This is a genomic window from Paraburkholderia sp. RL18-085-BIA-A (assembly GCF_046027075.1).
GTDB lineage: Bacteria > Pseudomonadota > Gammaproteobacteria > Burkholderiales > Burkholderiaceae > Paraburkholderia.
The window spans coordinates 1-57,671 of record NZ_JARESU010000050.1; the positions used below are offsets into that span (position 1 = coordinate 1).

At 62.2% G+C, this 57,671-nt stretch carries 45 protein-coding genes, 2 tRNA genes and 7 pseudogenes; 35 read left to right on the top strand and 19 right to left on the bottom strand.

Features of this window, described 5'->3' with window-relative positions; all coding sequences use genetic code 11:
- Positions 1–34 precede the first annotated feature (34 nt).
- The gene (locus P0D89_RS27850; RefSeq protein ID WP_408362348.1) at positions 35–880 is read right to left on the bottom strand and encodes a FadR/GntR family transcriptional regulator; all 846 of its coding nucleotides are present in this window, start codon (positions 878–880) and stop codon (positions 35–37) included.
- Positions 881–1,154: 274 nt separating this feature from the next.
- Between P0D89_RS27850 and P0D89_RS27855 the strand changes: the two genes are divergently transcribed.
- From P0D89_RS27855 to dhaK, 9 genes are all read left to right on the top strand, one after another.
- A complete protein-coding gene (locus P0D89_RS27855; RefSeq protein ID WP_408362349.1) occupies positions 1,155–2,363 on the top strand; it encodes an ABC transporter substrate-binding protein in 1,209 nt (402 codons plus the stop codon).
- Between the two features lie 90 nt (positions 2,364–2,453).
- Positions 2,454–3,314, top strand: coding sequence for a branched-chain amino acid ABC transporter permease (locus P0D89_RS27860; RefSeq protein WP_408362350.1), 861 nt, complete (start codon positions 2,454–2,456; stop codon positions 3,312–3,314).
- Positions 3,311–4,378 (top strand): branched-chain amino acid ABC transporter permease, encoded by a 1,068-nt coding sequence (locus tag P0D89_RS27865; protein ID WP_408362351.1) that lies wholly within the window; start codon positions 3,311–3,313, stop codon positions 4,376–4,378. The genes P0D89_RS27860 and P0D89_RS27865 overlap by 4 nt, the downstream gene beginning before the upstream one ends.
- Entirely contained in the window at positions 4,375–5,142 is a 768-nt protein-coding gene (locus P0D89_RS27870) for an ABC transporter ATP-binding protein (RefSeq protein ID WP_408362352.1), read from the top strand. Before P0D89_RS27865 ends, P0D89_RS27870 begins: the two co-directional genes overlap by 4 nt.
- Positions 5,139–5,840 (top strand): ABC transporter ATP-binding protein, encoded by a 702-nt coding sequence (locus P0D89_RS27875; protein WP_408362353.1) that lies wholly within the window; start codon positions 5,139–5,141, stop codon positions 5,838–5,840. The genes P0D89_RS27870 and P0D89_RS27875 overlap by 4 nt, the downstream gene beginning before the upstream one ends.
- Before the next feature lie 33 nt (positions 5,841–5,873).
- Complete coding sequence (locus P0D89_RS27880; RefSeq protein ID WP_408362354.1) at positions 5,874–7,154, top strand: Zn-dependent hydrolase; 1,281 nt, start codon at positions 5,874–5,876, stop codon at positions 7,152–7,154.
- On the top strand, positions 7,151–8,641 hold the full coding sequence (locus P0D89_RS27885; protein WP_408362355.1) for a M81 family metallopeptidase: 1,491 nt from the start codon (positions 7,151–7,153) through the stop codon (positions 8,639–8,641). The genes P0D89_RS27880 and P0D89_RS27885 overlap by 4 nt, the downstream gene beginning before the upstream one ends.
- A 78-nt stretch (positions 8,642–8,719) precedes the next feature.
- Positions 8,720–8,796 (top strand) — tRNA-Val (locus P0D89_RS27890).
- Between the two features lie 254 nt (positions 8,797–9,050).
- Positions 9,051–10,748 carry a dihydroxyacetone kinase subunit DhaK gene (dhaK, locus tag P0D89_RS27895; protein WP_408362356.1) on the top strand — a complete coding sequence of 566 codons (1,698 nt, stop codon included), beginning with the start codon at positions 9,051–9,053 and terminating at the stop codon, positions 10,746–10,748.
- A 276-nt stretch (positions 10,749–11,024) separates the two neighbouring features.
- On the opposite strand, the gene P0D89_RS27900 is transcribed toward dhaK, so the two are convergent.
- Both P0D89_RS27900 and P0D89_RS27905 read right to left on the bottom strand, forming a co-directional pair.
- Positions 11,025–12,197 carry a thiolase family protein gene (locus tag P0D89_RS27900; protein WP_408362357.1) on the bottom strand — a complete coding sequence of 391 codons (1,173 nt, stop codon included), beginning with the start codon at positions 12,195–12,197 and terminating at the stop codon, positions 11,025–11,027.
- A 43-nt stretch (positions 12,198–12,240) separates the two neighbouring features.
- Positions 12,241–13,545 carry an MFS transporter gene (locus tag P0D89_RS27905; protein ID WP_408362358.1) on the bottom strand — a complete coding sequence of 435 codons (1,305 nt, stop codon included), beginning with the start codon at positions 13,543–13,545 and terminating at the stop codon, positions 12,241–12,243.
- Between the two features lie 346 nt (positions 13,546–13,891).
- On the opposite strand from P0D89_RS27905, the gene P0D89_RS27910 reads away from it, so the two are divergent.
- Both P0D89_RS27910 and P0D89_RS27915 read left to right on the top strand, forming a co-directional pair.
- Positions 13,892–14,647 carry an SDR family oxidoreductase gene (locus P0D89_RS27910; protein ID WP_408362359.1) on the top strand — a complete coding sequence of 252 codons (756 nt, stop codon included), beginning with the start codon at positions 13,892–13,894 and terminating at the stop codon, positions 14,645–14,647.
- Between the two features lie 12 nt (positions 14,648–14,659).
- Entirely contained in the window at positions 14,660–15,463 is an 804-nt protein-coding gene (locus tag P0D89_RS27915; protein ID WP_408362360.1) for an enoyl-CoA hydratase/isomerase family protein, read from the top strand.
- Positions 15,464–15,469: 6 nt separating this feature from the next.
- On the opposite strand, the gene gcvA is transcribed toward P0D89_RS27915, so the two are convergent.
- The gene (gcvA, locus tag P0D89_RS27920) at positions 15,470–16,369 is read right to left on the bottom strand and encodes a transcriptional regulator GcvA (RefSeq protein ID WP_408362361.1); all 900 of its coding nucleotides are present in this window, start codon (positions 16,367–16,369) and stop codon (positions 15,470–15,472) included.
- A 202-nt stretch (positions 16,370–16,571) separates the two neighbouring features.
- Between gcvA and P0D89_RS27925 the strand changes: the two genes are divergently transcribed.
- The 3 genes and pseudogenes from P0D89_RS27925 to P0D89_RS27935 all read left to right on the top strand — a co-directional run.
- Positions 16,572–18,551 carry a CaiB/BaiF CoA-transferase family protein gene (locus tag P0D89_RS27925; protein ID WP_408362362.1) on the top strand — a complete coding sequence of 660 codons (1,980 nt, stop codon included), beginning with the start codon at positions 16,572–16,574 and terminating at the stop codon, positions 18,549–18,551.
- Positions 18,552–18,638: 87 nt separating this feature from the next.
- Positions 18,639–19,484 (top strand): oxidoreductase, encoded by an 846-nt coding sequence (locus P0D89_RS27930; protein ID WP_408362363.1) that lies wholly within the window; start codon positions 18,639–18,641, stop codon positions 19,482–19,484.
- Positions 19,485–19,509: 25 nt separating this feature from the next.
- Positions 19,510–19,650, top strand: a pseudogene (locus tag P0D89_RS27935) (IS6 family transposase); the annotation flags it as partial.
- 208 nt (positions 19,651–19,858) lie between these two features.
- Here the strand turns inward: P0D89_RS27935 and P0D89_RS27940 are convergent.
- Positions 19,859–20,266, bottom strand: a complete 408-nt coding sequence (locus P0D89_RS27940; RefSeq protein WP_408362364.1) for a PPC domain-containing DNA-binding protein — start codon at positions 20,264–20,266, stop codon at positions 19,859–19,861.
- A gap of 249 nt (positions 20,267–20,515) precedes the next feature.
- Between P0D89_RS27940 and P0D89_RS27945 the strand changes: the two genes are divergently transcribed.
- The 3 genes from P0D89_RS27945 to P0D89_RS27955 all read left to right on the top strand — a co-directional run bounded on the left by P0D89_RS27945 (position 20,516) and on the right by P0D89_RS27955 (position 21,816).
- Entirely contained in the window at positions 20,516–20,830 is a 315-nt protein-coding gene (locus P0D89_RS27945) for a DUF4148 domain-containing protein (RefSeq protein WP_408362365.1), read from the top strand.
- A gap of 162 nt (positions 20,831–20,992) precedes the next feature.
- Positions 20,993–21,325 (top strand): DUF4148 domain-containing protein, encoded by a 333-nt coding sequence (locus P0D89_RS27950; RefSeq protein ID WP_408362400.1) that lies wholly within the window; start codon positions 20,993–20,995, stop codon positions 21,323–21,325.
- 182 nt (positions 21,326–21,507) lie between these two features.
- On the top strand, positions 21,508–21,816 hold the full coding sequence (locus P0D89_RS27955; RefSeq protein WP_408362366.1) for a hypothetical protein: 309 nt from the start codon (positions 21,508–21,510) through the stop codon (positions 21,814–21,816).
- 199 nt (positions 21,817–22,015) lie between these two features.
- On the opposite strand, the gene P0D89_RS27960 is transcribed toward P0D89_RS27955, so the two are convergent.
- Positions 22,016–22,513, bottom strand: coding sequence for a class I SAM-dependent methyltransferase (locus P0D89_RS27960; RefSeq protein ID WP_408362367.1), 498 nt, complete (start codon positions 22,511–22,513; stop codon positions 22,016–22,018).
- 478 nt (positions 22,514–22,991) lie between these two features.
- Here P0D89_RS27960 and P0D89_RS27965 point away from each other — a divergent pair, with 478 nt between their 5' ends.
- Positions 22,992–24,038, top strand: coding sequence for a methyl-accepting chemotaxis protein (locus tag P0D89_RS27965; protein WP_408362368.1), 1,047 nt, complete (start codon positions 22,992–22,994; stop codon positions 24,036–24,038).
- Between the two features lie 449 nt (positions 24,039–24,487).
- Here the strand turns inward: P0D89_RS27965 and P0D89_RS27970 are convergent, their stop codons facing one another.
- Together P0D89_RS27970 and nhaR are read right to left on the bottom strand one after the other, a co-directional pair.
- Complete coding sequence (locus P0D89_RS27970; protein WP_408377540.1) at positions 24,488–25,084, bottom strand: hypothetical protein; 597 nt, start codon at positions 25,082–25,084, stop codon at positions 24,488–24,490.
- A 1,802-nt stretch (positions 25,085–26,886) separates the two neighbouring features.
- Positions 26,887–27,783, bottom strand: a complete 897-nt coding sequence (nhaR, locus tag P0D89_RS27975; protein WP_408362370.1) for a transcriptional activator NhaR — start codon at positions 27,781–27,783, stop codon at positions 26,887–26,889.
- A gap of 144 nt (positions 27,784–27,927) precedes the next feature.
- On the opposite strand from nhaR, the gene P0D89_RS27980 reads away from it, so the two are divergent.
- The 3 genes from P0D89_RS27980 to oxlT all read left to right on the top strand — a co-directional run bounded on the left by P0D89_RS27980 (position 27,928) and on the right by oxlT (position 31,567).
- Entirely contained in the window at positions 27,928–28,419 is a 492-nt protein-coding gene (locus P0D89_RS27980; protein WP_408362371.1) for a CBS domain-containing protein, read from the top strand.
- 85 nt (positions 28,420–28,504) lie between these two features.
- Complete coding sequence (locus P0D89_RS27985) at positions 28,505–29,461, top strand: Tim44 domain-containing protein (protein WP_408362372.1); 957 nt, start codon at positions 28,505–28,507, stop codon at positions 29,459–29,461.
- Positions 29,462–30,229: 768 nt separating this feature from the next.
- Complete coding sequence (oxlT, locus tag P0D89_RS27990; protein WP_408362373.1) at positions 30,230–31,567, top strand: oxalate/formate MFS antiporter; 1,338 nt, start codon at positions 30,230–30,232, stop codon at positions 31,565–31,567.
- 109 nt (positions 31,568–31,676) lie between these two features.
- Here oxlT and P0D89_RS27995 read toward each other — a convergent pair.
- Positions 31,677–31,823: pseudogene (locus tag P0D89_RS27995) on the bottom strand (GNAT family N-acetyltransferase); the annotation flags it as partial.
- Between the two features lie 435 nt (positions 31,824–32,258).
- The gene (locus tag P0D89_RS28000; protein ID WP_408362374.1) at positions 32,259–33,176 is read right to left on the bottom strand and encodes a LysR family transcriptional regulator; all 918 of its coding nucleotides are present in this window, start codon (positions 33,174–33,176) and stop codon (positions 32,259–32,261) included.
- 138 nt (positions 33,177–33,314) lie between these two features.
- Between P0D89_RS28000 and P0D89_RS28005 the strand changes: the two genes are divergently transcribed.
- The 4 genes and pseudogenes from P0D89_RS28005 to P0D89_RS28020 form a co-directional block, all read left to right on the top strand.
- Positions 33,315–34,079, top strand: a complete 765-nt coding sequence (locus tag P0D89_RS28005; RefSeq protein WP_408362375.1) for an SDR family oxidoreductase — start codon at positions 33,315–33,317, stop codon at positions 34,077–34,079.
- Positions 34,080–34,450: 371 nt separating this feature from the next.
- Entirely contained in the window at positions 34,451–35,206 is a 756-nt protein-coding gene (locus P0D89_RS28010; protein ID WP_408362376.1) for a hypothetical protein, read from the top strand.
- 125 nt (positions 35,207–35,331) lie between these two features.
- Positions 35,332–36,249, top strand: a pseudogene (locus P0D89_RS28015) (LysR family transcriptional regulator).
- Between the two features lie 97 nt (positions 36,250–36,346).
- Positions 36,347–36,565: pseudogene (locus P0D89_RS28020) on the top strand (MFS transporter); the annotation flags it as partial.
- A 99-nt stretch (positions 36,566–36,664) separates the two neighbouring features.
- Here the strand turns inward: P0D89_RS28020 and P0D89_RS28025 are convergent.
- Positions 36,665–39,406, bottom strand: coding sequence for an MGH1-like glycoside hydrolase domain-containing protein (locus P0D89_RS28025; protein ID WP_408362377.1), 2,742 nt, complete (start codon positions 39,404–39,406; stop codon positions 36,665–36,667).
- A gap of 181 nt (positions 39,407–39,587) precedes the next feature.
- Here P0D89_RS28025 and P0D89_RS28030 point away from each other — a divergent pair.
- A pseudogene (locus P0D89_RS28030) lies at positions 39,588–39,755 on the top strand (pseudouridine-5'-phosphate glycosidase); the annotation flags it as partial.
- Positions 39,756–39,965: 210 nt separating this feature from the next.
- Here the strand turns inward: P0D89_RS28030 and P0D89_RS28035 are convergent.
- The 3 genes and pseudogenes from P0D89_RS28035 to P0D89_RS28045 all read right to left on the bottom strand — a co-directional run.
- On the bottom strand, positions 39,966–40,550 hold the full coding sequence (locus tag P0D89_RS28035) for a DNA/RNA non-specific endonuclease (protein ID WP_408362378.1): 585 nt from the start codon (positions 40,548–40,550) through the stop codon (positions 39,966–39,968).
- Between the two features lie 731 nt (positions 40,551–41,281).
- Positions 41,282–41,959 (bottom strand): substrate binding domain-containing protein, encoded by a 678-nt coding sequence (locus tag P0D89_RS28040; RefSeq protein ID WP_408362401.1) that lies wholly within the window; start codon positions 41,957–41,959, stop codon positions 41,282–41,284.
- 39 nt (positions 41,960–41,998) lie between these two features.
- Positions 41,999–42,190 (bottom strand): annotated as a pseudogene (locus tag P0D89_RS28045) (helix-turn-helix domain-containing protein); the annotation flags it as partial.
- Positions 42,191–42,303: 113 nt separating this feature from the next.
- Between P0D89_RS28045 and P0D89_RS28050 the strand changes: the two are divergent.
- Together P0D89_RS28050 and P0D89_RS28055 are read left to right on the top strand one after the other, a co-directional pair.
- A complete protein-coding gene (locus P0D89_RS28050) occupies positions 42,304–43,299 on the top strand; it encodes an alcohol dehydrogenase catalytic domain-containing protein (RefSeq protein WP_408362379.1) in 996 nt (331 codons plus the stop codon).
- A 59-nt stretch (positions 43,300–43,358) separates the two neighbouring features.
- Positions 43,359–43,508 (top strand): annotated as a pseudogene (locus P0D89_RS28055) (AraC family transcriptional regulator CmrA); the annotation flags it as partial.
- A gap of 244 nt (positions 43,509–43,752) precedes the next feature.
- Here P0D89_RS28055 and P0D89_RS28060 read toward each other — a convergent pair.
- From P0D89_RS28060 to P0D89_RS28080, 5 genes are all read right to left on the bottom strand, one after another.
- On the bottom strand, positions 43,753–43,887 hold the full coding sequence (locus tag P0D89_RS28060) for a hypothetical protein (protein WP_281363689.1): 135 nt from the start codon (positions 43,885–43,887) through the stop codon (positions 43,753–43,755).
- A gap of 28 nt (positions 43,888–43,915) precedes the next feature.
- The gene (locus tag P0D89_RS28065) at positions 43,916–44,971 is read right to left on the bottom strand and encodes a permease (RefSeq protein ID WP_408362380.1); all 1,056 of its coding nucleotides are present in this window, start codon (positions 44,969–44,971) and stop codon (positions 43,916–43,918) included.
- Between the two features lie 24 nt (positions 44,972–44,995).
- Positions 44,996–46,063 carry a tRNA 2-selenouridine(34) synthase MnmH gene (gene mnmH, locus P0D89_RS28070; RefSeq protein ID WP_408377542.1) on the bottom strand — a complete coding sequence of 356 codons (1,068 nt, stop codon included), beginning with the start codon at positions 46,061–46,063 and terminating at the stop codon, positions 44,996–44,998.
- A gap of 166 nt (positions 46,064–46,229) precedes the next feature.
- A complete protein-coding gene (gene selD / locus P0D89_RS28075; RefSeq protein WP_408362402.1) occupies positions 46,230–47,294 on the bottom strand; it encodes a selenide, water dikinase SelD in 1,065 nt (354 codons plus the stop codon).
- A 274-nt stretch (positions 47,295–47,568) separates the two neighbouring features.
- Positions 47,569–47,826, bottom strand: coding sequence for a beta-xylosidase (locus tag P0D89_RS28080; protein WP_408362382.1), 258 nt, complete (start codon positions 47,824–47,826; stop codon positions 47,569–47,571).
- Positions 47,827–48,122: 296 nt separating this feature from the next.
- Between P0D89_RS28080 and fdnG the strand changes: the two genes are divergently transcribed.
- The 7 genes from fdnG (at position 48,123) to P0D89_RS28115 (ending at position 57,421) form a co-directional block, all read left to right on the top strand.
- Complete coding sequence (gene fdnG / locus P0D89_RS28085) at positions 48,123–51,191, top strand: formate dehydrogenase-N subunit alpha (protein ID WP_408362383.1); 3,069 nt, start codon at positions 48,123–48,125, stop codon at positions 51,189–51,191.
- Between the two features lie 9 nt (positions 51,192–51,200).
- Complete coding sequence (gene fdxH / locus P0D89_RS28090) at positions 51,201–52,133, top strand: formate dehydrogenase subunit beta (RefSeq protein WP_408362384.1); 933 nt, start codon at positions 51,201–51,203, stop codon at positions 52,131–52,133.
- Positions 52,120–52,776 carry a formate dehydrogenase subunit gamma gene (locus tag P0D89_RS28095; protein ID WP_408362385.1) on the top strand — a complete coding sequence of 219 codons (657 nt, stop codon included), beginning with the start codon at positions 52,120–52,122 and terminating at the stop codon, positions 52,774–52,776. Before fdxH ends, P0D89_RS28095 begins: the two co-directional genes overlap by 14 nt.
- A gap of 114 nt (positions 52,777–52,890) precedes the next feature.
- The gene (gene fdhE, locus P0D89_RS28100; protein ID WP_408362386.1) at positions 52,891–53,892 is read left to right on the top strand and encodes a formate dehydrogenase accessory protein FdhE; all 1,002 of its coding nucleotides are present in this window, start codon (positions 52,891–52,893) and stop codon (positions 53,890–53,892) included.
- Positions 53,893–53,938: 46 nt separating this feature from the next.
- Complete coding sequence (selA, locus tag P0D89_RS28105) at positions 53,939–55,381, top strand: L-seryl-tRNA(Sec) selenium transferase (RefSeq protein WP_408377543.1); 1,443 nt, start codon at positions 53,939–53,941, stop codon at positions 55,379–55,381.
- Positions 55,378–57,291 carry a selenocysteine-specific translation elongation factor gene (selB, locus tag P0D89_RS28110; RefSeq protein ID WP_408362388.1) on the top strand — a complete coding sequence of 638 codons (1,914 nt, stop codon included), beginning with the start codon at positions 55,378–55,380 and terminating at the stop codon, positions 57,289–57,291. Before selA ends, selB begins: the two co-directional genes overlap by 4 nt.
- Before the next feature lie 34 nt (positions 57,292–57,325).
- Positions 57,326–57,421: transfer RNA gene (locus tag P0D89_RS28115), tRNA-Sec, on the top strand.
- Positions 57,422–57,671: the final 250 nt, after the last annotated feature.

Below are 57,671 nucleotides of genomic sequence, written 5' to 3' on the forward strand. Positions count from 1 at the left end.
CTGCGCATCAATACCGACACTCACCAACACCCGCTCACTCCTCACCACTCTCATCCGACGGCGCGACACTACGCGTCCGCATCCGTCGACGGATCTCCGAATCCAGGATCAAACGCCCTCGCAACTTCCCTTTCATCCGTTTCACATAGCGCGGCGCTTCAGTCATGTGGATCACCATCAACTCCCGCACCTTTTCCACGTCACGCTCACGCGCTGCCTTCGTAATCGCCTTGTGAATCTTGACGTTCGCCTGACCGAACCGCTCATGTTCGGCTTGCGGCGTGTCGTTACGAAACTCGATGAGCTGCCGAATCATTTCATTGATCAACTCGCAGCTGAAACGCAAAAACGGATTCGGATTCGCAGCTGCCAGAATGTCATGAAAGTTCACGTCTTCTTGACGTTGCCGCACCATGTCCTGGCCTCCGTGCGCGGACGCCGGTCGATCGCAGCACGCAATGCTTGCTTCGAGCGCGTCGAAGTCCTGCTCCGTCAGATGGGGGACGGCACCCGCAGCGAGCTCCGGCTCCAGCAATTTGCGCACGGTGTAAATGTCGTCGATCGAGACGTCCTTGAAGAACAGATAATTCTGCAAAAGCTGCAACGTGCGATCGAGCGGCACTTCCACCACCATGCCGCCGCCGCTCGGACCGGTGGTCACCTTGATCAGGCCTTGCACTTCGAGCGACTTCAACGCCTCGCGGATGGTGCTCTTGCTCACTGAAAAGAGCTGCTGCAGTTCCACTTCACGCGGCAGGCGATCACCCGGCTTCAGGTCTTTCTCCGTGATGAGCCGCTTGATTTCCTCGGCGACCAGATCACCACGTTTTTGCTGTTTGATTTCAATCGCGGCGCCAGCCTTGGTACGGTCCATGGCCATATTCGATGCTCCCAGTTTGTCCCGCACGATCCTCGATCAATCCACGCGCCGCGTCACGGCCTGAAACGTCTCCGGATGCCGCCAGGAATTTTGCCTTATTGACACTCGAATTTATTGTACCTACGATCAAGTCCAACCTATTTATCATGATAAATAGAACAAATCCGAAGAGGTGGAAAACTTCGAGGCGGCCAGTCGGCGCAAGTCGTCGTTCGCGTCATGCGTGCAGTTTCGTAGCCGGTCAGTGCGTGTCTCTTTGCTAAGGAGCGTCATTTTGAATCGCCGAAATATGTTGAAGCTGGCCGCGCTGTCGGCCGTTCCGGGGACGTTGGGCTCGCTGGCCGCGCGTAGCGCGTTCGCGCAGGCTGGCACCGTGCAGTTCGCGTGTCCGGTGCCGATGTCTGGGCCATTCGCCGCAAACGGCAAATACGCTGACCTCGGTATGAAGCTCGCCATCGAGCAATATGGCAAGGTCCTCGGTCAGCCGCTCGCATATACGACGCTCGACACGGAAGGCAAGCCTGCGACGGCAGTGCGTCGCGTGCAGGAAATCGCGCAGCAGAAGAACGCACGCTTCTTTGCCGGCGGTATTTTGTCATCCGAAGCATTGGCGATGGGCAAGGAAGTGCAGAAAGCCGGCGGCATTTTCATCACGACAGCAGGTGCGGATGAAATCACCGGCAAGGACTGCAACGCCGCAACGTTCCGCTGGTCGGTGCCGACCTACGGCGCAATCGAACAGACGGTGCGTCCGCTAATCCAGACGTTGCCCAAAGCAAAACGCTGGTACACCATCACGCCGCAATACGTGTTCGGCGACGGATTGTTGTCGGCGGCCAAGGCGATCTTCAAGGAGAAGGGAATCGAGCATGTGGGCAACAGCTACCACTCGCTCAACGAGAAGGAGTTCAGCGGCTATCTGACGAATGCCGTCGCTGCGAAGCCCGACGTTCTGCTGATTCTCAACTTTGGATCGCAATCGTCGGATACGCTGCGCCAGGCGGTGAGCTTTGGCATGAAGAACAATTGCACGATTCTGATGGCGTGGGCGTCCGGGCTGGAGCAATTCGAATCGCTCGGTGCGGACCTTTGCGAAGGCGTCTATTTCGGCGCGCAGTATTGGCACGGCATTGACTCGCCGCTCAACCGCGATCTCGTCAAGCGCGCCAATGCAGCTTTCAAGGCAAACCCCAACTACAGCCTCGCGGGTTCCTATATCTGCACGAAGATCCTGCTCGACGGCATCATCAAGGCAGGCACGATCGATCCGAAGAAAGTGGTCACCGCGCTCGAAGGCATGAAATACGACGGTTTGACCGGCCCGGAAGAAGTCCGCGCAGGCGACCATCAGGTGCTGAAGAACTATTATCTGTTGAAGGGCAAGGCGAAGAACAAGATGAAAAGCGCCGACGACTACGCGGATATCGTGAGTTCCGGCCAATCCTTCCTGCCGCTCGAGAAGACCGGCTGCAAGATGACATGACGCCTGCGTGCCGCACGCAAGCGCGGCGCGTTCATCGCGAACACGAGGCTGCATCGCGACACCTCTTTGCCACATCATCAGACGGACGCCATGAACGTTTATCTCCTGCAGATCGTCAACGGCATCGGAGTGGGGATGCTGTATTTCCTGCTCGCGGTCGGCTTATCGATCGTATTCGGCCTGCTGCGTTTCGTGAACTTCGCGCACGGCGCGTTCTATCTGCTTGGCGCCTACTTCTGCTATCAGGCGATGCAGTGGTCGATGAGTTTCTGGACCGCGCTCGTCGTCGTGCCGATCGTGGTGGGCGCGCTGGCGTGGGTCGTCGAGAAACTGATTCTGCGGCACGTCTACGCGCAGCAGCATGAGTTTCATATTCTTGCGACCGTCGGCCTTGCACTCGTCGTGCAGGAATGCGCGATTCTGATCTGGGGCCCGCTCGGCGATAACGTCGCGGTCCCCGACATATTGAACGGCGTGGTTATCTGGGGCAGCTTCGTTTATCCGAAGTACCGGCTGTTCGTGATCGGTCTCACGGCGGTGCTGGCCGCGCTCTTGTGGTGGGTGCTGGAAGGCACGCGCCTCGGCAGCGCGGTGCGCGCGGGCAGTGAATCGACCGAGATGGTGTCGCTGCTCGGCATCAACGTATTGCGCGTTTTCAGCCTCGTGTTCGCGCTCGGCGCCGCGACTGCCGCGCTGGCGGGCGTGCTCGCCGCGCCGATTCGCGGCGTCGATCCGTTCATGGGCATCGAGGCGCTCAGCGTCGCGTTCGTCGTGGTCGTGGTCGGCGGGATGGGTAACTTTCTCGGTGCGCTCGTCGGCGGCCTGCTGGTGGGCATCGTGCAAAGCGTGATGAGTACTTTGTGGCCCGAAGGCGCGCGGCTGATGATCTACGTCGCGATGGCGGCGGTTCTCCTGCTGCGTCCGAACGGCTTAATCGGGAGGGCCGCATGATCGACACCTCGAAGCCCGCGATGCAAAGCGTTCGCTCTTCATCCACTCGACAGGGCATCAGGCACTCGCTGCATCGCTATCGTTTCCTGCTGCTTGCGCTGCTGGTCGTGTGCCTATTGCCGCTGATGTTGCGCTCCGGATCGCTCGCGACTGAAGTGCTGGTGTTCGCGCTCGCCGCGCTCGGCTGCAATCTTCTGCTGGGGCACACGGGCTTGCTATCGTTCGGGCAGGGCATTTTCTTCGGGCTCGGCAGTTATTGCGCGGGACTGGTTCTGACTAAGACCGCATTGCCGCTGCCAGTGGCATTGTTTGCATCGATCGTGACCGGCGCAGCTGCCGCGGCGCTGGTCGGCTGGTTTTCGATTCGCCAGCGCGGCACGTACTTCGTGATGTTGACGCTCGCGTTCGGCCAACTGTTCTATTTTCTCGCCTACACCACGCCCGATCTCACCGGCGGCGACAACGGCTTGCTGGACATTCCGCGCCCTGCGCTGAGCGTGTTCGGCAAAACACTCGTGCCGTTGACCTCGCCGTGGCAATACTATGGCTTCGTCGCTGGACTATTTCTCGTGGTGTTCTGGCTGCTGATGCGCGTGTCCCATTCGGTATTCGGGCGGACTCTGCTCGCGATTCGCGACAACGAAGCGCGGGCCGCCGCTGTCGGCTACGACGTCAAGCGCTTCAAGCTGATGGCGTTCATGATCTCCGGCGCGGTCACCGGACTCGCCGGCGCGCTCCATGCGCTGATGACCGGCATCGCGCCGCTCTCCAACATCGACTATCACACGAGCGAGATGATCCTTGTGATGACGGTGATCGGCGGCACCGGCAATCTGTTCGCATCGGTGTTGGGCGCGGCGTTCTACGTGCTGTTCGCCGACTGGCTCTCCACGCTGTGGCCGCGCTGGCTGTTGCTGCTCGGCATCGTGCTGATCGCGGTAAGTCTCTTCATGCAGCGCGGGCTGTGGGGATTAGGCGAGCGCATCTGGCAATCGCTGGGCCGCAAGCCGTCTCGGGAAGCAGACAACGACGGGAACAACGACGCCGACAAGGAGGTCGCATGAACGAACCCATTCTGCGAGCGAGCGGCGTCGTAAAACGCTACGGCAAATTCACCGCACTCTCCGACGTGAATCTGAGCATCAATCCACGCACCGTGCATTCGGTGATCGGTCCGAATGGCGCGGGCAAGACCACGCTCTTCCACGTACTGACCGGCACGCTGCCGATTACCGAAGGCAAGATCATGTTCGACGGTCACGACGTCACGCACGAGCCGGACCATAAGCGCGTGCGCCGCGGTGTCGCGCGATCGTTTCAGGTGACTAGCCTGTTCGCCAATCTGAGCGTGCGCGAAAACCTGCGCCTCGCCGCGCAAGGTGTGGACGCGGTGCGTGCGTTGAATGCATGGACGCCGCCGCACGGTGCGCTCGCGCATGGGGACACGGTCGACAGCGTGCTTGAACGGCTCGCGCTGCAGCGCTTCAGCGAGGTTTCGGCCGGCGCGCTCTCGCACGGTCAGCAGCGGCGGCTCGAAGTCGGCATGGCGCTCGCCGCGCGGCCCAAGGCGATCTTTCTCGACGAGCCGACCTCGGGCATGGGGATCGACGACCTCGACGACATGAAGCAGCTGATTCACGGCCTGCGCGACGCATACACGGTCGTGCTGATCGAACACAACATGGGCATCGTGATGGATATCTCCGACTCGATCACCGTGATGCAACAAGGCCGCGTGCTGGTGGAAGGGCGGCCGGACGACATTCGCGGTGACGAGCGCGTGCGCAGTGCCTATCTCGGCAACATGATCACCGGAGGCCGCGCATGATTCTCGACGTACAGCAGATTCACGGCTTCTACGGCAAGAGCCACATCCTGCAAGGCGTTTCGTTGCAGATCGACGATGGCGAGACGGTCACGCTGCTGGGCCGCAACGGCGCCGGCAAATCGACCACGCTCAAAGCGATTGCCGGCGTCGTCACACCGCGGCGCGGCACAGTGACGTTCAACGGCGTGAAGATCGACGGCATGCCGCCGCACAAGATCGCGTCGCGCGGCGTGTGCTTCGTGCCCGAGCATCGCGGCGTTTTCCGGCTACTCACGGTCGAGGAGAACTTGCGGCTCGGTGCGCGCAAGGACTCGCCGTGGCAGCTCGACGACATCTACCGCATCTTTCCGCGCCTGAGGGAGCGGCGCACGAACGGTGGCGCGCAACTGTCCGGCGGCGAACAGCAGATGCTCGCGATCGGCCGGGCGCTGATGAATCATCCGCGTTTGCTGATGCTCGACGAGCCGGTCGAGGGTCTCGCGCCGGTGATCGTCGAAGAAATCGTCGCGCAGCTCAAGCTGATTCGCGAAGCGGGCGTCGCGATTCTGCTGGTGGAGCAGAACCTGGAAGTCTGCACGCAACTCGCGGACCGCCACTACATCATCGAACAAGGCGTGATTGTCTATGCAGGCGATAACGCGTCATTTTCCGCGGACGAGTCGATCAAGGACCGTTATCTCGGCGTGGGCGTCGTTTGACGCTTGCGCAGTCTTCAATACGAGGAAGCATCGATGCAAGGTCATGAATCAACAACCGTCACGGCGGCCGGCGATCTGCGAGTCGACGGCGCGCGGCTCTGGGACAGTCTCATGCAACTCGCGCGGATCGGCGCCACCGACAAAGGCGGCGTGTGCCGGCTCGCATTGACGGAACTGGACCGTGAGGCGCGTGAGCTTTTCATCGCGTGGGCGAAGGAGATCGGCTGCAGCGTGCGGATCGACGCGATCGGCAATATCTTTGCGCGCCGCGCCGGTTTGCGCGACGACCTGCCGCCGGTGATGACCGGCAGCCACATCGACACGCAGCCGACGGGCGGCAAGTTCGACGGCAACTACGGCGTGCTGGCGGGTCTCGAAGTGCTGCGCACGCTCGCCGATACCAACGTGCAAACGCTCGCGCCGTTGGAAGTCGCAGTGTGGACCAACGAGGAAGGTTCGCGCTTCGTGCCGGTAATGATGGGTTCGGGCGTGTTCGCCGGCGCATTCACGCTGGAGCGTGCGCTGGCGCAACGCGATCGCGAGGGCGTGTCGGTGCGCGACGCGCTGGCGGCGATCGGCTATGCCGGCGAGAGCGGAAAACCGCATGCCGTCGGTGCGTATTTCGAGGCGCATATCGAACAGGGGCCGGTGCTGGAGGCGCACGATAAAACCATCGGCGTGGTGCAAGGCGCGCTGGGTCAACGCTGGTACGACGTGACCGTGCACGGGATGGAAGCGCATGCAGGGCCGACGCCGATGGCGTTGCGCCGCGACGCGCTGCTCGTCGCAGCGGATCTGATTCATGCGGTCAATCGCATCGCACTCGATCACGCGCCGCACGGTCGCGGCACGGTGGGCTGGCTGGACGTGCATCCGAATTCGCGCAACGTGATTCCGGGCCGCGTGACGCTCACGGTCGATCTGCGCGCCGCCGACGACGCCACGCTCACCGCGATGGACAGCGCGTTGCGCGCGGCATGCTCGGCGGCGGGCGAGCAGAGCGGCATCGCCGTCGACGTGGAACAGGTGGTGTATTTCCCGCCGCAGCCGTTCGCCGCAGAACTGGTCGCCGCCGTGAAGCGGGGCGCAGATGCGCTCGGCTTTTCGTCGATGGACGTGATCAGCGGTGCGGGCCACGACGCCGTCTATCTGGCGCGAGTCGCGCCCGCCGCGATGATCTTCGTGCCGTGCAAGGACGGCATCAGTCACAACGAAATCGAGGACGCGCGCGCCGATCATCTGGAAGCCGGCTGCAACGTGCTGTTGCAGGCGATGCTGGACGCGGCGCAGAAGGTGGGGAGTGTCAACGCATGAAAATCCTGATCGCGCGGATGAATCACGAGACCAACACGTTCTCGCCGGTGGCGACGCCGCTCGCCGCATTCGGCCGCAACGGTCCGAGCTATGGTGAAGACGCGTTTAACGAAAACAAAGGCATGCAGACGGCGATGGCCGCGTTCATCGATGCCGCCGAGCGTGAGCACGCCGAGATCGTGACGCCGGTGTCGGCGTCGGCGAATCCGAGCGGACCGGTCGAGGCCGCCGCTTACGCTGCGATCTGCGACGCGATCGTGGCGGCGGCGAACGGCTGCGACGCGGTGATGCTGGATCTGCACGGCGCGATGGTCGCCGAGAATTCGAACGACGGTGAAGGCGATCTGCTCGAACGCGTGCGCGCATTGCTGCCGGATGCGCCGATTGCGGTCGCGCTCGATCTGCACGGCAACGTCACCCAAAAGATGATCGACAACGCGGATGTGATCGTCAGCTTCAAGACCTATCCGCATGTCGATATGTACGAGACTGGCGCGCACGCGGCGCGTCTGATGTTCGATCTCGTGCACGGCAACACGAAGCCGGTGATCGCGTGGCGTCAGCCGCCGCTGCTCACGCACACACTGCGCAGCGCGACCGCCGAAGGCGCGATGAAGCGCGCGGTGGACGCCGCGCGCGCGGCCGAAGCGGAAGGCATGCTGGCGGTGTCGGTGTTGTCCGGCTTCTCGCTGGCCGATATCGACGCGCCGTGCATCAGCGTCGTCGTGGTGGGCAACGGCCAGCGCGCCGAGGCCGAAGCGGTGGCCGAGCGCATCGCCCGGCAGATCTGGGACGAGCGCGAAGATTTCGTGTATCGCAGCGCGCCGCTCGCGGAGTCGGTCGCGCAAGCGGCGTCGCTTGCGCAGGGCGCCGACAAACCGGTGCTGCTGCTCGATCACGGCGACAACTGCATGTCGGGCGGCACCTGCGACACGATGGACCTGCTCGAAGAAGCGTTGCAGCAGAAGCTCGAAGGCATCGTCAGCGGACCGTTGTGCGATCCACAAGCGGTCGCGGCGTTGATGTCGGCGGGCGTCGGCAGCACGGTGACGGTGACGATCGGCAACAAGGTTGCGAGCGATGCACTGACACCGCGCCCGCCGTTCGCCGTGACCGGCGTGGTGCGTGCACTCACCGACGGAGAATACGTGATCAGTGGCCCGACCTACACTGGCCAGCGTGCGTTCATGGGACGCGCGGCCGTGCTCGACACGGGCACCATGAAGCTCGTGATGACCGAGCGCACGCACGAGCCGTGGGACCTCGGCGTGTTCGAGAGCGTCGGTATCGATCCGCGTCGCGCGCGTTTCCTGCTGCTCAAATCGCGCATGTACTGCCGGCCGGTTTTCGTGCCGATCGCCGCTGCGCTGGTGGAATGCGATAGCCGTGGCGTGACGAGTTCCGATTACGGGCTGTTCGCATTCGAGCACGTGAAGCGGCCGGTCTATCCGCTGGATACAAGCGCCGAGTGGGCGTCGAAGAATTGAACGAAGCGTCCGCGTCGGCATGGATAGCGATTGGGGCTTGTGCTGTTTGCGCGGAGTCTCTATAATTCGCGCCTCTAAAGGCTCGTAGCTCAGTTGGTTAGAGCACCACCTTGACATGGTGGGGGTCGTTGGTTCGAATCCAATCGAGCCTACCAACGCATCAGTGACGTAGACGAAAGCGGTTCCGCTTTCGTCTACTGTCCTGTCAGTTTTTCTCTTCCGCATTGCTTCCCCTTCATTGCCATCCGACTCCTTCGCGAGTGTCTTTGCGCGTTCACGTCTGGCGGATCACATCGTCTTTCGTCATTGCGCGGTACAGTTGAGCCTTCCCTCCGGTTTCGCAACTGAATCAACTGCCGTCAGCGCGCGACCCGACGCTGCGCCGGCAGCTACAGAAGGAGCTGACGCAATGAAGAAGCTCATCAATGACGTCCGCGCCGTCGTTCCCGACATGCTCGACGGACTCGCGGCGCTCAATCCCAATCTCTCGCTGTTGCAAGGCGGCACGATCGTCGTGCGGGCCGATGCCGAGGCTGTTGCAGCACGCGGCGAAGTCGCGCTGATCTCGGGAGGCGGCTCGGGCCACGAGCCCGCGCATGGTGGCTATGTGGGCCACGGCATGCTGAGCGCGGCGGTGGCGGGCGAGGTCTTCACCTCGCCGTCCACGGACGCGGTGCTCGATGCCATACGCGCGGTGGCCGGCACGGCAGGTGTGTTGCTGATCGTGAAGAACTACACGGGCGACCGCTTCAACTTCGGCCTCGCCGCCGAGATCGCGCGCGCCGAGGGCATTCCCACCGAGATGGTGATCGTCGCCGACGACGTTGCGCTGACCGCAAGCGGCGACCATGCGGGCCGTCGCGGACTCGCGGGGACTGTGCTGGTTCACAAGATCGCGGGTGCAGCGGCGGCCGCGGGCCGTCCATTGGCCGAGGTCGCGCGGATCGCGCGCGAGGCCGCCGCGTCGCTCGGCACGATGGGCGTCGCGCTCACGCCGTGCACGGTGCCGGCAGCGGGCAAGCCGGGGTTCGAACTGGCCGATGACGAAATCGAATGGGGGCTCGGTATTCATGGCGAACCCGGCGTGGAGCGCGGCGCGATGGAGCCGGCCGACGCGATCGTCGGCAAGCTGCTGGCGAAGATCGTCGGCGACCTGGCGCTGCAAGCCGGTGAGCGGGTGGCGCTGCTGGTGAACAATCTCGGCGGCACGCCGTCGAGCGAATTGAGCATCGTGGCCGGGTCCGCGTTGCGCAATCTGTCCGAGGGCGGCATCAAGGTGGAACGCGCGTGGGCTGGCACCTTCCTGAGCGCGCTGGAAATGGCGGGCGTCTCGTTGACGCTGCTGCGCGTGGACGACGAGCGGGTCGCCTGGCTCGACGCCGTCGCGCACACCAGCGCATGGCCTTCGTTGAGCGGCCGCGTCGCGCAGGTTTCCGTGCGGCCCGCGCCCGTCACGCCTGAGCGCGCAAGCGGCGCGGCGCTCGCGCGCGAGGCGCCGCTGCGCCGTGTGATCGAAGCCGTTTGCGCGTGCTTGTTGACAGCGGAGCCGACCTTGACCGAAATGGATCAACGCGTCGGCGATGGCGATCTCGGCATCAGCCTGTCGCGTGGCTCGCGTGCCGTGCTCGATGAACTCGACTTGTATCCTTCGACGCCGGGCGGCGTATTGCGCGGCATGTCCGCGACGCTGCGACGTGTGGTCGGCGGCACCTCAGGCCCGCTGTACGCGGTGATGCTGTTGCGTGCCGCCGTCGCGCTCGAACAGTCGGGCGGCTCGACGGCAAAGGAATGGGCAGCGGCCTTCGGTGCGGGCGTCGACGGATTGATGGAGCTGGGCGGTGCGCAGCCAGGCGATCGCACGATGGTCGATGCGCTGAAGCCCGCCGCCGATGCGTTGCAGTCCGCGCTCGCCCGCGCGGAGCAAACCGGCGTCGCGTTGCAGACTGCCGTCGACGCGGCCATCGAGGGGACGGCTCGCACAGCGTCGATGCATCCACGGCGAGGGCGTTCGAGTTATGTCGGCGATCGTGCGCTCGGTCACGCGGACCCTGGCGCGCATGCGGTGGCGTTGTGGCTTGCTGCGATTCGCGACGCGTTGGCGGATTGAGCGGCGTTGCGCGTGCTCGTGCTCGTGCCCGTGCCCGAATAGAAAACGGCTAACAGCAGCAACACTGTTAGCCGTGTGACCGTCCAGTCGACATCAAACCTCTACAAACAGCACTCGCCGTCGAAATAAGCCTTGCACCAGCGGGTGGTCGTCACCCGCTCGAACAGGCCGACCGATGAAAACGGATCCGCCGCAATGAACTTTTCGGCTTCCTCGCGCGTTTCCAGCTCCTTGCCCGCCGGATGTCAGCGGCCCGGCCCAGTCTCGACGCATCGATCAAGTCGAGAGAATCGTCACGAGCGCGACCGCCGAGTCGCCCGCGAGCTGGCCGCCGTTATTCTCGGCAAGCGCGACCTTCGCCCCCGGTCGTTGCCGTGCGCCCGCCGTGCCGCGCAACTGCTGCGTGAGTTCGACGATCTGCGCGACGCCCGTCGCACCGACCGGATGCCCGCGTGAGAGTAGCCCGCCGCTCGGATTCACCGAGACACGCCCGCCGATGCCGGTATCGCCCGAGCGGAGCAGTCCGGGCGCGTCGCCCGGCGCGCATAGACCGAGGTTCTCATAGTGGATCAGCTCAGCCGGCGCGGACGCATCGTGCAACTCGACGACATGCACGTCCGACGGAGCCACGCCCGCTTCCTCGTAGGCGGCTTTCGCGGCCCGGACCGCGACGAGTTCGCCGGAGCCATCGGCCTTCGCCGATACGATCGAACTTGCGCGGATGAAGACCGGGCGGATGTCGTGCTTTATCGCGTAGTCCTCCGAGCAGATGAAGACGGCCGCGCCGCCGTCGCCGATCGACGAGCACATGAAAAGCGTGAGCGGATCGCTGACCATGCGGCTCGCCAGCACTTCCTCGACGGTCGATTCCTTGCGGAACTGCGCGTGCGGATTGAGTGACCCCGCGTGCCGGCTCTTCACGACGACGCGCGCGAAATCGCTCGCGTCAGCGCCGGTCTTTTCCATCCACTTGCGGGCCTTCGCGGCGTACAGGTCCATGAAGAGCGAGCCGGTGCCTGCCGTTACGCCTTCGGGCAGCGGCTCTTCGAGATCGACGGCTTTCGCGAACGCGCCGAACGAAACGGCCTTGTCCTCGTGCGAGAGCTTTTCGACGCCGACGACCAGTGCGGTCTCGGACTGGCCTGACGCCACCGAGAGCCACGCGAGATTGAGTGCCGAACTACCGGACGCGCACGCGTTCTCGATATTGAACATGGGCTTGCCGTCGAGGCCGGTGTTGCGTAGCGACGACTGCGAGCGAATCATCTCCTGCCCCGTGACGACGCCTGCCGCCGCGTTGCCGAAGAACACGCGATCGACATCGTTCGCGGTGACGCGCGCGTCCTTTAGCGCGAGGCCGACCGCTTCTTCGGCCAGCGACTTGAGATTGCGTTCGAGAAATTTTCCAAAGGGCGTCATGCCGACACCGCCGATCACTACTTTGCGCATGGCTGTCTCCTGAGAGTGAAATGAAATTTGTGTCTGGCCGCTGTCAGTCGAGCGTTTTCCCGCGTGTCTCCGGCATCCTGGCGTAGACGACGAAGCCGACCGTGCACACGGCGGCGACGTAGACCCAGACGTATTGCGAAAGACCGGAGCCCGACATCGCGGTCATGATGTAAGGCAGCGTCCCGCCGAACACCGCCGCCGATATCGCATACGGCAACGCCACACCGGTCGCGCGCACTTCCGCCGGGAACTGCTCGGCCATCGCGGCGGCGCACGTCGCGGCGAAGCCCGACGAGAGCAGCATGCCGATCGTCACGATGGCGGTGGCGCTCCAGAAGTCATTGGTGAGGAGGTGCAGCGCCGGCCAAGCGAAGAGCGCCGATCCGCCCGCGAACACCATCAGCACCGGCTTGCGTCCGATTTTGTCCGAGAGCATGCCGATAAACGGAATTGCCACGAGCGAGACGATGATCGAGATCACGCTCGCGCTGAACCCCTCTCGCAGCGGCAGGCCGGTGCGCATGTGAGCGAGGGTGGGGAACAGCACGAGCCACAGATAGATGCAGAGATTGCCCGCCATCGCGATGCCGATCACGCGCAGTGCGGCGCGCCGGTGATCGCTCACGATCACGAGAAACGGATGATGCGTGCGCCGGTGCGTCGCCGCCGTCTTCCGGAACGCATCGGTTTCGGCGACGGCGAGCCGCACCCACAGCGCGATGAAGCCCATCAGTCCTGCGATCGTGAAACCAATGCGCCAGCCCCAGCGCGCCATGTCGGGCGCATCGATCGTCGAAGTCAGGATGTAGCCGATCAGCGCCGCGACGAGCACGCCCGCATTCACGGCGAAATGCTGCCAGGAACCGGCGAAGCCGCGCCGTGCAGGCGAGGAGGATTCGATCAGGAACGTTGATGCGGAGCCGAATTCGCCGCCCGCAGCGAAGCCTTGCACGAGTCGCGCGAGCACGAGGATCACCGGAGCTGCGATGCCGATCGTCGCGTAGCCGGGGCACGCTGCGATCACGAGCGAGCTGCCCGCCATCAACGCTACCGACAACGTGAGTCCGTTCTTGCGTCCGTGGCGGTCCGCGTAGGCTCCGAGCAGTGCGCCGCCGATCGGACGCATGACGAAGCCGACCGCGAACACGGCGAACGTACTCAGGAGCGAGACGCGGTCGTTGTTCGCAGGGAAGAACTGCTTGGAGAAAAGCGAGGCGAAAGTCGCGTAAATGATCCAGTCGGTGAATTCGACGATGGTGCCGAGGGTAGCCGCGACGATGGCTTTTTTTTGCGCTCGGGTGAGCGGTGCGGCGGGTCCCTCGCCAACGCGTGAAAGGGTGCTGTCCAAGTGTGTCTCCATGTCTCTTTGTCGGGCTTGCTCGTGAGTGCGTGCCGCCCGGATGAACGCACGCGCTGATGCCGGAATACCTGCGCCGTCGTTTCCGTGGGAAGGCTCGGTGCATGGAGGCATCGTAGGTTTCGTGAAAGCGGCCACGCAAACGACTTTTTCTGCGTCTTCGGTTGAGTTTTTATTCGCTTGCGCGCGATGGCCAGAGGGGCGGACGTGCGCGATGTTGCTCGAGCGTCGATTGAGCGCAAGTCAATCAAACGCGTCGAAAAAGTCGTTTGAGCGAGTGGGCCTGCGCGGCCTAGCATCGAAGCGTGCAAGAACATTCAACTCAAGGAGACACTTCATGAACTTGACTGGACCCGAAGTCGCCATCGTCACCGGTGGCGCCAAAGGCATCGGCCTCGGCATCGCTGAGGCGCTTGCGCGCGGGGGCCGACGCATCGCGCTATTCGACCTCGATCGCGCTAGCCTCGACGAAGCATCGGGCGCGCTTGCCGCCGCCGGCGCCGACGTGATCGGCGTCGTCGTCGATGTAACGCACAGCGAATCGGTGAACCGTGCGGTCGAAACAGTTGCGGAGCACTTCGGGCGGGTCGATGTGCTCGTGAACAATGCGGGCATCGTGCGCGACAAGCTAATCACGAAGATGAGCGACGACGACTGGGACGCCGTGATCGACGTCAACCTGAAGTCGCAGTTCCTATGCTGCCGCGCGGTGCTCGGGCATATGATCGCGGCGCAGTACGGGCGCATCGTGAACATATCGTCGCGTGCGTGGCTCGGCGGCGTCGGGCAGGCCAACTATTCCGCCGCGAAGGGCGGCGTGGTAAGCCTCACGCGCAGTCTCGCGCTCGAATGGGCGAAAGCCGGTGTCACCGTCAACGCGATCGCGCCGGGCATCGTCGATACGCCACTCTTTCGCAAGTTCGATCCCGGTCTTCAGGAGCGGCTGAAGAAATCAGTGCCGGTGCAGCGCGTCGGCACGCCGGAGGATATCGCGCTGGCCGTGCTGTTTTTCGCGCAAAGGGAAGCGTCGTACATCACTGGGCAGACGCTGTATGTGTGCGGCGGCCGCTCGCTGACTTCGCCAAGCGTTTGAAGGAGCGCGATCATGACCATTCACTGCACGGTATCGAACCATGTCGCGACGATCACCCTCGATCGGCCCGAAGCGCTTAACGCGCTCGACCTTCAGAGTCTTCAGGAGTTACGCGCCGCGTTGTCGGCGGCGCGCGACGACGACGGCATCCGCGTGATTGTCTTGACGGGTGCGGGGCGCAAGTCGTTCTGCGTAGGCGCGGACCTGAAGAACACACTGCCGCCGTCGACGAGCTTCAGTTCGTCGTTCGTCAAGTCGATCGACCGGGCCGCGGCCGAGGGTGTCTACGTCCGCCTGATGGACCTGAGTTCGCTGCGCATTCTCAAACCGTTGATCGGCGCGATCAACGGCTATTGCCTGGGCGGCGGGCTGGAACTCGCGCTGCAGTGCGACCTGCGGATCGCATCGGAGAACGCAGTGTTCGGTTTGCCCGAGGCGGTCGTCGCTAGCATCCCAGCCGTATGCGGTATTCAGGCCCTGCAGAAGGCCATCCCCTCGGCGATCGCGATGAAGATGCTGCTGACCGGCGCGAAGATCGACGCGGCCTACGCGGCGCGCGTGGGTCTCGTGTCGGACGTCACAGAGCCCCATGCACTGATGGACAAGGCGCTCGAACTAGCGGGCGCCATCGCAGCGAACGGGCCGCTCGCAGTGCAGATGATCAAGAAGATCGCGGAGACCAGCAGCAACGTGCCGCTCACGCAGGCGATCGAATTCACGGAGCTCGCGTGGGGCGCGATGCGTGAATCGGAAGATCGCGTGGAAGGGCGCAAGGCGTTCGCGGAAAAACGCAAGCCGTGCTTCAAGGGGCACTGAAGGGTGTCACGACTGCTCGTCGCAGGTGGACAGCAGCCAGTCGCGGAACGCGGCGAACTCCGGGTTCGCGAGATGCTTCGGCGGATAGACGAGGTAGTAGGTAAAAGCGCCCAGGTCGAGCACATACGAGAAAGGCATGACGAGCGTGCCTGACCGCAGTTGATCCGCGACCAGCACGCGCTGCGCGATCGCGACGCCGTGCCCCTGCGTCGCCGCGAAATAAGCGAGGATCGAGCTTTCGTAACTGAGTCCGGAGAGCGGATTGACGCCGCGCACGCCGGCGGCGTCGAGCCACTTCGCCCAGTCTTCGCGGCGGGCGAGCGAATGCAGCAGCGGCACGTTGCGCAGGCTCGCCGCGCTCGCGTCGGTAAGGTCGGGATGTGCGCGCAGGAACTCGGGGCTGCACACGGGGACGAGTTCGTTCGGCACCAGCCGGTCCGATCCCACATCCGAGGATGGCGTATGCGAGAGCCTGATCGCCGCATCCACGTTTTCGGCATTGAAGTCCACCGCCTGCAAGGACGTAGTCAGGCTGACCTCGATATCCGGATGTTCGCGATGAAACGTCGAGAGGCGCGGAAGCAGCCAGTTCATCGAAAACGTGGTGTAGGCGCGGATCTTCAGCGTGCGGCGGCGGCGCGCTTCAGTGAGATTGATGGTGGCCGTGCGCATGGTTTCGAAGCCACGCACGATGTCGGTTAGATAGCGCTCGCCCATCGGCGTCAATGCGATCGCGCGATGACCGCGCTCGAACAACATCACCCCGAGCTGGTCTTCGAGCAGCTTGATCTGCCGGCTGACCGCTGCAGGTGTGACGTTCAACTCGTTGGCGGCGAGCTGCACGCTCAAGAGGCGTCCGCAGACTTCGAAGGCGCGGAGTGCGTTGAGTGATGGAAGGGTTCGCATCGGAAAATGGTAGCACGGGCATTGCTCGCGTCGAGCCGGGGACGATACCGGTAAACGCCTGGTTTCGCTTCAGGAAAAGTTAAGCGAGACGCGAGGAAATGTCGTTTGTCGGACCAGGTCACGCGACGTATCGTTGATTCAAGGGTTCTGCGCGCCGTCGACAAGAGATGAAGCGCATCCCGCGATACTCAAGGAGACAAGGATGCTCGACGGTGTACGAATTCTCGCGTGGGGCACACACACAGCGGTGCGGCTCAGCGCGACGCTGCTCGAACGGGCCGGCGCTCACGTCGATGTGAGCGACGCGCAGCGGATCGACGCGTTTGCCTACGACGCCGTCGTGGTTTCGTCGGACTTCAGTTCGGGGGCGCAGCGCAGCTTCATCGCGGCGCTGAAGGCCGCGGGCAATCACTTGGTGTGCGACATCACCGCGACCGGTCCGCAGGCCTCGCGCGCCGGCGTTCAATGGAGCGACGCGCAGATTCAGGCGATGACCGGCCTCATGGACACGACCGGCTTCGCGAACGGGCAGCCGGTGCGCATCGGCGTGCCGTTCACCGAGATCTCGGCGGCGATGTATGCGGCCGCCGCACTCGCAGCGGCCCTGCGCGTCGTGGCCCTGCGTGGCATCCGGCAGCATATCGACGTAACGCTCTTCGGGTGCGCGGCGAGTGCGCTGACGACGTTCCTGCCAGCCGCGTTCGCGAGGGGTCAGGCGGGCCGGGTCGGCAATCGTCACCCGGCGTGCGCGCCCTGGAACGCGTTCAGGACGAGGGACGGCTGGATCCTCATCTGCACTAGCACCGAAGAGCAATGGCGCAAGCTCAAAGGTGTCGCGGGGATTGCGCAACTCGACGACGCGCGCTTCGCTTCGCTGGCCGGCCGTGTGCGCCACGTCGACGCACTCGATGCGCTCATCGAAGCATGGACCACTACGCTGTCCACCGAAGCCTGTTCGCGCCTTTGCGAGCGGATCGGCGTGGCGGCGGGGCCGATCGTCGGCATCGGCCAACTGCCGCGCGAGCCCAACTTCCGCATGCGTCATGCGGGCGCGGCGGTGCGCATGGAAACGCATGGCGTCGATGCCAACTCCTATCGCGATGTGCCGGTGTTTCGCGCGGCGCCGTTGAGCGGCGTCGCAAGCGCACTCGAACCGCTGCCGCATGCCGTCACCGGCGACGATGCGGGACCGCTTGCCGGCGTCAAGGTGATCGAGATCGGCCAGTACACCACCGCACCGCTCGTCGGCAAGCATCTGGCCGCGCTCGGCGCGCAAGTTGTGAAGATCGAGCCGCCGGATGGCGAAGTCGCCCGCGCATGGACGCCGGGGCAGGGCGGCACGAGCTATTTTTTCGCGCTCAACAACACCGACAAACAGACCCTCGCGCTCGATCTGAAACACGAAAAGGACCGCGCGTATCTGCGCACGCTGCTCGCGGATGCCGACGTCCTCGTCGAAAACCTGCGGCCCGGTGCGCTCGCAAAACTGGGCTTCGACCGCACAGCGCTCGCGGAAATCAACCCACGCTTGATCTATTGCTCGATCTCGGGCTTCGGCATGGAGTCGGCGTATCCGTCGCGGCCCGCGTTCGATACGGTCATCCAGGCGATGGGCGGACTCATGGACCTCACACGGAGCGATGGCGTGCCGGTGAAATTCGGCGCATCGGGCGCGGACATCCTCGGCGGCCAGGCCGCGTTGCTTGCAATCGTTGCGAGCCTCGCCAGCCGCGCGGGTGGGGCCGGCACGTTCATCGAAATTTCGATGCAGGACGTGGCCGCGTGGTGCTCGCTTTTCGCGACGGGCAACCCGGAAGCTGAGGGGCGCGCGGTGAGGTGCAGCGACGGGCACGTATGGGTCGAAGGCGGCGCGCCGGACGGCGACGCGAAGTTTGGCGTTCTCACGCGGCAACGCGCAGTGGCGAGTCTGGGAGCGCAGGGTGTTCGCGTCGTGCCGGTCACCCGCGTGCACGAACTGCTCGACGACGCCGATTTCCTCGCCGACGTGCAGAGCGTCGCGCGCGATCCGGGCGGCGCGTTCTGGCCGGTCCTCAAGGTGCCGTACCGGCTTTCACGGACCCCGGCGCGCGTGCGCGCGGTGCCGGGCGCGCCTGAGCGTTTGACCGGGTCCGAGGTACCCGCCATCGACGCTGTGGCCGCACATGAACTGCATACCGATTGATTCCGGCGGCTTCGGCCTGCCGGCAAAGTGCCAGCATTTCCCGGCGCACCACGTCGTTCACTTTCACCAACACGAAGGAGCTGAATCATGTCGCAATCGAATAATGGCAAGGTGTGGTTCATCACCGGCGCATCGCGCGGCTTCGGCGCGCTGATTGCCGAGCGCGCGCTCGGGCGCGGCGATCGCGTCGTCGCTACCGCGCGCAAGCCGCAGACAGTCACCGACCGCCTCGGCGAACATCCGAACCTGCTCGCGGCGAAGCTCGATGTCACGAACGAATCCGATGCAGCGGCGGCCGTGCAGCAGGCACTCGCGCGGTTTTCGCGTATCGACGTGCTCGTCAACAACGCGGGCTATGGCCTGCTCGGCGCCGTCGAGGAATCGAGCGACAGCGAAGTAAAGGCCGTCTTCAACACCAACGTTTTCGGCCTCTTGACCGTAACGCGCGCCGTGCTGCCGCAGATGCGCGCGCAAAAAAGCGGCCACCTGATCAACATCTCGTCGATCGGCGGGTACTCCGCGTATCACGGCTGGGGTGTATACGGCGCGACCAAGTTCGCGGTCGAAGGCTTGAGCGAAGCGCTCTCGAGCGAACTGGCGCCGCTCGGCATCTATTCGACCGTGGTCGAGCCCGGCTTCTTCCGCACCGACTTCCTCAACGACGATTCGCTCGTCTCAACCCGGCTGCAAATCGACGACTACGCGCAAACCGTCGGCGCGATGCGCGACTTCGCGGCAGGCGCGAACCATCAGCAGCCGGGCGATCCCGCGAAGCTCGCCGAAGCGATCCTCAGGCTCGCCGACAGCCCCTCGCCGCCCGTGCGCCTGCCGCTGGGATCGGACACAGTCGCGCGCATCGAGGAGAAGAACCGTTTCGTCGAGGGCGAACTCAACGCTTGGCGCGAGCTTGCGCTTTCGACGGATCACGCGTAATCGAGCCCATTCGTCCGGGGGCGCGCAAGCTTTCCTCTCGAGCCAGCACTTTGCGCTCAAGCGGCACCTGCTGCGCATTTCGCTTTACCGCAAGCAGCTCGCCGCGCGCTTCGACGCGTGGCGTCTTTTCACCGGCGTCACCCGGAATCCGTCGACTGTTTTTTGAACAGTTGCCATGTCTCGCCTACATCGCGTCCAGCGGAGCCAAGTCGACAACGCCACCGCCGGCAATATCCGATGACTTGCCGACGGACCCGAAGGGGATGAATGACTGTTGTCCCCTTAAAAGCTGTCGAAGAGTCGACGTCTTGTCCAAAGTCCGGAGTGGGTCGAAATATCTCATTCGTCACGCAGTCCGGACGTATGCGTCGAGCCTATTCCATGGGTGGTTCATTTCGTATCACCAGTTCCATGAACCCTGAAGATAAGTCGCGCTCCCGGGAGAAGCGATGTTCGGGAAGGAGAGCTAGCAATATCTCCGCGGTTGTACGGACCGTGCAACCGCGTCCCACATGACCACCGAACACTCGACCGCGCGGGTCGGCAACCGACATGTGCAGATGCGCTCCATCAGATGATATGGACCCGGCGAGCGTCAGGATTTCCAGATCGTCGCGCAGCTCAGACGGATCCTCGTTTCCGGCAAATCGCAATTGAGCAACGCTGAGGCTCCCGATGCCCTGGATCACGAAGGCCGCTTGCACCTTGACCTGACGCAACACTTCTTCGAGGGCGACACGCAGATCGTCGCCGGGAAAGAGACGCAAAGGATGTGCTTGCATCGCGCGGTTCCAGATTGGGGCTTGGTGACAGGTTGAGGCGGATTGAGCTCAGCCACAATTGTGCGCCAGCTTTCGCGCATAACAGCCGTCGTAGGCCTCGATGGCTTTAGAAGCAGCCTATTTGATCGATAGAATCTATTATTTATACTATATTAATAGTACGGGTTTATACTTACTTCCGTTGTCGCCGCAGCACACTGCACGACACCTAAAAATCGCCGTTCGCGGTCAACAACTGGAGGTTTCGCCATGCTCAGGTCACTCATTCCCGCCCTCGCTCTCGCTTCGGCCCTGGCCGCGCCAGCCGTATCGTTCGCTCAATCGAACGAGCCTGTCACCCGTGCGCAGGTGCGCGCCGAACTCGTCCAACTCGAGAAGGCCGGCTATCACGTGGGCGACGGCGACCACACTACCTATCCGGCTGGAATCCAGGCCGCCGAAGCCAGGGTGGCTGCGCAGAACGGCGCGGCAAGTGGTTACGGTGGTGTCGCAAGGGGTTCGTCGGAAGCAGGACGCCCGGCCGCGCCGATGGCCGACTGGAACGCGGTCTACAGCCACCATTAATGCGCTGGTTTCGGACGCGCGGGCAGGCTGCCAAAAGTATCTCGCCCGAGCATCGCAGTCTGAGCGCGCAGCGCCCCGGCTCAGCCACACCGCGACCGCGCTTACGAAACGCAATAAGCAGTTTCGCACCCGACAACTAATACCGGAGGTTTCACCATGAACATCAAATCACTCGTTTCCGCCGTCGCGCTCGCGTCGGCCCTGGCCGCGCCGGCCGTATCGTTCGCTCAACAATCAAACGGGCCGGTGACGCGTGCGCAAGTGCGCGCCGAGCTCGTCCAACTCGAAAAGGCCGGCTGGCGCCCCTCCATGGGTATGGGAAACAACCCGCATTACCCGGACGGCATCCAGGCTGCCGAAGCCCGGGTGGCGGCACAAAACGGTGGGGCGAGCAGCTACGGTGGCGTGGACAGCGGTTCGTCGGCCTCCGGCGCCTCCGCAGCAGTCCGTGCTGGAGCCAATGACGGCATGAAGTCGATTTACTCCGGTTCCTAAACGCCGGGTTGACGAGTGGCCGGCAGGGTGACTGGTCGCAAGACACCGTCTGCTCAGGCGTGCACAGATTCTGAACGCGTTGGCAGACAAGGTCCTGCTCGCGGCAATGCTTCTGGCCGCCGGCGTCGTCAAGCGGTCGCAGCACTGGTATGAAGTGAAATACAGCATAAAAGGCCGCGGGGATGAGCGTCACGATCTATCACAAGGGTGTCTCGCCAATTTCTGCCGCAACGATCTGGGCGATCGACGGCGACTATCTCCCGGTTGAGTGGACGGTGCTCCTGGTGTCACTGTTGTCGGCTGTGACGTTCGTCATTGCGATGCGCCTGGCTCCCAGCAGGAAATGCGTCGGCCGCGCGTCGCTTGATACCGTGATGAGCCACCAATGTGGTCAGAGCGCACAAAACCACGCGGCCTGCGATGACTTCGCTGCCGGGCCAGACGATGCAGAACAACAACGCTTCGCTGGCGCCCCGGTCCTGGCCAGGTAGGCGAAATCAGGTGCGGAGATTTCCGCACTTCAAAGGTCTTACAGCGGCCGTCATCCCTCCCCGCGTGGCCTTCCGGTGGCAGCACGGCCGTCATCCATTCAAGCAATGTGACGCGGCCCGGCGGGGATACGTACTCAATAACTGTGCTGCATGCCACTGGGTTGGACGGCACGCGTCGCGTTATATCGCGATGGTGGGATCAGGGCGACGCGACAAGGCGCGCCGCGTCGCTACCTCGCCAGTTGGTCTTGCTGCTGAGATGCCAGACGTTCGCTGGCGGCGCATTCAGCCAAACTGTTTTGATGCGGTGCCAACACAAGCCTATAGGGGCTGTAAATGGGACTCTCGGTTGATACGTGAACTGCACAAGACGTCGAGCCCGGTCCGCGTAAAGGAGTTCGGCGAAGGCCGCAACCGTTGGTTCGACGACGCCAGACGAAAGCGAACGAAACGGTAATCCGGAGACAATAATCGTCTTCGCTGGCAGTTCTTGCAGAACCGAAACGTTCTCATGGAATGGGCCGCCGACCACACGCGCCTGCGGGAATCGCCCCCTCAGTTCGGCGGCCAGTTGATCTCCGAGCTCGAATATGATCAGCCGCGCTGTCGGGTGCCGGCGCACGAGGGAGTCCGTCACGACTCCGGTGCCAGCTCCCACCTCGACGATCGCCTCGAACGCCTCAACGCCATCAGCCATGGCATCGGCCAGACAACGCGACGAAGGAGCCACTGCGCCTACGGTTGCAGGGCTTCTTAACCATTGCTTGAGGAAACTCAGGTTCATTCGGAGAAGGAACACGACGTGCCCAGTCGTGATGCAAGTGGGGAAACCGCTTCGAGCATACCAGGAACTAGTTAACGCGAAACAGACAGAGCGATTACAGATTTGCAATGAGGACTTTCTATTCCGAGACTAGCCGTCCGTTGTGAAGAAAAGTCGGAGGGGCGGCCGTGGCTCGGAATTGCGCGTTGGCGAATTCCAACGCGGCCGCTCGCGACGGGCGAAAAGTGGCAAAAATTGCACAGCGTCGGTGCGCACGAAAAAGGGCGCATCCAAGCGGCAATATATCGGTCGATTTTTCTTAAGTATCCTTTTCAGAGTGCCGTTAACCCCACTAGTTCTACCGGCGAGGAGCCACGAGCTCCCCACCCCGCACGCAACCGGGATACAAGAGATGTCCATAGAGCAGGCAAAGCCTCGTCAATCGTCCGAAGGCGCGATGATCGCCGAGTTGACCCGCGAAGTGCGCAAGATATCCAGGGATAAGATCGCCGATATCGACCTGATCAACCGCGAGGCGACCTATCTGGCAATCAACGCATTGATCGAAGCTGCTCGCGCGGGAGAAGCGGGCCGCGGCTTTGCGGTCGTCGCAAACCAGGTCAAGAACGTGTCCGGCCGGATCGGGCAACTCACCGGTGAACTCGGTAAGGAATTGGCCAGCATCAGCGAACGTATGGTGACGGAGCTTGAGCGGCAACAAGGCCAGCGTCTGACCGACCTTGCATTGAACATGATAGACGTGATTGACCGCAATCTTTACGAACGGTCATGCGATGTGCGTTGGTGGGCAACCGATGCGGCGGTTGTCGATTGCATGACGACTGGATCGTCGTCGGCCGCCGCGCATGCGGCAATGCGGCTGTCGGTCATCCTGGATAGCTATACGGTATACCTCGACATCTGGGTGCTGGATACCGAGGGTTGCGTCGTTGCGAATGGAAGACCTTCGCTGTTTCCAGTCGTCGATACAGTGAACGCAGCCCAGCATGACTGGTTCACTGCGGCGCTCGCAACGCGGTCCGGCGATGAGTACGCAACCGCCAATGTTGACATGGTCGCGGAATTAAACGGCGCGCAGGTTGCCACCTATGCGACGGCGATCCGCCAGGACGGTGCGAGTGACGGAAAGGTCGTCGGCGTTCTGGCCGTGTTCTTCGATTGGGCCAAGCAGGCGTCGACCGTAGTAAATGGCGTCCGGTTGACCAGTGGAGAACGGGAGCGGACGCGCTGCATGATCGTTGACGCAAGTGGTCGAGTGATCGCCTCCTCCGCAACAGGGGGCCACGAGAGTATGCGCTTCGACCTGCCACCGAACACTGCTGATGTCGGGACCTATCGTACTGCTGGGAGATCGCTTGTCGGATATGCGCTGACACCTGGCTATGAAACTTATCGAGGTATGGGCTGGTTCGGTGTAATCGAGCAACAACCGGCTTGAACACTGTAACCGTGTCATTGGCATGAAGGCCACTGTACGCCACTCGCGTGAAGCAAAGACCGGCCAGGAGCCCGTTCGACGCGCATGCTGCGAGGCCGGCGGTCGTGTTGAGCCGTCCGGCGTCGTCAATTGTGATTCCCGTTCTGTTCCCTTCCTTCCTTTTCCTCGTATGCCTCCCATGCGGCCCGCGCGCGTAGATGCTTACGCTGGTGATCATGTGATCATGTGATCGACGTTCGGCCTCCCTGCGCTGCCATGATCATGTTGGTGGCGTCGGTGTCCGCCAGCATCGCGAGCACCGGCGGCCTCCGTATCGCGATAGGGCGGAAGGGACCCAATCGCCAGGCAGAAGGCGCGGGAATTAAAGGACCGAAAACCTGCGCTCAAGGACGGGCTCAGCGCCACTCATGGCAAGCGCCCTGGCGAGCGTGAGCCCATCCGGGACTCGACTAGCGGAAGCCGTAGACAACGACCTTTTTCCCCTCAAAGCTTTCTTGCACACCTTGCTCGCAATACTGTGGACATTGCACCTTGCCGTCCCCGCTCTCGCCTGACACGGTGACCGCCCTGTAGACGACGGATTCGATGAGCGTCCCGTCGGCGGCGACCACGATGTTCAGATCAGTCTCGACGCCGGCCGGCACGGCTCCGCCAGCGGTGTAGAGGATTTTCATGGTGCCGGTGCAATCGGAGTTCACCGTGTAGGTTCCATTCTGGTTCGGATTAAACGTAGTCTGCCCCCCTTTCGGCAGCCCGCCGATAACCCAGAAGTCGGTGCGCGTAAAGCCGCCTGCGCCGTCGAACGTCACCAGGGCGACGTCATCAAGGATCGACGTAGAGGCGTACGGATGAACCTTATTGTCCGGTCCTATCAATCCAAGAATTTCTCCATGACCGGTAAACCCATACGGTCCCTTCAGGGTTGCGTTCGAGCAAAGGCCGCCGTGGCTGCCGTGGCCGTCGCGGCCGTCGGCCTGCGCGGCGCCACTGAGCAAGAGAAGTGCAACGGCGGTTGCTGACAGAATGCTCAATTGCTTGATCTTCATGATCATCTCCTTATCACCCAATCAGACGCGTAACATCACGGCGCGCAGGGGCCCATTGCCTGGCGGGATGAGGCGCCCAATTCAAACAAATGAAATTAAAAAAGCGGTGCAGTGATACCTGGCTGCCGCTGTTTGTGGAAACAAGCGATAAGCGAAAGAGGGGCCATCGATGAGATCGGCTGTTCCCGCGTGAGATGCGAGAAGGCCTCGGCGTTGGCCAAAGTAATTGACTGGCGAAACGCTTCACCAAGCGGTCATTTTTGCTCGGTGTCGGCAGGCACGTGCAGAAGGGGTGCACGAAAGTCCGCGCAATTGTGACTTCGTGAGTCAGCCACGCTTTAAAGGCGCATGGCAAAAAGGAGCGTAATCCACAATATTTGCAGGTGCCAAATGAATATCGGACAAAAGGCAGGCGCATTCAGAATCGCGCGGTGCGAATGACGGACTATCGCGCGATAGCCGATGACTGCGAAGGCCTCCCCGGTTGGCCAGCACTGGGGCAAGGATGTCGGTTGCGCGCTGGAAACTGCCGTTGATGCGGCCTCCGGTTCATCGTATGCAACGGGTCGGACCGAGCCATCGACTGTTCGGTTTAGTGCGGCCATCAACCGCCATTCGCCCACACCGTTGCTCGGACATTCTGGCGTCGGTTCTACCCAGATACTGTCGAAAAAGTCGCTGTGTGGCGTTTGCGATTCGTTGGCGAAAAAATTGACCTCTCCGGTCGGCCTACAAACCGCTGCCGAACATCGGTTAAGGGTAAGAAGACCCCTGAAAACCTTGCGTGAGAGGCGCTCAGCGACTTTTTCAACACCATCCCCTGGAAGCGGCCATTCAATTCGCTACGTTGAACGTTGCTTCATCGGGGCGGATTCAACCGGCCGTTCACCCCCTCTCGATTATGGCCACTCCTCAATGTCGGGTTCCTCACCAGGTACAACCAAAAGAGACCTCATTCAAGCCTATCGGACCGTACGCCCGACGAGGCTACTTCGCGATTTTGCCTGCGGTAAAGACGGCAGCATGACCACCTGGCACTCCACTTAAAAAACCGAAAACACTGTCCGAATGAACGGGGCCCACTTCTCTGCGCGCAGTTGCAATGCCCAGATGCTGCCCGAATTGAAAATGGTTTGGTATCCTTATGGACTCGGGTTGAGCGTAGCATGAGGAACCGACTTGTTGCCGACGAGTACGCTGAATCGGTTAGCAACGCGCAGCGTCAAAGAGTTACTCCGTTGACCAACCTGATGCTATCCACACTACCCAGGCAGACGTAAGGCCGGCAACATGCGGTAAAGGCCCCGTCCCTCAGTTCAGGTTTCAGCGAGCGAACCAGCGGCAGATCCATTTCGAGCGGCCGTGAACCGCAGGTTTTCCCGTCGGCATTCGGCGTGGTTCGACTTCATTTCGCGATCAAATCAACTGCTGGACCCAGCCAGATCCCACTGCTGCTCGCCGCGGGTATCCTTGGCGACGTTCCACCCTTCCTGCAATCACCCTTGTTGGGAGAGTTGCTCACCGCGACATACATTCCAATTCGCAATACTTGCTTTTGAGTGGGATGCCCGGAGAATTGGCTCGGTGAGCCGTCGTATATTCGGCGCTGCAGACGCGGCGGCGATCGGCATTGCGTTGCTGACGTCAGGCGCTGCAGCGCGGTTCAACTCTGCAAGGATACCGATTGATGCGCCGGCCGCGATCGCTTGCATACGGCGTTGCGCGGAACGCACCGGTCGCGCGGAGCAGCGACCACTCGCGAACGCTAGAAGATAGTGCGCCGTCTACCGAAACGGGACCGTCTAACCATTGAACAATTCGCTACGCGCCGCGTCCATGATCATCGCGACAGCCGGATGACTCACGTGGCGCTCGATCGAAATCGCAAAGAACTCTTCGACGATGGTGTTGATCTGCCCGACCACCCTCAGTTTGTGCTCTGTGTGTAACTGGCTCTCCAGCACGGTTGGCGCGAACAGCAAGCCGCGGCCTTCACGGCCGAACGCCATAGTCATCGCTCCGTCGTCGAATTCGCCGACGATGCGCGGCGAAATTGCATGTGACGCCAGCCAGTGATCGAGTTTGCGGCGCACCGCCGATTCGGTGCCAGGCAGCAACACCGGCAACTGACCGAGCGATAACGGGAAACGTTTCTTGCCGCTTTGGACTAGTGTCTCTGCGCCGAAGCAGCTGAGCGTAGAGCGGCCGAGCCGGTGATTAAACGCCTTGATGTTGACGTCGGCGGGAATGGGGGCATCCGCGATGATCAGGTCGAGGCGGTGTACGGCCAGTTGCGCGAGCAGCGCATGCAGCTTGCCTTCGTGACAGATCATCCGCAGCGACGCCGAAGCGCTCAGCGCCGGTTCGAGCAGCCGGTACGCGATCGCCTTCGGTACTGAGTCCGCGATCCCGACGCGAAATCGCGTTTGCGCGCCGGCTTCGTTCTCTCGTCGCACCGCGCTCTCTAGTTCCGAGCCCAGCGAGAATATTTCGTCTGCGTAGTCGAGCGCCAGTCGGCCCGCGTCGGTCAGCTCGATCGTGCGCCCGCTCTTCCTGAACAGCTTTTTGTCCAGCGCTTCTTCGAGCAGCTTGATCTGGCCGCTGAGCGTTTGCGGCGAGATGTGCAACTGCTCGCCGGCGCGGACGATCCCTCCCGCGTGCGCCGCGACCCAAAAGTAATGCAGATGCTTGTAGTTCACGCCCCCTCCGACAATCAGAAGCTACGGTTTATACGAAGTATTGGCAACAAAAATGCGAATTTTATATTCTCTCGGGTTCGATTAGATTTAAGTCTCGCACCTAGGCGCCAGCGGGCGGCTAACGACAACTGACAGAGGTGACATATGTCTTCGGTTGCGCAATTCCTTCGCTCAAAAGTTTCCCAGACGGTGTGGTCCACCCAGGCGTCCACTTCGGTTTACGACGCGATAGCGATCATGGCGCACCGGCAGGTAGGCGCGCTCATCGTTGCACACGAGGGGCGCGTGGCCGGCATCGTCACAGAGCGCGATTACGCCCGGAAAATCGTTCTGATGGACCGCTCATCAAGGCATACGCCGGTGCGCGACATCATGTCGACGACGCTGCGCTACGTCAGCCCGGAGCAGACGACCGGCGAATGCATGGCGCTCATGACGGAGCACCGGATACGCTATTTGCCTGTGATTGCCGGGGAGCAGGTGATCGGAATGGTGTCGATCGGCGATCTGATCAAGAACCTGGTTGCCGAGCAGGCACACACCATTCAGCAACTAGAGCACTACATCCACGGCAACAGTTTTGAGGCCACTCATGATGGATCGAAGGCGCAACAGGTGGCAAGTTTAACGAGCTAAATAATATTACTGTTCGTAATGTTGTCGCGCGAGTATGGACTACACGCGGACGGGCAGTCCCCTGACTCACCAAAAGAGGCTTTTTATGTTCACGCAATTCGTCAATCAATTTCGACGTGCTGCCGGTGCGGTGACGCGCGGGGCAGCGGCGCTCGGTCTGGCGGGACTGCTTGCCCTCGGCGCCGTGGCGTCGAACGATGTCGAAGCGAAGCGGGTGGGCGGCAGTCAAAGTATCGGGCGCCAGTCGCAAGCGGCGTCGCCGTCCGGACAGGGGCAACGAAACCAGCAAGCCCAGCCGGCGCAGCAGGCCACGCAGGCGCCTGCTGCCGCGGCTGGCAACCGCTGGATGGGCCCGCTCGCCGGCCTCGCCGCCGGCCTTGGAATTGCAGCCTTGCTGTCGTCGTTTGGCCTGGCTGAAGGGCTGGCGCAAATGCTGTCGAATGCGCTGCTTATCGGGCTGGTGATTTTGGCCGGCGTGATGCTGTTCCGCTTTATCGCCAACCGGCGTCGTCCGGATCTCGCGTACGGGCACGGGTCTGCGAACCGGCAGCAATCGAACGGCTCACAATTTCTGAATCAGATCGGGCAAGCGCGGCCTGAAGCGAATCTCCGGACCTGGCCGCGCGCAGCGATGGGCCCGACCGGCGCGGCGAAGGCGCCAGATCCTTCGCTGGGTCCAGACCAGGCCACGTTTGTCGCATCGGCAAAGTCGATGTTCATGCGTCTTCAAGGCGCGTGGGACCGGAACGAGCAGGGTGACCTCTTCGAGTTGACGACGCCAGAGATGTTTGCGCGAATCAAGCAGGATCTGGAAGGCCGGGGCCGCCAGCCGAGCCTTACGGAAGTAACGCAACTCGATGCCGAGGTGCTGGGCACGGAAAGCAGTGCGGATGAAACGCTGGTCAGCGTTCGCTTTTACGGTCAGATTCGGGAGGACGATGCACAGACTGCCCAGCCGTTCCAGGAAATCTGGAACCTGGTCAGGAGCGTACATGGCGACCAGGCGTGGCGACTGGCGGGCATCCAGCAGATAGACCGCTAAAGGACGTCGTTGAAACCGGCAGCGGCTTGCTGCCGGTTATCACGTCGAATATTGCTCGGGCTTCCCATTGACGCCGCATTTTTCCTGGCGCTTATTCAACCGGCCGCCGTTTGATCGGCACCGTAATTCCTTCCGCGATTTTCTCCGGCTCGTCGCGAGAAACGGTCGTTTGTCCCTTGCCCTTTGCTCCGAACTGCGCGGTCGGACAACACCCCGGCTCGCTTCACGCCCTATAAACAGCAGCTCTGGAGCTACGCCGAGGACTGGAGTTGTTAAGGCTTGATCGACGCCTGCCCGTATGCGCTTTCATGCAATCATGGGGAAACACAAAGGGCAGGCGCTGGACAAGTCGAATCGGAACCTGCCTGGAACTTCTGCCGCTGCCCATTTCTGCGCCAATTTCGCGCACTCTCTCGATGGATCGACGTCGCTGAGAGTCGCAAGTTCTTTCAAACAAAAAGCTAACATTACTCTTTGCTTTCATCTATAAAGGCAAAGCATGTTGCGAACAGCCTTGTCTCGCTTCATGTCCTCGGCCCGCTGGCATTGCCAGCGGGCTCTTTTTTTGCAGCAAAACAATGTTGGCGCTTACATACGGTTAGCTTTCATCCAAAGAATTACGTGGTGACAACCCCAATCATTCTTTCACTTGACTTACTTAATATATCACATACTGTATGGGGTGGATCACCGGCGATCGAGCTGGTGACCGGCGGAGAAGCCATTTTGGCCCCGCAAACATCAGGCAGCCAGGCCTAGGAGACGGTTATGAACACGGAGCTACAGGGAGGGGCGTCGTCGTGGAGGGCGTCGCCGTGGGTGCAACTCGTATTTGGTGTGATTTGCATGGCAATGATCGCGAACATGCAGTACGGCTGGACGTTGTTCGTGAACCCGATCAACGAGAAATACCAATGGGGCCGCACCGCGATCCAGGTTGCATTCACGATCTTCGTGGTGACGGAAACGTGGCTGGTGCCGATCGAAGGCTATCTCGTCGACAAGTACGGTCCGCGTCCCGTCGTGGTCGTCGGCGGCCTGCTCTGCGCAGGGGCATGGGCGCTGAATTCGGTGGCGTCATCGTTGCCGCAGCTGTATATCGCGGCCGCGATTGGCGGTGTCGGCGCGGGCGCAGTGTACGGCACCTGTGTGGGCAACGCGTTGAAGTGGTTTCCCAATCGCCGGGGACTCGCCGCGGGGATAACTGCGGCCGGCTTTGGCGCAGGGTCGGCGGCCACCGTCGTGCCGATTGCCAGCATGATCAAGAGCAGCGGCTACGAAGCGACGTTCCTCTGGTTCGGTCTTGGCCAGGGTGTCATCGTTTTCATACTCGGTCTCGCACTGCTCGCGCCGCCGGCCACTCTGCTCGCGACGGCGAAGAGCGCGGTGAAGAGCGTGGTCTACAACGCGACGCCACGCGAAGTGGTTGGCTCACCGGTGTTCTGGGTCATGTACCTGATGTTCGTGATGATGGCTGCGGGCGGCCTGATGGCGACCGCGCAGCTCGGACCGATCGCAAAAGACTTCGGTCTGCACGATTCGCCGGTCTCGCTGCTCGGATTAACCTTGCCAGCACTGACCTTCGCGCTGACCATCGACCGCGTGCTGAACGGTTTGACCCGGCCGTTCTTCGGCTGGATCTCGGATCGCATCGGCCGGGAAAATACGATGTTCATCGCGTTCGCCATCGAGGCGATCGGTATTCTGGCGCTGTCGAAGTACGGCCACACCCCGGTTGCGTTTGTCCTGCTCACCGGCATAGTGTTCTTTGCATGGGGCGAAATCTACAGCCTGTTTCCCGCCACTTGCGGCGACACGTACGGACCGAAATTCGCCGCCACCAACGCAGGGTTGTTGTACACGGCGAAGGGAACGGCCGCGCTGCTGGTGCCGCTTACCAGCGTCGTCACGGCGATGACGGGCAGCTGGCACGCGGTGTTCATGCTCGCGTCCGGAATGGCCGCAGTGGCGGCACTGCTCGCGCTGTTCGTGCTGAAGCCGATGCGTCGCGCCTACGCGGAACGGCACGCTGCGCCGGCTCAGGAGATGCCGTATGCTGCATCGTTCGTCAGTGACCCGGCTCGAATGTCGGCCGACGGCGGTTAGTCCGCGAGGCGGTTGAGCGGTTCCGCTCGACTGTGAGCGCGAGGACCCGGGCACTCCCTTCCTGGCCGGACGCAGACTTGGCACGTCCCCCAGGAGCCGCTCCACCTAGTCAATTCGCAACGGGCGCATCCTCGTCCGCGAGCAATGCCCAACGTTCATGGTCGCGCCATTTCCCATCAATGCGAAGATAGTGCGGTGAGAAGCCTTCCTGTTTGAAGCCCACGCGCCGCACGAGTGAGATTGACGCGACGTTTAGCGATTGGACACCTGCGACACAGTGAATAGCCAGTCTCGGCCGCAAGATTTTGTCCGCTGAATGTCGGGTCCTATGTGGACGGGCACGGTCGCTATCGCGCCCGTACCCGTCAGCGACCGTTCGGCGACGTCGTTCACCGCGATGAACGTCCGCACCGATGAATCGTCTTTCGGCGTGCATAGGTGAACGGCCGTTGCACTTTTCGAAGCCGCCGTCGCAGCTGTGTCGGTTCGAATGTCTGCAACGGGTCATGCGCTGCCGATTACGGGTTTGCGAAGTTCGGGCCGCCTATGCGAATTGCGAGAGGCACTAACACACGCCCCCTCACAGCTTTGCCACGTACATGCTGTAGCGCCGCCTGACCCAAACCGGACTGTCGGAAACTGCTGGATGCAGCTTGAAGCGCCTGAAGCTCGGCGTTGGCGTGACGCCTGATCAATCTCCGTCGTCCCGATCCCACGGGGGCACACCACCGAACGCATCGGCCAGGAAATCGATCATTACGCGGATCTTGGCACTCAGGTGCCGACGACTCGGGTACAACGCGAGTACGTCGATGTCAGGCAAATGGTATTCCGGCAATACCTGAACGAGCCTGCCGGCGCGCAGGTCGTTGCCGACCAGAAACGTGGGTTGCCAGATCACGCGTTGCCCAGCGAGCGCCGCTGCGCGCGCCGTATCGCCATTATTGGAATGCATGTGACAGTTGACCTTCACGGGGTGGGACTTGCCCTCGCTGTCGATCAGTTGCCACTCATCGCCAGTGGCCGCATACGAGTAGCCGATGCATCGCTGCTCGATCAGATCCGATGGCGTTGTGGGGTATCCGCAACGCGCCAGATAGGCTGGCGAAGCACACAGGATATTTCTCGATGTCGCCAGCTTGCGGGCCGCCTGGTCAGTTGAGCCGGCGCGTGAGATGCGAATGGCGAGGTCATAGCCTTCATCGACGATATCGACAACGCGGTCAATCAGCGCAACGTCGAGCTCCACTTCGGGATATTTGCGCATGAACTCGGGCCATAGCGGCGCCAGGTGCAGAATTCCAAAGCTCACAGGCGCATTGATGCGCAGTCGGCCGCGCGGTTCCACCGAGGCAGATGAAACAAGCCCCTCAGTCTCGGCGACGTCGTCGAGGATAGATTTGCAGCGGGCGTAAAAGGTCTCGCCGCCCTCGGTGAGAGAAAGTCGTCGTGAGGTGCGATTCAGCAGGCGCGTCCCGAGATGCGCTTCCAATTCATTCACGTAGCGGGTCACGTTGGCAGGCGACGTCTCGAGCACATCGGCCGCGCGCGTGAAGCTGCCGCGGCTCACCACGGTCGCGAAGACTTCGTAAGCGCGCAGCCGATCCATGGGCTTCTCCGATCATTCACAAATGCTGAATGATATACCCACGTTTTACGCCTTCCTGGGTCTGCGGCTGAAGCCTATATTGCTCCCACGGACCAAGGCATCGGGCACTGGTCAACAAACTGCAGCAGGAGATTGAACATGCAACGCTTGACAGGAAAAGTCGCTATCGTGACCGGCGCCAGTGCGGGAATTGGCCGTGCCACCGCTAAACTGTTCGCAGCAGAGGGCGCGAAAGTGGTGATCGCGGCGCGCCGCGAAGCTGAACTTGAAACGCTCGCAGCCGAGATCGTAAGCGAAGGCGGTGAGGCCGCGTTTTTGGCAGGCGACGTGCAGTCAGAGGACTTCGCGAAAGCGCTGGTCGAACTCGCCGTCAGCCGTTTCGGCCGTCTCGACATCGCCTATAACAATGCTGGCACCCTCGGCGAAATGGGCCCGACCACGAGCGTGTCAGAGGCTGGCTGGTCGGCAGCATTGGCGACCAATCTGACGAGCGCCTTTTTGGGTGCGAAACACCAGATCCCCGAAATGCTTAAGCAGGGTGGTGGATCTATCATCTTCACGTCGACGTTCGTCGGCTACTCATTCGCATTTCCGGGCACGGCGGCATACGCCGCGAGCAAGGCCGGATTGATTGGATTGACGCAGGCGCTTGCCGCCGAGTACGGACCGCAAGGGGTGCGCGTCAACGCCATTCTGCCCGGCGCGGTGGACACGCCGATGTATCGCGACATGAACGACACCGCTGAGTCGCAGGCCTTCGTGACAGGGTTGCATGCGCTCAAGCGGGTCGCACGGCCGGAAGAACTCGCCCGCTCGGTGCTTTATCTTGCGTCCGATGACTCGTCGTTCGTGACTGGTACCGCTTCGCTAGTCGACGGCGGCGCATCGATTACGCGGACCTGAGCTTCCTGGCGGCATCCGACGCTCAAGACGCTTCGTTTAAAGAGATCGTCGACGAGAGCTGGCTGCGTCTCGTCGGCGTCAAAGTTTTAAGCCGCGCGTTGCCATCGATGACCGGTGGTGTCCCGTCAGTTGCCCCTGATGAACGGTGGCGCAAATGGTCCAATGGGGGCGACCTGAGCCGGACATCGTCGGGTCCAGTTCGGCCAGTTTCGGCCGTTGTCTCTCGGTCGAATCGGGACATTCAAATGTCGGCTTGTCCGCATGATTGAGGTGGCAACGACGCCCGGGCATCGGACGCTAAAATTAAACGTAGCGCCGGTCTTTTGCGTGGAACCGATTGTCCGATCCCAATCTATCAACGGCAGGCAACCATGAACACTCACTATGCGTGTTTCGTTCGCCCGGCAGTGGCTGCAATTTGCGTGGCTTTGCTTGCGACGCTCGTCGCGTGCGGCGGAAGTGCCTGCTTTGGCCTCGACGGCTGTAGTGGCGGAAATAGGATGCCAGACGTCACCCTATCCGGCACGGCCGCCACCGGCAATGCGCTCGCCAGCGCGACGGTCGGCGTCAGTTGCGCGCAGGGTTCGGGCTCCACCCTGTCGGACGGCGGTGGGCACTACGCCATCACGTTCAACGCCACGCTTCCCTGCATCCTTACCGTGATCTCTGGCGGCACTAGCCTGCATTCGCTTGCATTTGTCGGCGGCACCTTCAATACGACGCCAGAGACCGAGCTGATGCTGGTCTATCTCGCCTCACAACTTGGCACGACCGAGGCCAATCTGATTGCGGGCTTCCCGAGTAACGTACAGTTCCAGCAAGTGCTGGCGAACCAGGCCGATGTGCTTGCTGCGCAAGCGGCGGTCGTCACCAATCTGCAACAGCACTACGCTCTCACGCTCACGGCATCGGCGTTTCTGACGACGCCGTTTATTGTTGGGCAACCAGGCGTCGACAGCGATCTCGACGCGCTGGCGGCTGCGGGCGCTATCGACGCCAATGGGCTCCCCGCTCAGGCCGCCGTTGCGCTCCTGTCAGCGGCGGGGCGCGCCCATCCGCTCACAGCGACGTCCACACCTTCGTCCGGCGGCGGCAGCACAAGTAGTACTGCCGGCGGCATGATGTGAGGTTTGGCGAGCCGCAGGCCATGGAATCAACCCCAGTAAGAGCCATGATATTCCACGAGCCGTAGATAGCGGGCACGGACGGTATCGAAGCCAAACCAGATAAATTGTGCAGCCCATTGCTGTACATGGATTCGACAGATGAAAGATTGCTCGAGATGCGCGTCTTCAAGGCGGTCGTGGAGGCCGGCGGCTTCACCGCGGCGGCGAGTCTTTTGGGGGGCAGCCAGCCTTTTGTCAGTCAAAGCGTCAACAGCCTCGAACGCAGGCTCGGCGTGCAATTGCTGCATCGTTCGACGCGCAGGCAGCGGCTGACCAATGAAGGCGAGCATTTTCTTTCGTCCTGCAACGACATTCTCGATAGCCTGGAGGAAGCGGAAGCGCAGGTTCGATCCAGTGAGCCGACCGGCAACCTGCGCATCAGCGTGCCTCAAGCGTTTGGCATGGATCAACTGGTGCCCGCGATGCCCGGTTTTCTGTCGTCCTACCCGAAGTTGTGCGTGCATTTTTCCCTGTCGGATTCCCCACGTCAACCTGATCGAGGACAACTTCGATGTCGCAGTCCGCATGGGCCGCCTGCAGGATTCCTCTTTGCGCAGCCGAAAGCTCTGCGACCTGCAACGAATCGTCGTCGCTTCTCCGGGCTATCTCGCTGCGCACGGCACACCCGTGACGCCGCTCGGCCTGTCCTGACACGCCTGCCTGACCTGGGAGTCGCCGCGCGAGCATCTGAACCAGTGTGTGGCCGTTCATGGTCAACGGCAGGCTCGAGCGAGTCGCGGTGCAGGGTAGTTTCCGCAGCACCGACGGCACAACGCTTTTTCAGCTGTGCGTGGCCGGCGTGGGCATCATGCGCCTGGCCGCGCACCTTGCCTTGCCCGATCCGCAGAGGCGATCTGGTGCCGCTCCTCCCGGAGTACCAGGCCAAGGACGACACCGCGATCCATGTCGTTTATCTGCCCGAGCGCCAACTGGTGCCGCGCATCCGCGCCTTCATCGACTACTTCGTCGAAGTCTTCCGCGAGCCGCCCTGGCAGAAGCCCTAGGCGCCGGGGATTTATATATCGGCGTAATAAATCCTATTGCCCGGCGCGCCTAGATCGGCGATGGGTGTTTCCTTATCGTTAGCGGCGTGCGATCACCGCGATCCCGCCTGCATTCCTGGGTGGTGTGGCAGCGGCCGCGGGCATTGCACTGATCAATTCGGTCGGCAATCTGGCGGGCTTTGTCAGTCCCTATCTGGTTGGCTGGATCAAGGATATGACGCACAGCACCGACATGGGCCTGTATTGCGTGGCAGCCTCGTTGCTTGTGGCGGCCGCCGTTGTGCTGACGATGCCCAGGAGCGTGGTCAACCGTTAAGGATGAGTTTCCGCGGCAGCAATGCCCGAGATATCGAATGCAGCGGTTGCCACCAGCTTTCGTTCCCTCCGGTGGCCGCCGATTCCAGCGGCCGAAAAGCTACCGGGCCATGGCCGGTGCGGTGTCTTTTGCCACTGGCGCATCCACCGACGCAACATCAGCCGCAACATGGGACAGCTTCATCATGCGCGGCTGCAGCAGCAGCGCGACGAGCCCGCTCCAGCCGGTCTGATGCGAAGCGCCGACGCCGCGTCCGTTGTCCCCGTGAAAGTACTCGTGGAATAGTACGAGATCCTGCGACTGCGGGTCGGCTTGCAGCATCGGATAGGCCGCCATCACCGGCCGCACCCCTTGTGCATCTTTAAGAAAGAGCGTGGTGACGCGCCGCGCGAGGTCGTCGGCAATCTCGCTCAGCGAAAAACGCTTGCCCGATCCCGTCGGATATTCGACGCGAAACTCATTGCCGTAGTAGCGATGGAACTCATACAGCGATTCGATCAGCAGGTAGTTGACCGGTATCCAGACCGGCCCGCGCCAGTTCGAATTGCCGCCGAACACGCGCGAGTCCGATTCGGCCGGCTGGTATTGAACGCGCAGGCTCACGCCGTCATGATCGAAGACGTAGGGTGCATCGCGATGCACACGGGACAGCGCCCGCACGCCGTGCCCGGAGAGAAACTCGGCTTCATCGAGTGCGCGGCGCAGCAGCGCAGTCATCCGATGTCCGCGCAACAACGACAGCAGCGTGGTGTTACCCGTGCCCGGTTCGGTCCAGCGCGACACCAGCTTGGCGAGATTCGGCCGATGATCGAGAAACCACGCCAGCCGTTCGCGCAATCCTGGCAGATGACCGTACACCCGATCCTCGAGCACGTGAACGGCGAACAGCGGAATCAGTCCGACGATCGAACGAATGCGCATCGGCACACGGGTACCGTCCGGAAGGTGGAGTACGTCGTAGAAGAATTCGTCTTGTCCGTCCCATAGCCCTGTTCTGCACCCTTCACTGCAACTGACCGCTTCCGCGATATACAGAAAGTGCTCGAAGAACTTCACTGCGATTTCGACGTACGCGCAGTTCGTCATCGCCAGTTCGAGGCCGATCTGCATCAGATCGAGCGCGTAGGAGGCCATCCATGCCGTGCCATCGGCCTGATCGATGCGGCCACCGGTGGGCAGCGGCGAAGACCGGTCGAAGATGCCCACGTTGTCGAGCCCGAGAAAGCCGCCCTGAAAGATGTTGTGGTCCTCGGCGTCCTTGCGGTTGACCCACCACGAGAAGTTGAGCAGCAGCTTGTGGAACATGACTTCGAGAAATTCGTGATCGCCAACGCCCGTCACCTCGCGGTCGAGTTCATACACACGCCATGTGGCCCACGCATGAACCGGCGGATTCGCATCGCCGAACGCCCACTCGTAGGCGGGCAATTGCCCGTTCGGATGCATATAGCGTTCCTTCACGAGCAGCAGCAATTGCTTCTTCGCGAAGTCGGGATCGATCACGGCGAACGCGACCGCATGAAATGCAAGATCCCACGACGCGTACCACGGGTACTCCCACTTGTCAGGCATCGACACGATGTCGCCATTGCACATGTGCCGCCAGTCCGCGTTGCGGCCGTGCCTGCGTGCTCTCGGTGGATTCGGTTGCCCCGGGTCGCCGTCGTGCCAGCGCGTCACGTCGAACTGGTAGTACTGCTTCGTCCATAGCATGCCGGCGAGCGCTTGACGCTGCACGAGCCGCGCATCTGCGTCGGGGATGTCGTGCTGAAGCGCAGCATAGAATTCGTCGGCTTCCGCTTGCCGGCGCGTGAAGAGCGCTTCCATGTCGAGAGGCACGACATCCGAAGCCTGTTCAGGACGCCAGCGCAGATACAGCACCGAGCGCTCATGAGGCCCGAGCTGCAGACACACATGCGCGGCGGCGCGGGTGCCCTTGTCGCGCCGGATTGCCTGCTCGTCGCCGTCAACGAGGTAATCATTGAAGCCGTCCTTGAACGGCCCCGCACCTTCGAAGCCGAAAATGCGGCGCACATTTGTTTCGTTTTCGCAGAAGATCCACTCGACCGGCTGTTGCGCCGACGCCGTCACGATCATCGTTCCGAGCGCAGGGTTGTGGGCGACGACGCACGCACCTTCCTCGGTATTCGACTCCAGCGCGAGCGACGGCTTGCCGGGCTTGCCCGACCACGCCCATCTGTTGCGCGCCCAGAATTGCGGCAACACATGAAGTGCCGCGCACTGATCCGCGCGGTTTTCGACGCTAACGCGCATCGTGATGTCGTCGGGTGTGTGCTTCGCATACTCGACGCAGACGTCGAAGTAGCGGTTATCGTCGAACACGCCCGTATCGAGGATTTCATATTCGGGCTTATCGGCGCCGCGCCGCAGGTTTTCGTCGATCAGATCCTGGTACGGGTACGCAGCGTGGGGATACTTGTACAGCATCTTCATGTACGAATGCGTCGGTGTGCCGTCGAGATAGAAGTAAAGCTCCTTTACGTCCTCGCCGTGATTGCCTTGCTCATTCGTCAACCCGAAGAGCCGTTCCTTGATGATCGGATCGTGCCCGTTCCAGAGCGCGAGCGATACGCACCAGTCGAGCGGGTCGTTGCCGAATCCGGCGATGCCGTCCTCACCCCAGCGGTACATGCGGCTGCGCGCATGATCGTGCGGAAAGTAGTCCCAGGCGGTGCCGTCTTCGCTGTAGTCTTCGCGAACGGTGCCCCATTGCCGCTCGCTCAGATAAGGCCCCCAGCGGCGCCAGCGGTCGAGCTCCGGACCATGGAGCCGGGCACCTTCCGTCGACTGGAGAAGATTGATTGCGCGTAGCGGTGGCATAGAACATCCCGACCCGACATCGACCGTCCAACGTGTTCAGTAGATGAAAGTCTGTCCTTTTTCATCAGCAACGGCGGCCAGACTGTACCGTAATGATAAGCGCCATCGCGCTGCAGCGCGTGAATCGTGGACCAGCCCTGTGTTGCGTACCTGAGCGAATCACACTGCCCGAAGCTTCGATATGGTTGCGGATCTTGCACGCTCCTGGCTTGACCCGTAGCGCACCTGTGGCCGCGGCACAGGCCGCCGGCAGGCCGCTCGTGGCGCTTGAATCGACCATCATCGCTCACGGCATGCCTTTTACCCGGAGAATGTTCGCACGGCATGCGAAGTGGACGCCTTGATCCGCCATGTGGAATATATCCGCCATTGCCCTCACCGCCATTGCAGCCGTAGCGGTGCGCCCGCACTTTTCGCCCGCGTCGCAGGGACGCCTGTTTGTAGTGCGAGGATTGCGGGCCGTCATGGGTGTGTCCGCCTGTCACGTTTCTTTGCGCGCCACCCTTCATGAGCCCCGAGGGCGGCTTGTCAAACGAATTTGAGCGCCGTTTGCGCGTGGCTAGTTATTTTCGTTATGAATCTCGACCGAGAATCGCGTGTTGTCCTGGTTGCATTGCTCATTTACTGCATTTGGTGAGTTAGAAACTGGCTTGCCGGCGATCTTCAGCATATGCAGGTACGGATCAAGCGGCCCGACTTGCCCGATCACCAGCACTGGAAAGCGCTTTTTTTCTATTTTGATGTACCCGTACTCAATCGAGATATGTGACGCAACGTACGTATCAATCAAGTCTTGGTATACAGGTCGTGTCGACACGTTGACCCTGTAGTGGACCCCATACCAGTCGTCCATGTCCTTTTTCTCGCGGTCAATTCTGTGACACTGGAGTAGCATTTTCTTTATATGAGCCTCGTACGCTTTGTGAGCACCGTTCGCTTTGGTTGTCAGGGGTGTGAGATTTTCGTCTCTGTCACCTTGTCCTCCCATCTCTTCGTTCAGTAAGTGACCAGCTATCCAGCCTTTCATATGGCTATCATCCGCTAGTGCCGCCATGAACGGGCGCAAGCTATTGCTGTTGGTTTTGGTGCCGAGTCTGTAATAGCTCGATACGTTGGATTGGTCAGGGCCGAGCACTGCTTCCATCCACGTCCCGCTCTGGATTTGCGCGTTCTCGAACGTTTGGGTTAGAGGCGGGCCATACGTGTCCCTGACAAGTCCGACGGGAAGTTGCTCGATTATTGAGCGTCTGCTGCTCGTGATAGTTTTTCTGAAAGCCAAGAGTCTTCTCCTTTGATCCGTGGACTTGCACAACACGTGCTGCACGCGGCCCTCGAATTTCTCCTGTTTGCTCGCGCGCCTATGAACCATCCGACCGTCACGCCCGCTCGCCGCAGGATCGATCTCATGGTGAACAACACCGAGACCACCCCACTTATTCCTTATGCACGATCGCCCGTTTGGATGTCGCGCAAACGACGAAAACCCAGCGCATGGCCGGGTTTCCGTCTTCAAAGGTTGACCGGGTAGTCCGGGTTTAGCAGATGACTTCGACCGTTTCACCGAACGGCGCCTTCCTCGCGCGCGTGAGCGGCGTGGTCGACGCCCACCACCTCTTTCGAAGATGTGCACCTGCGTGACATGCGTCTCGGCGGCAGCCGGAGGCGCGACCACTTCTCCTTCTGCCGCCAGCTTTGCAAATGTCCCTTGGACCTCGCAAGCTGCCGTGGAAATAGTCGTGGCCCGAAGGGCGGTTCAGGGTCGAGCCGGTCGCCATCGGACTCAGTACGGCCGCTTTGAGACGCTCAAATCGAAGCGTAGATTGCCCACACCTAAGACTGCCGACCATCTCTTAGGCGCAGCGAATCAGCAGAGTGTCAAAGTTCCGAACTCGCGAATGCTGAAACAAGATATTCGATCAACATCCTTACCCTCACCGGCACTCGACGGCCAGCCGGATAAACAAGATGAATGGGCACGCGCTCGGGCTGCAATTCGGGCAGCAGCACCCGGACCTGGCCGGACCGGATCTCTTCCGCCAATAGCCAGAATGGCGCCTGAGCAATGCCAAGGCCGCAAAGCACAGCCGCGCGGATGTGCTCGGCATCACCGGTCAGCAACGAGCCGTGCGGAACGTATGAGACGGCCTCCTGCTCGACTTTGAGTGACCAGGGGTAGCGCTCACGCCCTTTCGCAAAAACGATGCAGGTGTGCTGATCGAGGTCCGCAAGCCGGACCGGCACACCCTTTGCGGCCAGATAACCGGGGCTCGCCACGAGCACGAAATCTGTCTCGGACAACTTTCTGGCGGTGAGCGAGGAGTCGACGAGCCGACCATGACGGACCGCCAGGTCGACACCGTCGCCAACCAGGTCGACATGCCGCTCCGATACCGACAATTCGATCACGACGTCGGGATACTGTCGAAAAAAATCGGGGAGTAGCGGCGTAATGCAGAGCCGGCCGTGTGCTGGCGCGGTATTGACCCTGACCACGCCTCGTGGCGATCGCTGTCGATCGCCTATGGACGATTCGAGCGCGTCGAAGTCGTCCACCAGTTGCCTGGCCGACTCGTAGAACGATTGTCCTGCTTCGGTAATCACGACCTGGCGCGAGGTCCGCAAAACAAGTTGCGCGCCAAGATGCCGTTCCAGCGCACCGATCTGCTTGCTGACGGCTGGTTGTCCAATTCCTTCCTCTCGCCCGACGGCGGAAAAACTCCCGCATTCGACAAGACGTACAAACAGACGAATCGCGTTGACTCTATCCACCCACGTCACCTGCATCAATTCCGGAATGGAATGGATGGTATGCCATGACTCCGCGTTTCGGCAATGGATGAGATTGCTTATGTTACGGGCTGTGCAAACAACGACACCGAAACAGAAGGAGCTGAGCGATGAAAGCGATTTGTGTAACACCTGGCCGCGAGCTTGAGGTTCGCGACATCCCGACACCGACCGCGCCAGCGCCGGGCCATGTGCTGATCGATATGGATGCCTCGGCGATCAACCATGGCGACAAGACTTTCCTGCGGACGCCTACAGCGGCCGGTAACGCGTTCTCGCTTGGTCAGCATGATGTCTGGGGGGCGTCGGGAGCAGGGCGGGTGGTCGCGGTGGGAGCAGGGGTCCCAACAGAATATTCGGGCAAGCAGGTGGCGGTCTACCTGTCGCTCGGCAGAAGTCCGGAGAGCGTTGGGCTTTGGTGTGAACGGGCGCAGGTGCCTTATTCGACTTGCCTGATCCTGCCGGAGCATGTTCGTGCCCGCGACTATTGTGGCTCGCTCGTCAACGTGATAACGGCCTACGCCTTTCTCGAGGAGATTGCCGAAGCGGGCCACAAGGGAGTCATCGTCACGGCCGGGAATTCAGCCACCGGTCATGCTTTTGCTGCCCTCGCCCGTAGTAGAAAGTTGCCCGCGATTTTCATGGTGCGCACCGAGGAGGCACGTGAGGGGCTATGTCGTTTGGGCGTGGAGCACGTCATTGTCACCAGCGAGGGCTTCACCGATACGCTCAGCGTGTTGTCCGCCGAACTGGGAACGACGGCGGTATTCGACGGCGTCGGCGGCGATCTGCTGACGAGAATAGCGCCGGGCCTGCCCATGAATTCGACGGTCTATTTCTACGGCATTCTGGGAGGGGCCGTTCCGGTTTCCATTCAGTCCGCGCTCTTCATGATGAAGAACCTGACCTTGAAACGATTCAGCAATTTCGAAAGCCGGACGGTGAAGGATCATGACAAGCTCGTTTCTGCTCTCGAAGCGCTTGAGTGTGTGATTGACGATCGAATGTGCAGGACCAGAATTGGGAAGGAGTTCCGTCTCGATCAGGTCGAACTGGCCATGGCTTACGAATCGCTCGATGGTGCCAAGGCCGTCTTGCTAACATAAGTTGCTTGGGGTTTGGCCGCGTTAGATGCGATTCGCAATTCACGCCCTGGTGAAACCTGTATGAGAGCCCTTCGCAGTTCAGCCGTGAATATGCTCGCATGTTCGGCACGTCTCCGAAACGTGATGCGACGGCCCTGCAGGCTGTGCTTCGGGAAGGTCGTGCTACGACGAACGCTTCGGAAGCATCCGTCAGTCAGCGAGCTCTATAGACCGTAGGGAGGTCAAGAGCAGCGCAACGAGAAGACTGAGGCTTTTCATGTGTTGATCACGCTGTTCTGTGCGCTGGGTCTGATCACGCGCATGCATCAGGAAGGCGCACGCGATGCGGCGCGCGAGGCGATGGCGGCGCAGAGCTGAGGAAAGCCTGCGCCGAATGCGGGGCGGTTCTGCTGGACAGGAAGCGGGCCACCTGGCGGCGGTCCGCGTTTCATTCAATCCGGAAGCAGGCCGCGCTCAGGGGCGCAGCAGATCGAAGCCGGCCAGCACCACGACTCCGCTGACGACGATCAGCGCCACCGAGTGCTGTCCGACATAAAGCAGGCCTGCAGCCGACCAGCTCGTCAGAGCGAATGCGGCAATACGTTTCATACTCAATAAGTTCAGGTTAAGCCCGGTTTCAGAAGCCCAAAGCAACGGCCAGCAAACCGCTGGCCACGCCGCAGACCGCCACCGCCAGCGCCACCACCGTCAGCACGCGCCTCGGGAACGAGCGGCCGAGCATGGCCATCGACGGCACGCTGATCAGCGGCAGTGTCATCAGCAATGCGCCAGCGGGACCGGCTGCCATGCCGAACGACAGCATCGCCTGGATGATCGGCACTTCGCCGGCGGTTGGAATCACGAACAGCGTGCCCGCGATCGACAGCGCAACGATCCACACCAGGCTGTTGTCGATGTTCGGTCCGATGTGCGGAAACAGCCACGCGCGTGCCGCGCCGAGAATCAGCACCAGCGCGATGTATTCGGGCACGAGGCGCAGCGTCATCCTGCCGAGAATCTTCACCCAGCGCGTGAAAGCGGTGCCGGGGTCGTCGGCGGACACCAGTTGCGAAAGGGCTTCGCGCGACGCTTCGGCTTCTTTCGGCGTGACCATGCGGTTCACCAGATAGCCGAGGCCGAACACCATCACGACGCCGAGCGCGAGCCGCAAGCCCATCCACTGCCAGCCGAGCACGAAGCCCATGAAGATCAGCGTGGCCGGATTCAGCGCAGTGTTGCCGAGCCAGAACGCGATCGCAGCGCCCGGCGCCGCCTGGCGCGCGCGCAAACCGGCGACGACCGGGGCCGCACAGCAGGTGCACATCATGCCCGGCAACGACATCAAGCCGCCCTTCACCACGCTGCTGAAATCGGTGCGGCCGAGTGCGCGCGCGACCCATTGCGGCGGAATCAGCGCCTGCACCGCCGAGCCGAGCAGCAGGCCGAGCACCATGGCTTGCCAGATCGCTTTGCCGTACGCGAGCGCGTAATCGATCGCGGCTTGCCACGACGCGTCCGGCGCGCTCGCCGACGTGCCCATCAGGATCGACTTGCCGATGGAGTGCTGGCTCGCGGCGACGAATGCGCGGTTGTAGTACGGGAACCACTTCACATAGAAGAGGCCGACGACGGCGATCAGCAGGAATACGACCCAGCCACGAGTGACACGAGGTTGTCGAAGGGTTGATTGCATGAAGGTCTCAAGCGATGGTTTTAATCAGATGACAGCCGGCGCGCGGCTGTCGAGCCGCACAAGCAGTGTTTTTGCCTGCTCGACGACATCGGCGTCGTTGGGGCGGAAAGTCAGTTGCAGCGCATGCGGCAACTGCGCGAAATGCTGATGGCTGCTGCGCGCGTACGCCGGATCGTAGTGCCGCTCGATCAGCTCGTGGGCCAGTTCGGCGCGCCGGTTTTCGTCGACGAGCCGCTGCCAGCCCGTGACGCGCTCGCGGCTATGCAAGCCGATCATCCGCTGCAGTTGCGCTTTCAACGCTTCGGGGTCGTCGAACAGGTGCGCATAGTCGTGCAGCAGGTACGTCGCGCGATCTTCGCGGCTCGACAGCACCGTCACACACGCACCCTGATGAAACGTTTCCAGCAGCGCGAGCGGCAACGCCACTGAACCGATGCGCCGGCTCTCCGCTTCGACGAACACCGGCCGGCCAGGATCGAACTCGCGCAGCGCGCTCACGAGCAGCGTGTCGAAACGCTTTTGCGAGGGCTGCGGCACGCCCGCCCAGGCGCCGAGCAGCGAGCCGCGATGCGCGGCCAGCGCTTCGAGGTCGAGCGTCTGGGCGCCCGCCTGGTCCAGGGCCGACAGCAGACGCGTCTTGCCGCTGCCCGTTGGGCCGACCAGTGCAATGTAGGTGAAGGTTGTCGGCAGCGTTTCGAGCGCGGCGAGCGTGGCGCGCCGGTAGCTCTTGTAGCCGCCGTCCAGTTGACGCGCCTGCCAGCCGATCATGTTGAACAGCGTCGTGACCGAGCCCGAGCGCTTGCCGCCGCGCCAGCAGTAGATCAGCGGCCGCCAGTTGCGCGGCCGGTCGGCGAAGGTCGTTTCCAGATGATGCGCGATGTTGCGCGCGACCAGCGCCGCGCCGATCCGTGTGCCTTCGAACGCCGACACCTGTTTGTACGTCGTGCCGACCAGCACGCGTTCTTCGTTGCTGAGTACGGGCGCGTTGATCGCGCCCGGAATGTGGTCTTCCGCAAACTCGAGAGGGGTGCGCACATCGATGATTTCATCGAAATCACCTGCTTTTTCGAGGCTGACAAGAAGGTTTTTCAAGGGATCAAGACAAAACGGGTCGGCGGGAAGAGTGAAATTATCGCATGCGCGGCCGAGGCGGCCCGCCGACGCGCGCGGGACGACGCGTGCGGCCGGAGCTCCCGCGTGACACGCGCTTCTCGTCCCGTGCGTCGGTGCACGCCCTGGCGCGGCGTCCGCTTGCGCGTCAAACGACTTCGACGCGCCTTTCTCCGCCGACCATTTCGCCGATCACGCGCGCGTCGCCGAATCCGTCTGCATGGAACAGCGCGAGCACTTCGTCGACCGCTTCGGGCGCGCACGAAACCAGCAGGCCGCCCGAGGTTTGCGGGTCGGTTAGAAGCGAGCGCGCCGTCGACGGCAGCGTCGCGGGCAGCACGATATCTTTACCGTAGGCGTCCCAGTTCCGCCCCGATGCGCCAGTAAAAATGCCCGCTTCCGCGAGGCCGACCACGTTCGGCAGCCACGGCAGGTCCGCGTAACGCACGCGGGCAGTCAGATTCGAGCCGCGCGCCAATTCGAGCGTATGCCCGAGCAGCCCGAAGCCGGTGATGTCCGTGAGCGCATGCACGCCGTCCAGCCTCGCCAGCTCCGCGCCGGGGCGATTGAGTTTGGTCGTCGCGCCGATCATCGCGGCGTAGCCGGCGGCGTCCAGTTGGTCCTTCTTCAGCGCCGCCGACAGAATGCCGACGCCGAGCGGCTTGCCGAGAATCAGCACGTCGCCGGCTTGAGCCCCCGCATTGCGTTTGACGCGCTTCGGATCGACCAGGCCGAGTGCGACAAGACCGTAGATCGGCTCGACCGAATCGATCGAATGGCCGCCGCCGAGCGGAATGCCGGCCTCGGCGCACACGGACTCGCCGCCCCTCAACACGGCCGCGATCACGTCGTGCGGCAGCACGTTGATCGGCATGCCGACGATGGCGAGCGCCATGATCGGCTTAGCGCCCATCGCGTAGACGTCGGACAGCGCGTTGGTCGCGGCGATCCGGCCGAAGTCGAACGGATCGTCGACGATCGGCATGAAGAAGTCGGTGGTGGCGACGATGGCCTGCTCGGCGTTGAGCTTGTAGACGGCGGCGTCGTCGGCCGTGTCGTTGCCGACCAGCAGATCGGGAAAGAATGGCAGCGGCGCGCTGCGCTTGAGCAGGTCGGCAAGGAGGCCGGGGGCGATCTTGCAGCCGCAGCCGCCACCGTGCGACAGGCTGGTGAGTCGGGGTGATTGACGGGTCGGGGCGTGGGTGTCGGTCATGATGGCGCGATTCTCGGGCTTCGGATGACCGCAATTATGATGGTTGTTCATGTGCGGCGCTGCACAGCCGCCGTTTTCCGCAGACAAGTCCTGATGAAAAAGCAAAGGCGCAGTCAGCCGTCGATCTCAACCCGGTGGGGCACCGTCGGCGCAAGTTCGCCAGATCGGTTGGGCCGAAAAAGAAACGCATCCACAAATTAGATGAGTTGCGAAAACTACACCACAGCAAAAACACGTTCCGCACGGCGCGGCAAATTGTCTCCGTCCGCGATGGTTATTTGTTGCTGCCGGCCCCCGTCCCGTACAAACCATTGTCAAATCCGCCCGCGCCTTGGGTCTTGTGATCCTTGCCCGCGGTCTTGCCGCGCGAGGTCGCCGAGCCGCCGTCGCGAGTTTGCGGCTTATGCGATTCATGGACTGCCGAGGCGGCCGGATCGGGCGCGGACCCCATCGCGGAAGTACGATTTTCTTGCTGTGATGCGCCGCTGTTTTGAGGAATTTGCGCAATGCCGCACGGGCTTGCGGCGAGCAAGACGGTTCCAAACGCCAGCGACGCCCAGCCCTGCAATGCGCGCCTTGTTGCTGCAAAGCCAAGATTGCTTGTCATGAAATAGACCCGCCATTGATGAATGATAAGGAGAAAGCGCCCACTGCATAGAGGTCGCTCTAGTGTTCAATGACGCAGCAGAAACAGTGCCCGCAAAAATTAAAAGCGGCTGCCGCATTTCATATTTGTCGCATGGCGGGAAAAAATATTGATCTCACTGCGTCGTCTATTTCAGACATCTATAATCGTGATCAGTACCCCCACAAGAGCCGAGGCCATTAATGACCCAGATGTCCCGGCGACAATTCATGAAGGTTTCCGCCGCCACGCTCGCCGGATCGAGTCTAGCCCTGATGGGCTTCTCGCCGACACCCGCGTTAGCGGAAGTCCGTCAGTACAAATTGTCGCGCACAACCGAAACCCGCAATACCTGCCCGTACTGTTCGGTGGGCTGCGGCATCCTGATGTATGGACTGGGCGACAACGCCAAGAACGCGAAGTCCAGCATCATCCACATCGAAGGCGATCCCGACCATCCGGTCAATCGCGGCACGCTTTGCCCGAAGGGCGCGAGCCTGATCGACTTCATTCATAGCCCGAGCCGGTTGAAGCACCCCGAGTACCGCGCGGCGGGATCGAATGAATGGAAACGCATCTCGTGGGAAGACGCGCTCGACCGCATCGCCAAGCTGATGAAGGAGGACCGCGATGCCAACTTCGTCGAGACGACGGAAGACGGCAAGAAGGTCAATCGCTGGCTGACCACCGGCATGCTGGCCGCCTCTGCCGGTAGCAATGAAGTAGGCTATTTGACGCACAAGACTGTCCGCAGTCTTGGCATGCTCGCATTCGACAATCAAGCACGTGTCTGACACGGCCCGACGGTGGCAGGTCTTGCCCCGACGTTTGGCCGTGGAGCGATGACGAACCATTGGGTCGACATCAAGAACGCGGACGTGATTCTCGTGATGGGCGGCAATGCGGCCGAGGCGCACCCGTGCGGTTTCAAGTGGGTCACGGAAGCCAAGGCGCATCGCAAGGCGCGCTTGATCGTGGTCGACCCGCGCTTTACGCGCACGGCGTCGGTCGCGGACTATTACGCGCAGATCCGGACCGGCTCGGACATCGTGTTCCTGGGCGGGGTGATCAACTATCTGCTCACCAACGACAAGATCCAGCACGAGTACGTGAAGAACTACACGGACATGTCGTTCATCGTCCGTGAGGATTTTTCGTTTACCGACGGTCTGTACTCCGGCTACAACGCCGAGAAGCGCAGCTACGACAAGAGTTCGTGGGACTACGAGCGCGGCGACGACGGCTTCGTCAAGGTCGATCCGACGCTGCAAGATCCGCGCTGCGTCTATCAGCTGATGAAGCAGCACTACTCGCGCTATACGCCCGAGCAGGTCGAGAAAAGCTGCGGCACGCCGAAGGAAAAGTTCCTGCACGTGTGCGAGATGCTGGCATCGACGGCGGTCCCGGGACGCGCCGGTACGATCCTGTACGCGCTCGGCTGGACGCATCACTCGGTCGGCTCGCAGATCATCCGCACCGGCGCGATGGTGCAGTTGCTGCTGGGCAACATCGGCATCGCGGGCGGCGGCATGAACGCGTTGCGCGGCCACTCGAACATCCAGGGCCTGACCGACCTCGGCCTGATGTCGAACCTGTTGCCGGGCTACATGACGCTGCCGATGGAAGCGGAGCAGGACTTCGACGCGTACATCACGAAGCGCGCCTCGCAGCCGCTGCGGCCGAACCAGTTGAGCTACTGGCGCAACTATCGCGCGTTCCACGTCAGCTTCATGAAGTCGTGGTGGGGCGACAACGCGACGGCCGAGAACAACTTCGGCTTTGACTACCTGCCGAAGCTCGATAAGTCATACGACATGTTGCAGGTCTTCGAGCTGATGAATCAAGGCAAGATGAACGGCTACATCGCGCAGGGCTTCAACCCGCTCGCCGCGGCGCCGAACAAGGCGAAGATCGGCGCGAGTCTGGCCAAGCTGAAGTGGCTTGTCATCATGGACCCGCTCGCCACCGAAACCTCCGAGTTCTGGAAGAACCACGGCGTTTTCAACGACGTCGATACGGCGTCGATCCAGACCGAAGTGTTCCGTCTGCCGACCACCTGCTTCGCGGAAGAGCGCGGCTCGCTGGTCAGTTCGAGCCGCGTGCTGCAGTGGCACTGGCAGGGCGCAGACGGCCCGGGCGAAGCGAAGAGCGACCTCGAGATCATGTCGGGGCTGTGGCTGCGCATTCGCAATGCTTATCGAAAGGACGGCGGCAAGTATCCCGATCCGATCCTCAACATGAGCTGGCCGTATTCCAATCCGGAAAACCCGACGCCCGAAGAACTCGCCATGGAGTTCAACGGGAAGGCCCTCGCCGACGTCACCGATCCGACCGACAAAACCAAGGTGCTCGCGAAGAGGGGCGAACAGCTGGCGAGCTTCGCGCAGTTGCGCGACGACGGCAGCACCGCGAGCGGCTGCTGGATCTTCTGCGGTTCGTGGACCCAGGCGGGCAATCAGATGGGCCGCCGTGACAACTCCGACCCGACCGGCATCGGCAATACGCTGAACTGGGCGTGGGCATGGCCGGCGAACCGGCGGATTCTGTACAACCGTGCGTCGTGCGACGTCAGCGGCAAGCCGTTCGATCCGAAGCGCAAGCTGATCGCGTGGAACGGCCGCGCGTGGACGGGTGCCGACGTCCCCGACTTCAAGGTCGATGAACCGCCTGAGAACGGCATGAATCCGTTCATCATGAATCCGGAGGGTGTGGCGCGCTTCTTCGCGCGCGACGGTCTGGTGGAAGGTCCGTTCCCTGAGCATTACGAGCCGTTCGAAACGCCACTCGGCTACAACCCGCTGCATCCGGACAACAAGGCGGTCGTCAGCAATCCGGCGGCGCGCGTGTTCCCCGACGACCGGGCCGCGTTCGGTACGCACGAGAACTTCCCGCATACGGCGACCACGTATCGTCTGACCGAGCATTTCCATTACTGGACGAAGCATGCGCATCTGAACGCGATCATTCAGCCGGAACAGTTCGTGGAAATCGGCGAGGATCTGGCGAAAGAGGTCGGCGTGGTGGCGGGGGACCGCATCAAGGTGTCGTCGAATCGCGGGCACGTCATTGCCGTGGCGCTCGTCACCAAGCGGATCAAAACGCTGACAATTGAGGGGAAGAAAGTACAGACGGTCGGCTTGCCGTTGCATTGGGGCTTCAAGGGACTCACGAAGCCGGGCTATCTCATCAATACGCTGACGCCCTCTGTGGGCGATGGGAATTCGCAAACACCGGAATTCAAGTCGTTCCTCGTCAAGGTCGAAAAGGCATAAGGAAAAGAGATGGCACTGCAATCACTGGATATCAAACGCATCTCGGCCACGACCGTGCCCGCGCCGCAAGTGCGCGAGCCGGCCACGGGCACGGTCGCCAAGCTCATCGACGTGTCGAAGTGCATTGGCTGCAAGGCATGTCAGACCGCCTGCATGGAGTGGAACGACCTGCGCGACGAAGTCGGCGTGAACGTCGGCGTGTACGACAACCCGGCCGATCTGACCGAGCATTCGTGGACTGTCATGCGGTTCTCGGAGTACGAGAACACCGAGGGCGATCTGGAGTGGCTGATCCGCAAGGACGGCTGCATGCACTGCGAGGATCCGGGCTGTCTGAAGGCCTGTCCGTCGCCCGGCGCGATCGTGCAGTACACGAACGGCATCGTGGATTTCCACGAGGAAAACTGCATTGGCTGCGGCTATTGCATTACCGGCTGCCCGTTCAACGTGCCGCGCATTTCGAAGAAGGACCACCGCGCGTACAAGTGCACCCTGTGTTCGGATCGCGTGGCGGTGGGCCAGGAACCGGCTTGCGTGAAGACCTGCCCGACCGGCGCGATCATGTTCGGCACCAAGGAGGACATGCATCAGCAGGCCGCGGACCGGATCGTGGATCTGAAGGAACGGGGTTTTCAGAACGCCGGTCTGTACGATCCCGCCGGGGTGGGCGGCACGCACGTGATGTACGTGCTGCATCATGCCGATCGTCCGTCGCTGTATCACGGCTTGCCGGATAATCCGAAAATCAGCGCGATGGTTTCGCTGTGGAAGGGGCTGGCGAAGCCGTTGGCGTTGGCGGGCATCGCGTTCGCGGCGGTGGCCGGTTTCTTCCATTACACGCGTGTCGGTCCGAACGAGGTGACGGAAGAGGACGAAGCCGAAGCCCAGCGCGAAGCCGACGAAGCACGCCGTTCGAGGGAGGCATCCAATGAAGCATCCTGAGCATACCGAACTGAAGGACGTGAAGGGCAATAGCCTGATCGTGCGCTACACGCCGAACGAGCGCACGAATCACTGGATCACCGCGATCTCGTTCGTGTTGCTGGCGATCTCCGGCCTCGCCATGTTTCATCCGGCGATGTCGTGGCTCTACGCGATTCTCGGCGGCGGACAATGGACGCGGATTCTGCATCCGTTCATTGGCTGCGTGATGTTCGTGTCGTTCCTGATTCTTGCGTTGCGCTTCTGGCATCACAACTATCTCGACAAAGCCGACATGCAGTGGATGCGGCAGATCGACGACGTGCTGAACAATCGCGAGGAAAATCTCCCCGCGATCGGCAAGTACAACGCCGGTCAGAAGCTGTTGTTCTTCACGATGGTGGTTTGCCTCGTGTTGCTGCTCGCAAGCGGCATCGTGATCTGGCGGCGCTACTTCTCGTTCTATTTCCCGATCGAGATCATCCGGCTCGCGGCAGTGGTGCATGCGGCCGCGGCGTTCGTGCTGATGGTCGGCATCGTCGTGCATATTTATGCGGCGTTGTGGGTCAAGGGCTCGATCGGTGCGATGACGCGCGGCACAGTGACTTACGGCTGGGCGAGAAAGCATCATCCGAACTGGTTCAAGGAAATAATCGGCAAGTAACAGCAGCGCGTGTCCCAGCGCACTGCACACGGAGCCGCCGCCCTTGTTCGATGAAGCGCGGCGGCTCGTCAGTTTCCGGCGCGGTTTTCAGCGCAGTTTTCAGAGGTCGATACTTTGGTTCAACGCATTCTTGAAGCCGGCGATATCGAGTCGCTCGATCACTCGGCGATTCCCCGCATCCGCACGCCCGAGCGGCTCGCGGTGTTCGCACCGAGGGCCGCGCGCCTGCGCCAGCTCGCGGCCCGCGACAATCCGATCGCCGGCTATCTGCGCCTGATGGCCGTGCTCGCCGACGCGCAGCAAGCGGTGATCACGAGCTTCAAGGCGCAGCCGCCCAGTCCTGAACTGATCGCGAGCGCGCAACAGCATTCGATGCCGCTGATTCCGGCGCTCTCCGGCGTGCGCGATCCGGCCTGGCGCGACGTGCTGCGCCAGTTACTCGACAAAATCGAGGGCGCGGGCCCGCTCACGCCGCCGCTCGAAGCGCTGGTCGCCCGCTTGCGCACGATCGACACCGCGACGCTCGAAGCGCAGGCCGATGCGCTCTTCGCTCAGCGTTTCGACGAAGTCGATCCGGCCAGCGCGCCGTTCATCATGGCCGCGTTGCAGGTGGTCTGGACCGATCTTGCCGCCGACATCGACAAGCGCGAAGTGCCGTACATCGAAACGCTCGGCCTGTGTCCCGTGTGCGGATCGCATCCGGTGGCGAGCACGGTGCGCGTGGGCGGCGTGTATGACAATTACCGCTACCTGCAATGCGGCTTGTGCTCGACCGAGTGGCACATGGTGCGCTCGAAATGCTCGAACTGCGATTCGACCAAGGGCATTGCGTATCACGCGGTCGGCTCGCCGGAAGCCGACGAAGCCACCCGGCAAGCCGAAGCGAAAGACGCCGCGCTCAAGGCGGAGTCGTGCGACGAATGCCATACTTACCGGAAGATCGGCATTCAGTCGAAGGACTACGACTTCGATCCGTTCGCGGACGATCTCGCCAGCCTCACGCTGGACCTGCTGATGGGGGCGGAGGGTTATCGGCGTGCGTCGCCGCATCCGTGGCTGTGGCCCGAGCAGGCGGGCGGCGCGGACGAGCCCGCCGACGAGTCCGGGGCCGATTAGAATCGGCCGACGGGGCTACCGGACACGACTAAAAAGGGATTGCTTCGTGAGTGATGTGAGCGGCTCGGAATTGCGCGCGCTGATGGCGCGCGTGCCGTCGGTGGAAAAAGTCATGGCGTCGGCGGAGTTTGCGGCGCTCATCGGCGAATATGGGCGCACGCAGGTGCTGGACGCCGTGCGCGCGGCGCTCGACGCGTGGCGCGGGAGCGCGCAATCGGGCAGCGCGTCGGTCAGCGCGCTCGACATCCGGCAACTGCATGCGACGGTCGAAGCCGCACTGCGCCGGCGCAACGAATCGCGCTTGTGCAGCGTATTCAATCTGACCGGCACCGTGCTGCACACCAACCTCGGCCGCGCGCTATTGCCCGACGAGGCGGTGCAGGCCGTGATGAAAGCGCTCACACAACCCGCTAACCTCGAGTTCGATCTCAGCACCGGCAAGCGCGGCGACCGCGACGATCTGATCGACGAACTCATCTGCGAACTGACCGGCGCCGAAGCGGCAACCGTGGTCAACAACAACGCCGCCGCGGTGCTGCTCACGCTGTCCGCGCTGGCGTCGAAGAAGGAAGTGGTCGTGTCGCGTGGCGAGCTGGTCGAGATCGGCGGCGCGTTTCGCATTCCCGACATCATGAGCCGCGCGGGCGCCAGGCTGCGCGAAGTCGGGACGACCAATCGCACGCATCTGAAGGACTATGACGAAGCCATCGGCCCGCAAACCGCGCTGCTGATGAAGGTCCACGCGAGCAATTACGCAATCCACGGATTCACCAAAGAGGTCGGCCTCGACGAAATCGCGTCGCTTGCGCATGCGCGCGGCCTCGCGGTCGCCGTGGACCTCGGCAGCGGCACGCTGGTCGATCTGAGTCAATGGGGCCTGCCGCGCGAGCCGACCGTGCGCGAAACCGTCGAAGCCGGTGCCGACCTCGTCACGTTCAGCGGCGACAAGCTGCTCGGCGGTCCGCAAGCCGGGTTGATCGTCGGGCGGCGCGATCTGATCGCGAAGATCAAGAAACATCCGCTCAAGCGTGCGCTGCGCGTCGGCAAGCTCACGCTCGCGGCGCTGGAGCCCGTGCTTCAGCTATATCGCGCGCCGGAAAAGCTGGTGGAACGGCTGACCACGCTGCGTCTGCTCACGCGTCCCGCCGACGACATCCGCCTTGCCGCGGAGCGCGTGCAGCCTGCGTTGCAACGCGCGCTCGGCGAGCGTTACGCGGTGCTCGCCGAGCCGATGTTCAGCCAGATCGGCAGCGGCGCATTGCCCGTCGACGTGCTGCCGAGCTACGGCCTCGTCGTCAGAATGGCAGACGGCAAACGCGGCGGCCGTCACCTGCTCACGCTGGAAAAGCTGCTGCGCGAGATGGCGCGGCCGGTGATCGGCCGTATCGCAGAGGACGCATTGCGCCTCGATCTGCGCTGCCTCGAAGCCGCCGACGAAGCGCAACTGATCGGGCAACTGCTCGAACAACCGAAGGACACGCACGCATGATCGTCGGTACGGCCGGACATATCGACCACGGTAAAACGAGTCTGGTGAAGGCATTGTCGGGCGTCGATACGGATCGTCTCAAGGAAGAAAAAGCGCGCGGCATTTCGATCGAACTCGGGTACGCGTACGTGCCGCTCGAGAACGGCGACGTGCTCGGCCTGATCGACGTGCCGGGCCACGAAAAGCTCGTGCACACGATGACCGCGGGCGCGAGCGGAATCGATTTCGCGCTCCTCGTGATCGCCGCCGACGACGGTGTGATGCCGCAAACGCGCGAGCATCTGGCGATCGTGGAACTGCTGGGCATTCGGCGCGGGGCGATCGCGTTGACCAAGGTGGATCGCGTGGACGCGCAGCGGTTGCATGAAGTGCGCGACGAGGCGACCACGTTTCTGAGCGACAGCGTGCTGCACGATGCGCCGGTGTTCGAGACCTGTGCGACGCGCGCCGACGATCCCGGAGTGGCCGCGCTGAAAGCGCATCTGCACGCGGCGGCCGCGGCCTGGCATAGAAAACGTGCTGACGGCCTGTTCCGTCTTGCGATCGATCGCGTCTTCACGCTCGCGGGGCAGGGCACGATCGTCACGGGGACGGTGGTCTCCGGCAGCGTGAGCGTCGGCGAGACGATGCTGCTCGCGCCGAAGAACCAGCCGGTGCGCGTGCGCAGCATCCATGCGCAGAATCGCCCCGCCGAGACCGGACGCGCTGGCGAGCGCTGCGCGTTGAACCTCGCGGGCATCGAGAAGAGCGCGATCGAGCGCGGCGACTGGGTGGTCGATCCGCGTCTGTCGCAAGCGTCGGAGCGGATCGACGTGATGCTGACGCTGCTCGCCGACGCGCCGTTGACGCTGGAGCATTGGACGCCGCTGCATGTACACCTGGGCACTCAGCATCAGGTGGCGCATGTGGCGTTGCTCGAAGGCGAAACGCTCGGCGCCGGTCGGCGTGCGCGCGTGCAGCTCGTGTTCGAGCGGCCGGTGTGCGCGGTGCCGGGCGACCGCTTCGTCGTGCGCAATGCTCAGGCCAATCGCACGGTGGGCGGCGGCCATGTGCTCGATCCGTTCGCGCCGTCGCGCAAGCGGCGCTCGCCTGAACGGCTCGCGTGGCTCGATGCGATCCAGACGATGCTCGACACCGGCGCGCTCGACGCGATGTTCGCGAGAGCGCCGCACGGTTTGTCGCGCGCGTTGCTGGAAAGATTGACGGGCATACCGGCGGCGGCGCTCGCGTTGCCGTCCGACACGCGCGTTGTCGATCTGCCCGGTCATGATGCGTTGCTCGTTGCCGGCGCGTTATGGCAGGCCTTGAACAACCGGCTGACCGAGACGCTCGCGCAGTACCACGAGCGTTCGCCCGATGAACTGGGGCCCGACGTGTCGCGCTTGCGGCGGATCGCGGCGCCTCTGGTGGACGATGCGTTGTGGCGCGCGTTAGTCGACGATGCCGCTGCGCGCGGTGAGATTGTCAAACGCGGGCCCTGGCTGCATTTGCCCGGTCACACAGTGACGCTCGACGAAGCCGACCGTGCGCTCGCGGCAGCGCTGCTGCCTGAAGTCAAAGCGGGGCGTTTCGATCCGCCGTGGGTGCGCGATCTGGCAAACGCGCACGGCGTGTCCGAGGAGCGCATGCGTCAGTTGATGCGCAAACTCGCGCGGCAGGGCGAGCTTTTCCAGGTCGTGCATGACCTTTTTTATCACCAGGAGGCGATTCGCGAACTGGCGTCGATCGCGGCAGCCGAGGCTCGGAAGAACGCAGGCACGGTAGCGGCTGCGCCGTTTCGCGATGTCACCGGACTGGGGCGCAAACGCGCGATCCAGCTTTTGGAGTTCTTCGACCGGGTTGGGTATACTCGCTTCCACCGTGGGCTGCATCTGATGCGCACGGATAGTCGTTGGCTCGATCTGCTCTGATCGTTGATCGGCGTCGTGTAGTTCAATCACCGTAGGAAGGCATTCGTATCCGGTGGTGCGGCTGGGCTTCAAACCCAGTTGAGGGCGTCAGACGCTCTCAGGTCGGTTCGACTCCGGCTGCCTTCCGCCAGTCAAGGCTTCCGGGCCATTCCGATATCTTTTGTGGAGTTCATCAATTAATGTCGTTGACGACACGAATTGATTGTTTTCGCGGCAGTGTTCGTCCATAGGAAGACGATTTCCGAGCCTGGTCTTTTTTGATACTGCTCAAACTGGGTTAGAGGCCTTCGCCGTGAAGTCGGCGAATCCTTCGCAAAAATCTCCCACCCTCATCGAATCCCAGCTTCATTCCAGTTTGAAGGTATACGTGCTTCATAACT

Excerpts from the sequence above, each read along its gene's own strand:
- P0D89_RS28010 (WP_408362376.1), top strand. The coding sequence starts at position 34,451 with ATGAACACTCACTATGCGTGTTTCGTTCGCCCGGCAGTGGCTGCAATT.
- dhaK (WP_408362356.1), top strand. The coding sequence starts at position 9,051 with ATGAAGAAGCTCATCAATGACGTCCGCGCCGTCGTTCCCGACATGCTC.
- P0D89_RS27915 (WP_408362360.1), top strand. The coding sequence starts at position 14,660 with ATGACCATTCACTGCACGGTATCGAACCATGTCGCGACGATCACCCTC.
- P0D89_RS27955 (WP_408362366.1), top strand. The coding sequence starts at position 21,508 with ATGAGCGTCACGATCTATCACAAGGGTGTCTCGCCAATTTCTGCCGCA.
- P0D89_RS27925 (WP_408362362.1), top strand. The coding sequence starts at position 16,572 with ATGCTCGACGGTGTACGAATTCTCGCGTGGGGCACACACACAGCGGTG.
- P0D89_RS28025 (WP_408362377.1), bottom strand. The coding sequence starts at position 39,406 with ATGCCACCGCTACGCGCAATCAATCTTCTCCAGTCGACGGAAGGTGCC.
- P0D89_RS28035 (WP_408362378.1), bottom strand. The coding sequence starts at position 40,550 with ATGGAAGCAGTGCTCGGCCCTGACCAATCCAACGTATCGAGCTATTAC.
- P0D89_RS27870 (WP_408362352.1), top strand. The coding sequence starts at position 4,375 with ATGAACGAACCCATTCTGCGAGCGAGCGGCGTCGTAAAACGCTACGGC.
- fdxH (WP_408362384.1), top strand. The coding sequence starts at position 51,201 with ATGGCACTGCAATCACTGGATATCAAACGCATCTCGGCCACGACCGTG.
- P0D89_RS27965 (WP_408362368.1), top strand. The coding sequence starts at position 22,992 with ATGTCCATAGAGCAGGCAAAGCCTCGTCAATCGTCCGAAGGCGCGATG.
- P0D89_RS27960 (WP_408362367.1), bottom strand. The coding sequence starts at position 22,513 with ATGGCTGATGGCGTTGAGGCGTTCGAGGCGATCGTCGAGGTGGGAGCT.
- P0D89_RS27940 (WP_408362364.1), bottom strand. The coding sequence starts at position 20,266 with ATGCAAGCACATCCTTTGCGTCTCTTTCCCGGCGACGATCTGCGTGTC.
- P0D89_RS27880 (WP_408362354.1), top strand. The coding sequence starts at position 5,874 with ATGCAAGGTCATGAATCAACAACCGTCACGGCGGCCGGCGATCTGCGA.
- P0D89_RS27910 (WP_408362359.1), top strand. The coding sequence starts at position 13,892 with ATGAACTTGACTGGACCCGAAGTCGCCATCGTCACCGGTGGCGCCAAA.
- P0D89_RS27865 (WP_408362351.1), top strand. The coding sequence starts at position 3,311 with ATGATCGACACCTCGAAGCCCGCGATGCAAAGCGTTCGCTCTTCATCC.
- P0D89_RS28005 (WP_408362375.1), top strand. The coding sequence starts at position 33,315 with ATGCAACGCTTGACAGGAAAAGTCGCTATCGTGACCGGCGCCAGTGCG.
- P0D89_RS27850 (WP_408362348.1), bottom strand. The coding sequence starts at position 880 with ATGGCCATGGACCGTACCAAGGCTGGCGCCGCGATTGAAATCAAACAG.
- P0D89_RS27985 (WP_408362372.1), top strand. The coding sequence starts at position 28,505 with ATGTTCACGCAATTCGTCAATCAATTTCGACGTGCTGCCGGTGCGGTG.
- gcvA (WP_408362361.1), bottom strand. The coding sequence starts at position 16,369 with ATGCGAACCCTTCCATCACTCAACGCACTCCGCGCCTTCGAAGTCTGC.
- selD (WP_408362402.1), bottom strand. The coding sequence starts at position 47,294 with ATGACCGACACCCACGCCCCGACCCGTCAATCACCCCGACTCACCAGC.
- P0D89_RS28060 (WP_281363689.1), bottom strand. The coding sequence starts at position 43,887 with ATGAAACGTATTGCCGCATTCGCTCTGACGAGCTGGTCGGCTGCAGGC.
- P0D89_RS27860 (WP_408362350.1), top strand. The coding sequence starts at position 2,454 with ATGAACGTTTATCTCCTGCAGATCGTCAACGGCATCGGAGTGGGGATG.
- P0D89_RS27900 (WP_408362357.1), bottom strand. The coding sequence starts at position 12,197 with ATGCGCAAAGTAGTGATCGGCGGTGTCGGCATGACGCCCTTTGGAAAA.
- P0D89_RS28095 (WP_408362385.1), top strand. The coding sequence starts at position 52,120 with ATGAAGCATCCTGAGCATACCGAACTGAAGGACGTGAAGGGCAATAGC.
- P0D89_RS27945 (WP_408362365.1), top strand. The coding sequence starts at position 20,516 with ATGCTCAGGTCACTCATTCCCGCCCTCGCTCTCGCTTCGGCCCTGGCC.
- P0D89_RS28050 (WP_408362379.1), top strand. The coding sequence starts at position 42,304 with ATGAAAGCGATTTGTGTAACACCTGGCCGCGAGCTTGAGGTTCGCGAC.
- oxlT (WP_408362373.1), top strand. The coding sequence starts at position 30,230 with ATGAACACGGAGCTACAGGGAGGGGCGTCGTCGTGGAGGGCGTCGCCG.
- P0D89_RS27930 (WP_408362363.1), top strand. The coding sequence starts at position 18,639 with ATGTCGCAATCGAATAATGGCAAGGTGTGGTTCATCACCGGCGCATCG.
- P0D89_RS28000 (WP_408362374.1), bottom strand. The coding sequence starts at position 33,176 with ATGGATCGGCTGCGCGCTTACGAAGTCTTCGCGACCGTGGTGAGCCGC.
- P0D89_RS28065 (WP_408362380.1), bottom strand. The coding sequence starts at position 44,971 with ATGCAATCAACCCTTCGACAACCTCGTGTCACTCGTGGCTGGGTCGTA.
- P0D89_RS27885 (WP_408362355.1), top strand. The coding sequence starts at position 7,151 with ATGAAAATCCTGATCGCGCGGATGAATCACGAGACCAACACGTTCTCG.
- P0D89_RS27970 (WP_408377540.1), bottom strand. The coding sequence starts at position 25,084 with ATGAAGATCAAGCAATTGAGCATTCTGTCAGCAACCGCCGTTGCACTT.
- P0D89_RS27875 (WP_408362353.1), top strand. The coding sequence starts at position 5,139 with ATGATTCTCGACGTACAGCAGATTCACGGCTTCTACGGCAAGAGCCAC.
- P0D89_RS27980 (WP_408362371.1), top strand. The coding sequence starts at position 27,928 with ATGTCTTCGGTTGCGCAATTCCTTCGCTCAAAAGTTTCCCAGACGGTG.
- selB (WP_408362388.1), top strand. The coding sequence starts at position 55,378 with ATGATCGTCGGTACGGCCGGACATATCGACCACGGTAAAACGAGTCTG.